Below are 55,897 nucleotides of genomic sequence, written 5' to 3'. Positions count from 1 at the left end.
TGATCAACACCGCGCGCGGGCCGATCGTGGACGAACAGGCGCTGCTGGAAGCCTTGCAGCAGCGCAAGATCGCGGGTGCAGGCCTAGACGTGTTCTCGGTCGAGCCGCTGCCGGTCGACCATCCCTTCCGCAAGCTCGACAATGTCGTGCTGACGCCGCATCTGGGCTACGCCACGACGGATGGTCTACGCATCCATTACGGCCAGATGGTCGAGGCGATCGACGCCTTCACCAGAGGCGGCGAGCTGCCGCGCAAGCTGGCCTGAGACGAAAAGGGCGTGCCGACGGCACGCCCTTCGCAAACTCATTGATGTTAAGGCGCTCAGCGCACGGTGACCGGCGCGGGCAGCGGCGGCACAACGGTGGGCTGCGTCCCCGGGACCGGGCCCGCCTGGGCGGATATCGGAGCCGGCCCGGCGGCGCTCTGCGTCGGCGCGGCGGAGGCCGTCGCCGTTCCCGGCGGCGGGCCGCCCGGCAGCACTACGACGCGGGTGCCGACCTTGACGCGATCGAACAGGTCGGAGACGTCCTCGTTCAGCATGCCGATGCAGCCGGAGGAGACGAACTTGCCGATGGTCGAGGGCTGGTTGGTGCCGTGGATGCGATAGACAGTCGAACCGAGATACATCGCGCGGGCGCCGAGCGGATTGCCCGGGCCGCCGGCCATGAAGCGCGGCAGATAGGGCTGGCGCTCGATCATCTCGGTCGGCGGATGCCAATCCGGCCACTCGGCCTTGCGGGTGATCTTCTGCACGCCGGTCCAGGTGAAGCCGTCGCGGCCGACGCGGACGCCGTAGCGGATCGCGCGGCCGCCTCCGAGCACGTAATAGAGATAGGTGTTGGGCGTATCGACCACGAGCGTGCCGGCCGGCTCCTTGGTCTGGAACGCGACCTCCTGACGGCGCAGGTTCGGCGGCAGCTGCACCGGCGCAGCATCGGGCTGCTCCTCGGGCGGCAGCGCGGCCAAGGTCACTGGGCGGCCATCCGTGCCGACGGGCGGCTGCCCGGCCTGAACCGTTCCGGTCGCGGCGGGACCGCCGACAGCTTCCGGCGGACGCAGGCCATCATTGGCAGGAGCCTGCTGGGGAGGACGATCGGCGTAGATCACCGCCGGCGGAGCGGCAGGCCGGCCGTAGCGGGGATCGTCGGGCGACATCACGGGGCCCTGCGGCGCTGCCGAATAGACCGGCGGGGCGCCAGCCGGGCGCCCATAACGCGGATCATCCGGCGACATCACCGGGCCTTGCGGCGGGGCGGCCGAATAGACCGGAGGCGCGCCCATCGGACGGCCGTAACGCGGATCGTCGGCCGGACCGGGCGGCGGCAGCGAGGCATGCGGCATCGCGTCGTCGTCTTCGTCGAGCGCATCGAAATTCGGCACACGGTCACCGGGCCGATATTCGGCCGGTGCGCCATAGCCTGGCACCTGCTGAATCGGATAGCTCTGAGCCTGAGCGAGCGAGGTTCCCGCCGCAGCGACTGTTGCGGCAGCGCATATCGTCAGAAAGTGTTTGATCATCATCGCTCTTGTATAGTCCCCAAGCCCGATCGGACCGTTAACGGCCAGATGACGGAAGATAGCGGCACATTCAAGACATATCAGGCCTATTTGCGCCGGATTTGCCGTTTTGTGATCCGGAAGACTACCGTTGCCCCATTGCATCACGGGGCTGAAATCGTATCGCACCGTCAATCGACGCGATGTTGGCCCGCGAATTTAACGGAACGATCCCGAGGCGTTGCGATATGGTCGAATCAGCCTGATTCGCCACCTTTTTGAGCTCCGATCCCGCGTGGCGAACGCGGCAAGCAGTACCGTCACCGCGTTCAGATGGCTCTTGGGCCCCGGCCATTCCGCCGCCGGGGCGGAAATTCGCAACCGTTCGATGCTTCCCGGCTTTCGCTTCCTGTTTGCCGCGATCCTGCTGTCAACCTCCATCCTGGTGTTCGGCCTAGGGGCCGCCGCGCTGCTGCGGGCGACCCATCAGCAATATGTCAGCAACCCCGGCTGGCGGAGCGGGCCGCAGGAGCAGGTGTTCGTGCCCGAGCCGGCCCAGCCGGCGCTTGCGGTGCTGCGGGCCGAACCGGAGCCGCCCGCCGAGACCACGCCATCGCTCCGCGACCAGGTGCCCACCATCGCTCTGCCCATGAGCGAGCCCGAACAGGTTGCCGCACTCACGACCGAGACCGAAGTCCAGCCTGAGGCCGCCGCGCCCCTGGCTGAAGTGCCGGCCATCGAACCAGCGAAGCCCGAACCAGTCCAGCCCGAACCGACCGTGGCGGCCGCAGCGCCGGCTGCCACCGATACACTGACCCCCGCCGACACCAGGGCCGCGATTCCCGATGCCGAGCCTGCCGCAACCGCCGGCGAGCCGGGACCGGCTGACCCCGCCCTCGCCGCCGCGGCGCTCGATGTCGCCTCCGCAAGGCTCGCCGCGCTGAACGCTGCCACGGCCACGACGGATGCGCCGGCGAAGGCCAGGACGGAGAACAGCAAGGCCGAGAGCAGCAAGTCGGACAGCAAGGCGACCAAGCGCAAGGCGAAGGCCAAGAAGCGCCACCGCGTGGTGCGGCGCCCGCCGCCTCAGCCGCTGCAGCAGCAGCTCGATCCGTTCGGTCAGCAGCAGCCGGCTTTCGCGACAACAACGACCGCACGCACGCGCTGACTCTTCACTTCGACAACCTCACGCCGGGCCGGTCGCGATGGCCGGGCCGCCGGCCTGACCCCATTCCGACCACGAGCCGTCATAGAGCGCGGTGTCGGTGATGCCGAGGCGGTAGAGCGCGAGCGTCAGCACGCCGGCAGAGACGCCGGAGCCGCAGCTCGTCACGATCGGCGCATCGAGCTTGACGCCGGCGTTCGTGAAGGCGGCGCGGAGTTCGTCGAGCGGCTTCATCTCGCCGGTCGCGGCGTCGAACAGCAGATTGTAGGGTACGTTGCGGGCGCCGGGGATGTGGCCGGAGCGGATGCCCGGCCGCGGCTCGGGCGCGCGGCCTTCGAAGCGATCGGCTGCGCGCGCGTCGATCACCTGCTCCTTGCGGCTTTCGAGGTTGGCGATCAGCTGCTGCATGCTGCGCACGCGGTTTGCATCATAGCTCGCCGTGAAGGTCGCAGGCTTCGGCTTGACCTCGCCGCTCTCGGTCGCGCGTCCCTCGGCGCGCCACTTCTTCAAACCGCCATTGAGGATGCGCACATTGCTGTGGCCGTAGGACAGGAACATCCACCACGCACGCGGCGCTGCGACCCAGCCGCCGGCATCGTAGAGCACGACGGTGTCGCTGTTTCCGATGCCGAGATTGCCGACGTCGCGGCCGAACTGCTCGGCGCTCGGAAACATGTGCGGCAACGGGTTGGAATGGTCCGACACCGCATCGACGTCGAAGAACACGGCGCCCGGCAGATGCGCGGCGAGATAATCGTCCTTCGGCAGCGGCAGCACGCCCGGCAGCTTGAAGCTGGCGTCGAGGATCTTGACGTTGGCATCGTCCATGTGCGCGGCGAGCCATTCGGTGGAGACGAGGGGGTCGGTGGCGGTCATGCGTCTGTACTCTCCAGTCGTCATGGCCGAGCTTGACCCGGCCATCCATCTTTCTTGAGATGATGGACACGCGGGTCAAGCCCGCGTGTGACAAGTTCACCCCTTCTTCTTCGGCTCCCACTTCTCCGTGGGCCCGCCGGCGTCGCGCCAGGCGGCGTAGCCGCCGGCGATGTGGGCGACGGGCTTGAGGCCCATGTCCTGCGCGGTCTTGGCCGCGAGCGCGGAGCGCAGGCCCCCCGCGCAATGGAACACGAACTTCTTGTCCTCCTGAAAGATCGGCTTGGCGTAGGGGCTCTGCGGATCGATCCAGAATTCGAGCATGCCGCGCGTGCAGGCGAAGGCGCCGGGGATGCGGCCGTCGCGTTCGATCTCGCGGGGGTCGCGGATGTCGACGATGACGACGTCGCCGTTCTTGGAGATCTCGATCGCGTCCTTTGCGGAGAGCGTCTCGATCTCGGCATTGGCCTCGTCGATCAGCGCCTTGATGCCGCGGGTGATGGTCTGGGGCATATGGTTCTCCCTCTTGTCATTCCGGGGCGCGCGCATCGCGAACCCGGAATCCATTTCTCTACACGCGCTGCGGCCCGATGGATTCCGGGCTCGATGCTTCGCATCGCCCCGGAATGACGGCGGGAGCTAGTGCGTCAATTCCTTCATCGCAGCTTCCAGCCCCTCGATCGTGATCGGATACATCCGGTTCGCGAAGATGCGCTTGATGATGGTGGTGGATTCCGAATAGTCCCAGTGCTTCTGCTGCACCGGGTTCAGCCACACGGTGTGCGGATAGGTGCGGATGATGCGGTCGAGCCAGACCGAGCCCGGCTCCTCGTTGACGTGCTCGACCGAGCCGCCGGGCACCATGATCTCATAAGGCGACATCGAGGCGTCGCCGACGAACACGACCTTGTAGTCGTGCGGGTATTTGTGCAGCACGTCCCAGGTCGGCGTTCGGTCGGTGAAACGGCGCTTGTTCTGCTTCCACACGCCCTCATAGAGGCAATTGTGGAAGTAGAAATACTCCATGTGCTTGAATTCGCTCTTGGCCGCCGAGAACAGCTCCTCGACCTGCTCGATATGCGCATCCATCGAGCCGCCGATGTCGAAGAACACCAGGAGCTTCACCGCATTGCGCCGCTCGGGGCGCATGTGCACGTCGAGATAGCCGTGATTGGCGGTCTCGCGGATGGTGGTGTCGAGATCGAGCTCGTCGGGCGCGCCGGTGCGCGCGAATTTGCGCAGGCGCCGCAGCGCCACCTTGATGTTGCGAATGCCGAGCTCGACATTGCCGTCCAAATCCTTGAACTCGCGCTTGTCCCACACCTTCACGGCGCGGTTGTTGCGGTTCTTCTCCTGGCCGATACGCACGCCTTCGGGGTTATAGCCGTGCGCGCCGAACGGCGAGGTGCCGGCGGTGCCGATCCATTTCGAACCGCCCTGGTGCCGGCCCTTCTGCTCCTCGAGGCGCTTCTTCAAGGTCTCCATGAGCTTGTCCCAGCCCATGGCCTCGATCTGCTTCTTCTCTTCCTCGGTGAGGTATTTCTCGGCGAGCTTCTTCAGCCACTCCTCGGGAATCTCCGCCTTCTCCATGGCGTCGAGCAGGCTTTCCAGCCCCTTGAAGACGGTGCCGAAGACGCGGTCGAACTTGTCGAGATTGCGCTCGTCCTTCACCAGCGAGGCGCGCGACAGGTAATAGAAATTCTCGACCGTGTAGTCGGCAAGGTCGGCGTCGAGCGCCTCCATCAGCGTGAGGTATTCACGCAGCGTCACAGGGACCTGCGCATCACGCAGAGAGGTGAAGAATTGCAGGAACATGGCTGACAGATTGCCCGTCGGGTGGCTGGCGTCAAGGGGCGGAGACCGCTGCGGAACGCTGGACCGGCAGGCTTTTTGCTCTAGAATTGCGGGCCTCACGGGGTTGTTTGGGGACGTTTGCAATGGGAATTGTCGCAGCGCTCATCATCGGCGCGATCGCCGGCTGGCTGGCCGGCAAGATTGTCCACGGGGCGGGATTTGGCTTGGTCGGCAACATCGTCGTCGGCATCATCGGCGCGCTGGTCGCGAGCTGGGTGCTGCCGCAGCTGCACATCCAGCTCGCTACCGGCACAATCGGCGCCATCGTGGACGCCACCATCGGCGCGGTGATTGTGCTCGTCATCCTTTCGCTGATAAGACGGGTCTGAAGCCTGACCGAACCAGGAACGGCCGCCCTGCGCGGCCGTTCCCATGTCGCGACCGGGGCGATGCAATTGGCAATCCCCGCAACGACGACCAACAAGGACGCGCGATGAAATTTACCGGCACCAAGGACTATGTTGCGACCGATGACCTCAAGGTCGCCGTCAACGCTTCGATCGTGCTCGAGCGCCCGCTGCTGGTGAAGGGCGAGCCGGGCACCGGCAAGACGGTGCTGGCGGAGGAAGTCGCAAAGGCGCTGAACGCGCCGCTTCTGACCTGGCACATCAAATCCACCACCAAGGCGCAGCAGGGCCTCTACGAATACGACGCGGTGTCGCGCCTGCGCGACAGCCAGCTCGGCGATGAGCGCGTGTCCGACATCAGAAACTACATCAAGCGCGGCAAGCTGTGGGAGGCCTTCACCAGCGAGCAGCGCCCGGTGCTGCTGATCGACGAGATCGACAAGGCCGACATCGAATTCCCCAACGATCTCTTGCTCGAGCTCGACCGCATGGAATTCCATGTCTACGAGACCGGCGAGACGATCAAGGCCAAGCAGCGCCCGATCATGATGATCACCTCCAACAACGAGAAGGAGCTGCCGGACGCGTTCCTGCGCCGCTGCTTCTTCCACTACATCAAGTTCCCTGACGCCGACACGATGGGCCGCATCGTCGACGTCCACTTCCCCGGCATCAAGAAGCGCCTGGTCGAGGAAGCCTTGCGCATCTTCTTCGAGGTGCGCGAGGTGCCTGGCCTGAAGAAGAAGCCGTCCACCTCGGAGCTGCTCGACTGGCTCAAGCTGCTGCTCAACGAGGACATGAGCGCCGAGCAGCTGCGCGAGCGCGACCCGCGAAAACTGATCCCGCCGCTGCACGGCGCGCTCTTGAAGAACGAGCAGGACGTGCATCTGTTCGAGCGACTGGCATTCTTGAGCCGACGGGAAGTGTGAGCTACTCGTGTCCCGGACGCGCTGCAACGCGCACACTCCCTCCCCCGTCATTGCGAGCGCAGCGAAGCAATCCAGAATCCCTCCGCGGAAAGACTCTGGATTGCTTCGCTGCGCTCGCAATGACGGAGCATGTGGCACGGGCTTCGCTCTTTCAGCTTGCACTTCAAATCGCAGACGCACGCTTGCATTCTCGCGGCTCATCCCGCCCGAGCTTTGCGTCATTCCTCGCTCTCCGAAGAAGAGGGCGCAGGGAAGGCCGGGTGCCGGCAGGCACCCGCGGTCTGCTGCGCAAAAAGCACACGCAGAAAACCGCACAGCAGCATACAGGTGGTGCCGAACACACGGCCTTCCCTGCGCGATGGTCGGACGGCTTATGCCGTGCTCTCCCGGGAGCCGAACTTTCCCTCTGGCCTCCCTCGCCGTTCGAGTTGACGATGCCGTCCGCCCGGTTGGGCTCGCGCGCATCTTCGAAAGGCTTGACCGTAGCAACGACGGCCAGGACCACACGGTTTTGCCGTACGCGTTCAGCGCCGTCCGTCTACACGTGGCCGCGGACTCACAGGGACTACCCGCCCTGCCCGCTACCATCTCGTGCCGACGCTGCCGCGTCCATCGCAACCCGGGCCGCGTTTCGAACGACTCGCGAACCGCCCCTCTTCGTCGGGCCGGGCTGCCGCGACTTATGCCGCAATTCCGAATTTCGGTAAAGTGGAATATTTTTGCTGGAAGGGGTTGACGGGGTGCGGGGTGTTTTGCCCGACGGGTCAGGTCCGCGTCATTCCACCAACAAAAAAGTCTAGCTCTCCCCCAAATTCCTCAGGCAACACGAGTCACCATTAGTCTACTCACGTCTCAACACCTGCGCCCGGGAAGGATCGAGCTCGGAGTGGCGAAAGGCGACGATCCGCCTCCTCGCTTGAGGTAATGACAAGTCGAAATCCGCAGGCAGAGGCCATTTGCCGGGTTCACCGGTGATCCAGGTAACTCCGGTCTCGTCAGATGTTACGACAGCATCGGCGAGTACGGTCAATATGACCTCCGCCCTGTCGTAGAACCGGCCACCGCTCGGCACCAAACGCTGGAATGGGTCGAGAGAAACGGCTCCAGATTCCATCACCAGCCAATCCCTATCCGCATATATGGAGTACCAGGCGCCCGTGCCCTCGATCTTCAGAGGTCCGACATTCAGCAGGATTAAGCTCTCTACGAGGCGTGCCATTAGCAGCGCGCCGGTCGGAAAATCGCCGACATACATACCAGGCCAAGCGCGAATTGCGTCCACGGCTCGTATGGCTGGAACTGCCTCATTGAGATCACTCGGACTTTCGCTCATTGCTAAGGACCATCCTCCGCGTGCGGTGATGAATAGCTCGTAGGGTGGGTTAGCGTCAGCGTAACCCAACTCTCTTGTCTCCGCGTCAACTGAAGTGGTGGGTTACGCTGACGCTAACCCACCCTACCACCCTGGAAAGGGTTGACGGGCCTCAGGGTGTTTTGCCCGACGGCAACGGACGAGACTGCAAGCCAGCATGCGGCACGTAATCGAATCATGTCCCACGCGTTCGCTTGATGTCGTTCACGACGTCCGGGTCGCTCAAGTCCCTGTGCCACCAATGATTGATGAGATCCAGCGGCTGCTCCTTTCGCCGCCTGCCGTCTGCAGCGGCGAGCAACTTGATGAGGAGCCGAAACGCGCGAGGCAGCTCAAACTCCGGAAGCGTCGCGAGCTTCGCCAATTGAACCCGGAGATTGGGCATTGCGATCAAGACATACGGCGTAAGCGTCGGCTTCAGCTGCGACTCCGCGATTGCGACTGCCACATCTTCGGGCTTGGGTCTTGCCTGCAATATGAAGTTGTTCAAGCCACGAAGCAGCCTGCGCTTGTCGTCCTCGCTCTGCGCGCCGAACCAAGCCTCCCCCTCGGAAGAGCTTACGATCTCCTGCGCCAATTGGTTCAACAGGATCTCTTCGTCGACATTCAGCATCGTGCCACCCATGGCAGCGCTGCCCCCCAGCCCACGATGAAGTCATGGTGATTGCAGCAAAGGAGATAGCTCGCCTCCTCGTCGCAGACATAGAATTCGAACGGCGGGCAATCCTCCAAAACGCGAAGCAGGTCCACGCCGCACGCGAGTTTCCAGATCGACCCGGCGCCTTCGAGAAACATCAAACACCGGCTCATGCCCACGTACTTCGGGATGAGCTCCCAACCGTCGGGCCTATGTCTGCCTTCGGATGAGGATGAGGCTCTATCCCATGGCGCACGGCCTGTTACGTCGACACCAAGCCGCTCCAGCACTCTGATCACGGCGCTCCGTCTCTCCGCTTCACTCAGCACGGCGGCTTGCACGCCCGTGCTCGCAATTGCCGAACAAATATGATCAAAGTTCATCGTTCTGCTCGATCATCCAAGGCCGCCAACGCCGAGAACATCTCGCTTCGTCTCGATCGGGAGCAAACAAAATTATCGCGCTCTTTGACAACTTAAATGGCGCCTTATAGCGTGGCGGTGGGCCGTCTCATAGTCCGTGCAAATGGCCCGAAAGGAAGTCAACGTGCGAGCTTCCTATCTCGAGCTACCCGCAGACTTTGAAGACTACGGCTGGGAAGTCGAAGCAAAGGGATGGTTTTCCGAAGCCCGGATCATTGCGTCAGGGGTTCGCTACCGGATCAACTTCTATGATCAGGCGCGCCTCAGTCAGGAAATTCAGGTTGAGATCGCGCGGGGCGGAATCTTCTTTGAACCCAACCTCGTCATCGTAAGCGCCGTAACGCGAGCCAATATGGAAAGCGCGGCCACGGAGCTGGTGCAGTCGGGCCAAGTGCATTCGTTGCTTGCGGAAGGTAAGGTGGATTAGCGCCAGCGTAACCTCCCTCTTTTGTCTCGGCGTTCAGAGAAGCGGCGGGTTACGCTAATACACGCAGCTAACCTTGGGGCACGCCGAGGACTTCTTCCAGGGTATTGAAAACCTCAGTCACGAAACGCTCGTAGGCGGCTCGGTCTCCGCCCTTCTCGACTATCCGTTCGGTCTGCCAAGACAGAAAGGACGGCAGATACCAGAGCAACGATAGCAAGCGCTTTGGCACCGTATCTTCATCGCCAATGCTGATTGCGCGCAAGGTCGCGAGGACCGCTTGCCCGCGGACGACGTCGTAGTCGCCGTTGCGGACGCCATCAAAGAAGCCGTTCGTACCCCATTCGACCTCCAGCCGTTCAACGATTGCACCAGTGTCCAACGGCTGCCTCCCGACACGTGGAGAGTCCCCCTCACCCGGATCGCATCTATGATGCGATCCGGCCTCTCCCCGCAAGCGGGGAGAGGCGAAGACAACCTCACGCCACCGCGGCGTCCGGAATCCTTGCGGCTTCCAGCGGCTGCTTGCCGCGGATCAGGTCGGAGGCGCGGTCGGCGATCATCATGGTCGACGCATTCAAATTCGCCGAGATCATGCGCGGCATCACGGAGGCGTCGATGACGCGGAGGCCTTCGAGGCCGTGGACGCGGAGCTGGTCGTCGACGACGGCCCACGTCGAATCCGCCGGGCCCATGCGGCAGGTGCAGCCGGGGTGGAAGGTGGTGGTGCCGCGCTGGGTGGCGGCTGCCAAAAATTCGTCGTCGGTGTTGACGTTGGGGCCGGGGAAATCCTCGTAGGCGTAATAGGGTGACAGCGGCGCGCTCTTCAAAAGCTTGCGCGCCAGCTTCATGCCGCCGACGATGACGCGGCGGTCGAGCTCGGCGTCGAGATAATTGGTCTGGATGATCGGCGGCGCGAACGGATCGCTCGAGCGGATCCGGACATAGCCGCGGCTCTCGGGGCGCTGCTGCCAGGACGCCACGGTCATGCCGGGCTCGTCCTCGAGCTGGCCCTGCACGCCTTCCTTGTAGCTCGCGGGGGTGAAGGTGAGCTGCAGGTCGGAGCTCTCGGCGCTCTCGCCGGAATGCCAGAAGCAATAGACCATGGTCGGCGACAGCGACAGCAGGCCGCGGCGCGCGGTCGCCCATTTCGCCGCTTCGACCCAGAGACGCCAGCCGCGGCGGAGCTCGTTGATGGTCTTGATGTCTTTTACGCGCGCCACCGTGCGTGGGGCGTAGTGGTCCTGCAGGCCCTCGCCCACGGGCAGCGCGTGACGCACGGCGATGCCGTGCTGCTGCAGCAGATCCGGCGAGCCGATGCCGGAAAGCTGGAGGAGCTGCGGCGAATTATAGCTGCCGCCGGAGAGGATCACCTCCTTGTTCGCGCGCACTTCGACGGGTTGGCCGCCGCGGCCGCCCTTGGTGTAGCGCACGCCGACCGCGCGTTTGCCCTCGAAGATGATCTCGGTCGCGTGGGCATGGGTGCGCACATGCACGTTGGGCCGCTTCATCGCGGGCTTGAGGAACGCGGTGGCGCCGGAGACGCGCAGGCCGTTGTTGATGGTGCGCTGGCAGTAGGAGACGCCTTCCTGGGTCTTGCCGTTGTAATCGGGGTTGCGGGGAATGCCGAGCGAGACCGCGCCTTCCATGAAGGCCTCGCAGAGCGGATCGCGCCAGTTCATGGTGGTGACGATGAGGTTGCCGTCGCGGCCGCGATAGGTGTCCTCGCCCTCGCCGATCCGCTTCTCCAGCCGGCGGAAATAGGGCAGCACGTCGGCATAGCCCCAGCCGCGATTGCCCATCTGCGCCCAGGTGTCGAAATCCATGCGCTGGCCGCGATTGTAGATGTGGCCGTTGATCGAGGACGAGCCGCCGAGCGTCTTGCCGCGCGGCGCGTAGATGCTGCGCCCGCCGGTCCACGGCCCCGGCTCCTGCTGATAGGCCCAGTTGATGCTCTTCATATGGAAGGTCTTGATGAAGCCGGCCGGCAGATGGATGTAGGGATGCCAGTCGGAAGGGCCCGCCTCGAGCACGCAGACGGTGGTGTTGGGATCCTCGCTGAGCCGGCTGGTGAGCACGCAACCGGCGGAGCCCGCGCCGACGATCACATAATCAAATCTATCCATGGTTCCTCGGCCGCGCCTAGCGCGGCTTGTCGTTGAGTTGAAATTCCAGATGCGCCTGCACCGTCGGCCATTCGGCGGCGGTGATGCTGTACACGACAGTATCGCGCAACGTGCCGTTCGGCGCGACCTGGTGGCTGCGCAGGATGCCGTCCTGCTTGGCGCCCAGGCGTTCGATGGCGCGGCGGCTCTGGTGGTTGAAGAAATGCGTTCGGAACTCGACCGCGATGCAATTCAGGGGCTCGAAGGCATGGCGCAGCAGCAGGAGCTTGCACTGCGTGTTGAGCGGGCCGCGCTGCGCGCTCTTGCCATACCAGGTCGAGCCGATCTCGACGCGGCGGTTCGTGGCATCGATGTTCATGTAAGTGGTCATGCCGACGATCCGGCCGCCGGCGTCGAACACGGTGAAGGGCAGCATCGAGCCCGCCGCCTGCAGGCCCAAGCGGCGGTCGATCTCCTTGCTCATGTTCTCCGGCAGCGGGATCGCGGTGTACCACAGCTTCGACAGCTCGCCGTCCTTGACAGCCTCGACCAGCCCCTCGCGATGATCATGCGACAGCGGCTCGAGACGGGCGTGCTGTCCGCGCAGGGTGATGGGGTCGGGCCAGGGCATATCTCACTCCATAATGACTGCCGTCATTCCGGGGCGCGACGAAGTCGCGAGCCCGGAACCCATAACCACCGCCTGGGGTTATGGATTCCGGGCCTACGTGCTGGCGCACGCATCCCGGAATGACGACGGATGTATTGGCACGGATTGTCCAGATACATTCACTTGTTCAGAAAATTCAACGGCAATCCGCCGCGCGGCCAGTCCATCGCGATCAGCTCGCCCTTGCCCGAGAGCGTGACGTAGGCTGTCTTCAGCTCTGGGCCGCCGAAGGCGATATTGGTGGTGACGCGGTCGCCGGTCGGGACCTGTTCCACCAGGGTGCCGTCGGGCGCGATCACCGAGATGCAGCCGGAGACGAGCGTGGCGACGCAGACATTGCCGTTCGCTTCCACCGCGAGCGAGTCGAACATCTGGTAGCCGCCGAGGCCGCAGATCGGCTGGCCGCGCTCGCCGCGATAGATCGGATCGCGCGGCTTGAGCGTACCTGGCGCCGAGAGCTCATAGGCCCAGAGCCGCCCGGTCGGCGTTTCCGCAATGTAGACCGTAGTCTCGTCCGGCGACAGGCCGATGCCGTTCGCCGGCAAGATGCCATGCACGACCTCGACGATCTCGCTCATGCCGGGCTTGAGGTAATACATGCCGCCGACGTCCATGTCGCGCGCGCGGCGCTTGCCGAGATCGGAGAACCAGAGACCGCCGTGCTTGTCGAAGACGAGGTCGTTCGGCCCGCGCAGATCGTGCGCGCCGCATTTGGTCACGACGGTCTCGACCTTGCCGGACTGCAGGTCGACGCGCTGGATCGCGCCGCCGAGATAATCGTCCGGCTGCGGGCCCGGCATGACCATCTTGCCGGCCGGGATCCAGGAGAAGCCGCCATTGTTGCAGATGTAGATCTTACCGTCGGGCCCGAGCGCGGCGCCATTTGGGCCGCCCGGAACCTTCGCGACGATCTCCTTGCGGCCGTCGGGATAAACGCGCGTCAGGCGCTGGCCGCGGATCTCCACGAGGACGACCGAGCCATCCGGCATCACGACCGGCCCTTCGGGAAATTCGAGGTCGGTGGCGAGAACGCGGACGTTGGACATGTGGGACCCTCCCGGCTGCTTGTTATGGCTTGCACGGGATGTCCGGCACGGGCCCCACACGCAAGATTTGCCTGTGGTTATGACAAAGTCACCCGGGCTTGCCAAGCAAGCGGGATGGTATGCCAGCCTTGCAGCTTACTCCCGCACTGGCACCCAGATCTCGAAACCGCCATGGCCGGTCGCGGGATCGAATTTTTCGTCATAGCGCTCGAAGTTCGGCGCATCCGCGGCTTTTAGGCCGGACGCCGGCAGCCACTGATTCCAGATCGTGTTGACGGTGCGGCGGATCGAGGCGACGTGGTCCTTGTGCGTGAACACCGCATAGCGCTGCTCCGGAATGCGGATGCGGCCGAAGCGGCGCGGCAGGTCGGAGAAATCGGCGACCTCGACGCCGGCGATGTAATCGAAATTGCCGGCATCATCGCCGTTGCAGCAGACGCCGTAGGCGACGTGACCCACGCGCGCGGGAATGTCGGCAACCTCCTGATGGAAGCGGTGCCACAGACCGGGGATCATGGCACCGTTGTCGCAGGCGATGCGCTCGGCGGGACCGGCGACGAGGAAGGCCTTGGCGGTCTCGAAACGCGGCGGGGCAAGATGGTCGAGCATGGTGGAGTCCATGAGGATCGGCTCCTGTAGCCTGAGCTGGCCAGTGCACGCTGCCGCCCTCACCGCTTCGGGCGTGGTGCCGAATTGGTCGCGGAACGCGCGGGTGAAAGCTTCGTGCGAGCCGTAATCCGCCTCCAGCGCCAGTGACAGGATGTCGGGTGCGCCCTTTGCCAGACTGCGCGCCGCCTCCGTCAGCCGCCGCGCGCGCACGTAGCGCATCACCGGCAGACCTACGGCTGCGGCAAACGCACGCACGATGTGGAACCGCGACACGCCCGAGATCGCAGCGATCTCATCGAGCGTCATCGGCTCGGCCAGATGGCTCTCGATGTACCAGAGCGCACGCTGGGCTGGATTCATGGTGGTTCAGACCCTCGTTCGAAGCGCGGCGATGATCCGCCGGTCTCTATCGCTCTGCTTGATCGGCATTGCTGTCCTTCGCATGAGGATAGGCGGCCAATGCAAGCTGGCAACGCCCCGGCGTTCGTGGCTACACTCGTCAGAACCGCTCACCAGAAAGAGGAACCGGATCATGGAAATCACCGATGTGCGGGCGCACCATATCCGCATCCCCTATGATTCCGGTGTCGCGAGCTTCCGCCAGGGTGCTTCCGCCATCACAGCCCTCGACATGGTCCTGGTCGAGGTCACGACCGATGCCGGACTGACCGGCTGGGGCGATGCCTTCGCCTATGTCTGTCCGCGCACCACGCGCAGCGCGGTCGAGGAGATGATCGCGCCGCAGGCCCGCGGGCTGAAGGTGCCCGATGCGGCCGGCATTCCGGCCGTCATGGAGCAGATCCAGCGCAACCTGCATCTGTTCGGCCGCTACGGCATCACCATGTTCGCGATCTCCGGGCTCGATATCGCATTGTGGGACCTCGCCGCGAAGATCGCGGGCGTGCCGGTGCATCGCCTGCTGGGCGAGATCAGGCGCACGGCTATACCGGCTTACGCGAGCCTACTCCGGATCGGCTCGCCCGACGATATCGCCGCCGAATGCAGGAAGGCGCTCGCGCTCGGCTATGGCGCGATCAAGCTGCACGAGACCACGGCGCCTGCGGTGTTCGCCGCGCGCGCGGCGATCGGCCCGAGCATTCCGCTGATGGTCGACATGAACTGTCCCCTCACGGCCGAGCAGGCGATCGCGTTTGCGACGACATGCCGCGACGCACAGCCGATGTTCCTGGAAGAGCCGGTTTGGCCGCCGGAAGACTTCGCCGCGCTGGCCGAGGTGCGCAGCAAAAGCGGGCTCGGCATTGCCGCCGGCGAGAATGCCTGCACCGAGTACCAATTCCGCCAGATGATGGAGGCGGGCGCGGTCAGCCACGCCCAGCCGTCAGTGATCAAGGTCGGCGGCGTCACGGAATTCCTGAAGGTCGCAGGCTTGGCCGATCGGCTCGGCATCAAGATCGTCCCGCACTCTCCTTACTTTGGTCCGGGCCTGCTGGCGACGCTGCATCTGCTCGCAACGCGCGACGACGGGCTGGTCGAGATGTTCTATCTGAAACGCGAAGCCTGCCTCTGGGGCGGCCGCGCCGATGTCGATGCAAGCGGCCATGTCGCGGTGCCGGCGGGACCCGGGCTCGGCTACGAGCCCGATCGTGGCGTGATGGAGCGTTATCGCGTGATGTGACCGGCGCACTTATTTCGTTGCGTCCTTCGCCGGCGGCGCGTCCTGCTTCTTCTTCAGATCCTCGGCGGTCTTCGCCTGCGCGGCCTGAAGATCGAGAAGCGTCTTGTGCAGGCCGGCGATGGCCGTCTTCAGCGCATCGATCTGGCGACCCGCCGCATCCAGCTTCTGCTGATGATCGAGGGTGAGCTTGGTGATCGTCTTCTGCAGGAAGTCGACATTGCTCTGGAGGCAGCTGGTGCGGCGCTCCATGGTCTTCTCGACCGTGCAGATCTCGATGCCGGGCACGTCCTGCGCGTGCACCGCCAGAGGCGCCAGCGTGGCGAGCAGCAACATCGCGAAACAAATGCCGGCGTTTCGAAGCAGCATGAAAGTTCCTCGCCAGTCGATCACATCAATGTGCGCTGTTTGCGCGCTGCAGCGTGAAGCTACCACACTCGTACCGCATTCTCGCGTTGAGCTTGGGCTCGTTCCCTGGACGGGGAGCAGTGAACCGCATGCGGAAGAAGTGGGCGCTCTCCGCGGCTTTGTTTAGGGGAGATTTTTGGAATGGCAACGCGCGATAGACGTTTGGCGGAATTCGACGGCGCCGGAGAACCACCGCCGGGCCTGCCGCTCGAAGTGCTGTGCGAAGATCACAGCGGGACATATCAACTGCCGTTCGCCTGCCGCTATGTCGAGGGACGCTGGCAGAACCACGAGGCCGGCATTGCGGTGGAAGCAACCGTGATCGGCTGGCGCCTGCCGCGCGTGAAGCAGCGCGGGGCCGCCTGAAGGCGGCGTCTGTTTCAAAATGCGACGGGGCCGCGCTGCACTTTAACCTTCGGAACGCGGCTCGAACGAATCACGTCCGAATCAGCCGAAACGCCCCGTACGCATCTGTTCACGACTAGATCTCGCTGCGGTTCGGCAGGCGCGCACAATATCTGCGCAGCCGGCCGGATCGCAGGCGCCAGTCATCGGTACCAAAGGTTAATTGTTGCAAAGGCATAGCGCTGCGGTCGCAGCGGAAGGGCCCTCGCCCCCGAAACAGGCAGGGCCGTGCAACGCCTGCCTAATATTCGACCTCGAGCTCCTCGATCTCGGCCGGCTCCTCCTTCGCCGCCGCGATCCATTCCTGCATCTCGGGCATGGCCATGATGGTGTCGGCGTAGGCCTTCAGCGGCGGTGCGAGCTTGACGTCATAGGTCACGAAGCGCGTCACGACGGGAGCGTACATCGCATCCGCCATGGTGCGCTTCTCGCCGAACAGGAAGGGACCGCCCGATTTCTCCAGGCAGTCGCGCCAGATGAACCAGACGCGATCGATATCGGCCTGCGCCCGCGACCAGATCTTGAAGCCGGGAAAGTGTCCCTTCAGGTTGACCGGCAGCGAGGCGCGCAGCGTGGTGAAGCCGGAATGGATTTCGCCTGAGATCGAGCGGCAATGGGCGCGCTGGATGCGGTCGGCCGGCAACAGGCCGGCGTCCGGCATGACCTCGTTGAGATATTCGGCAATGGCCAGCGTGTCCCAGACCACGGCGCCCTCGTGCCGCAGGCACGGCACCAGGATCGACGACGACAGCAGCAGGATTTCGGCACGCGCCGACGGATCGTCCGGCGCGGTCACGATCTCCTCGAAGTCGAGCCCGGAGAATTTCGTCAGCAGCCAGCCACGCAGCGACCAGGACGAGTAGTTCTTGCTGCTGATGGTCAGTGTCGCCTTCGCCATATGACCCTTTCCCTGGTCCCGACATCGGCCCGGCCTGCCCGTGGCCTCGTGCTTCCACCGCCTGAACAGCAAGCGACGTGCCAGTTTTACGCGGAGCCCGATCGCCGTCTGGCGTCCTTATTGCATAGCAGCACGGGACGGATGGGCATTTCAGTATGATGTCGATGTACTATCAGGCTTTTCAGAACCACATGGACCTGACGGCGCCATGGCGCGCGGGGGCTTCGTCCGCGCTCAAATTCCTCAACCTGGTGCCTCAGGGCGTATCGGACCAGGTGGTCGGCCGGCTGTCGGCCGCGCTGGAGCTGATCTCGCGCTCCACCCTCACCTATGACCGTCCCGCCTACGGCATCGACAGCGTCATGGTGGGCAACCGCGAGGTCGCGGTCAGCGAGGAGATCGCCTACGCGACACCATTCGGCTCGCTGCTGCACTTCAAGAAGGACGGCGTGGCCGAGCAGCCGCGCATGCTGTTGGTGGCGCCGATGTCCGGACACTTCGCGACGCTGCTGCGCGGCACCGTGAAGACGCTGCTGCAGGACCACGACGTCTACATCACCGACTGGCACAATCCGCGCGACATCCCGCGCAGCGAGGGCCGCTTCGGGCTCGACGACTACACCGAGCACCTGATCGATTTCCTCGGGCAACTCGGGCCGCGCCCGCACATGGTGGCGATCTGCCAGCCCTCGGTGTCGGCGCTCGCGGCCGCCGCGATCATGTGCGAGGACAACCATCCCTCGCGCCCGGCGACGCTGACGCTGATGGCCGGCCCGATCGACACGCGGATCCAGCCGACCCGGGTCAACGAGTTCGCCAAGAGCAAGCCGATCGAATGGTTCGAGCGCAATCTGATCAACTACGTGCCGGTGCAGTGTCGCGGCGCCTTGCGCAAGGTCTATCCCGGCTTCGTGCAGCTCACCGCCTTCGTCTCGATGAATCTCGAGCGCCACATCAAGCAGCATCTCGACCTCGCCAACCACATCGCCAAGGGCGAGAAGGAGAAGGCCGCGACCATCAAGACTTTCTACGACGAATATTTCGCCGTGATGGACCTGCCGGCCGAGTTCTACATCGAGACCGTGCGCGACGTGTTCCAGGAGCACCTCCTGCCGCAAGGCAAGCTGATGCATCGCGGCCGCCCCGTGAACACCAGGGCCGTCAGCCGCATGGGGCTGATGACGGTCGAGGGCGAGAAGGACGACATCTGCTCGATCGGTCAGACGCTCGCCGCCCAGGACCTCTGCACCGGCGTGCGCGCCTATCGCCGCGTCCACCACATGCAGGCCGGCGTCGGCCATTACGGCGTGTTCTCCGGCAAGCGCTGGAATAACGAGATCTATCCGCTGCTAAGGGATTTCGTGCACGTCAATTCGTGAGGCGGCCCGGTCATCACGAGCGGCTCGGCAAGGCACGAACGAATTCGATCAGCGCCGCACTGATATCGTTCGGCCGCTCCTGCTGGGTCCAGTGGCGCAACCGGGAAGCATCCTGATCCCGCGCAGACCGGGACGAGGCCTTTCATGTTCGCGAGCAATTGGTCAGTGCCCGGGAAGGCGACGATGAAATCGCGGTCGCCGGCGATATAAAGAGCCGGCACGTTTACTTGCAGGCCGGACAGCGCACCGGTGATCTCCCAATTGCGATCGATGTTGCGGTAATAGTTCAGTGCACCCCGGAAGCCGCTGCGCTTGAACTGTTCTCCGTAGAAATCGATGTCGGCTTCGTTGATCCAGGACGGCAACGTTGCCGGCGCACCGGGGCCTTGCAGGAATCCGCCGCCCTTCGGAACCATGCCGAGGTTCGGCACAGATCCACCCGCCGCGGCGGCTGCACGTGCGGCGGCGACGCCATCCCCGGACGCACCGAACAGCATGTTGCGAATGGTGGCGCGCGGATCGCGTCCCAGCTCTGCCTCGGCCTTTCCCGGCTCCTGGAATAGAGCTGATAGAATTGGGCGTCCTCGGTCCGCGGCATAAGACTGGTCGGCAGCGTCTTGCCACGCGGACGGAATGGGACGCTCAGTGCGGCGACGGCCCTGAACCGATCGGGCCGCGTCAGCGCCGCCTGCCAGGCAACGCTGGCGCCCCAATCATGACCGACGATGACTGCATGCAATTCGCCCAGGGCATCGAGAATGCCGACCATGTCACCCACGAGGTGAAGGATGGTGTACTGATCGATCGCTTGCGGCGCATCGCTCTTGCCATAGCCACGCATGTCGGGCGCGACGACTCGGAAGCCGGCTGCCGCGAGATCGTCGATCTGGCGTCGCCAGGAATACCAGGATTCCGGGAAGCCGTGCACCAGAAGCACCAGCGGCCCCTCGCCTTGCTCGGCGATGTTGATGTGGATGCCGTTGCAGGCGATGATCCGTTGCGTCGTCTTGCTCATTTGTCGATCTCGTTCCGGAGTTGCGGCGAATGCGTTCGATGAAGGAAGCTCGGGCATCGCCCGAAATGCGAGCGCCCCCATTGTCCCCGTCAGCAACTGACGCCTGTTCATGAGCTCTGCCTCCGGTCAGGCCGTTGCGCGTACCGCCGGCGAGGCCAGTTCGGCCCCGCGCTCGCGGATGAATTGCTCGAAGGTCTTCGGCTTGGCGCCACCGATCGTCTCGATCGTGTCGCTTGCGCTGAAGCGCGCTGCCTCCGCCGTAGCACTCGCAGCACGCAGCGACTTCCAGAGCGAGGAGAGATGTTCGACCGCGTGCGCGTTCCAGCCCCGCGCGAGCGCTTCGTCTCGCCACTGCTCGTCGGTGATCTCCTCGTAGTGCGTGTCTCTCTTGAGGACGCGCGCAAACGTCTCGACGACATCGCGGACGGAGATCACGCTTCCGATCACGGGATAGGCGGCTCCAGCCTCCAGCGCGGGCGCCGTCAGCAGGCCGACAGCGATCCGCGAGACGTCCTCGGCCGCGATCAGTGGGAGAAGCGTATTCTCGTGCCCGAGCGGCAGCCGGATGGCTCCCTTCGCAGGCAGGTTCGCCCCAACGAGACGCGCGACGTTTTCATAGAAGACGGTGGCGCGGATATGGACCGGGCTGACGCCGGCCCATTCGAACACCTGCTCGGACAGGTAGTTCTGCCGCATTCGCGGCGTGGGCGCATCGAGCGAGGATTGATACATGACGAGGTTGACAAGGCGGGAGACGCCATGCCTGCGCGCTGCGAGCGCCATCGCAGCCGTCGCATCCGCCAGCCCGTCCTGAACCGGATAGGCGAAATAGATCGATGACACGCCCTGTACGGCCGCGTCGACCGATCTCGCATCGAGGAAGTCGCCGACGACGATGTCAGCACCGAGCGACTTCAGGCGATCGGACCGCTCGTCGCGCTGGCGTACGAAGGCGCGGACGCCGACACCGCGTTCGAGCAGCATTTCCGCAACATGCCTGCCTGTCCTTCCCTGCGTACCGCCGGCCGCGGAGGTCACGAGAACTGTGTTCGACATCAGAATGGTCCTTTACCGTTGTGACGCCCCTTGGTACTGATCGGTACCTGATGAAATCGAAATATGGTACTATGTGGTACCAAGTCAAGCGGAAAGTTTGTCGATGAGCGCGAAGATCAAGCCGCCGGTTAAGGAGGCGGAGGGCCCCGGGATCCGAAAACGAATCCTTGGTGCGGCCCTGTCGGCCTTCATGGAGGGAGGTTATGCGCAGACCAGCACGCTCGAGATCGCGACGCGTGCCCGCGTTTCGAAGCGGGATCTCTACACGCTGTTCGGCAACAAGGAAGCGATGCTCGTCGCATGCATCTCCGAGCGCGCCCAACGGCTCCAGGCGCCGGTCGATCTGCCCGCACTGCGCGACAGGAAAACGCTCGCCGGCGTGCTCACCGCGTTTGGAACGAAGCTCCTGACGGAAACGACCGACCCGGTCGTCGTCGCCGTATTCCGGCTGGCGATATCCGAAACCCTCAACGCGCCGAAAGTCGCGCAAACCCTGGAGACGATGGCACGCAAGCCGATCCGCGAAGCATTGCGGACCATCATGGCGAACGCGGTATCGGCAGGGCTGCTGACCGGAGAGCCGGAGGTGATGACTGATACTTTCCTGGGCGTGCTATGGGGAGACCTGATGACGGGTCTTCTGCTCCAGACCATCGATCGGCCGAGTACCGCCGACATCGCACGACGGGCAGGCGAGGCGTCGACAGTCCTGATCGAACGTCATGGGGCTTGAGGAGCGCGTCCACCACATGCAGGCCGGCGTCGGCCATTGCGGCGTGTTCTCCGGCAAGCGCTGGAACAACGAGATCTATCCGCTGCTGCGCGATTTCGTCCACGTGAATTCGTGACCGGCGTCCCCTGAATCGCAGGCCATCGGCTAGGGACGCGACACGTTGTCAATGCTCCTGCCTGAGCAGCTCTGTCGCCTCCTCGACTTCGGGAAGACTTCGCTCGGCATCGAATTGGGCGAGCACGGGAGCGAGCACTTCGGATGCCGCGCCCGCGCGACCACGCCTCTTGAGCAGGCGTGCAAGTCCAAGGGCGCTGCGCAGCTCGAAAGTCTTCGTCTGCTGGCCTCGTGCGATTTCTAGCGCTCGCGTGAGAGCCTCCTCGGCACCGGAATCGTCCGCGGGGTCTTGCCGCAACAAAAGCTCGCCGTGGACGCGGTGCAGCTCGGCGTCAAGCCAACGCTGACCGGACTGTCGCGCCCATGCAATCAGCTCACTCAGGATTTCCAGCCCGGTCTCGACCTGGCCCACCTCGGCGTCCGCCATGGCGACATGCATCCCCCAGAACGGTTCGCAGAGGTAGCAATCGTTCTCGTGCAGCAAGGTCCAGCCGTGGCGCATATCTGCCAAACCAGCCATTCGGTCTCCAGCACGCCACTTGGCGAGGCCATTCAGGTAGGTGCCGGCGGCCACGTACAGCGGCATCGTATGGTCGCGTGCGAGACCGAGCGCCAGGATCGTCTCTGTCTGCTGCAACATGCCCCCGCATACCCCGTCGAACACGGCGCGATGAACCAGCGCATTGGCCTGGGACAGCGCCCGTTTTTCTCCCGGAGTACCCACCGCGTCCGCGGCGAGCTTGCGCGCGCGAGCGGTGCTACCGAGCGGCCAGAGCACCAGGGCGAGAAATCGCATGATCACGAACGGGAGATCCAGTGCCGAAGCCCTGAAGGTCGCGGGCTCCGGTTCGGCCCGATAGATCGCCAGCGCCCGCTCGAGATGCGTACGCGCGTTCAAATACTCGCCGGCGAACCAGCAGGTAACGCCGCCGGTCCAATGGGCCACGACGGCGGTCACCGGCGACTCTGGCCGTCGGTCTGCGGCGCTCCTGATGGCATCCGCCAGCTCTCGCATCGGAGCAAGTTCGCCATGCGTCAGGCAGGCATTGAAGAGGCCGGAATGAACCGGCGCAAGTTCAACGGGATCATCGATACCGGCCGCGAATTGTCGCGCGCGCGTCCATGCGGCGACCGTTTCCGGAGCGCTGTGACCGAGGCTGCCCCGCAAGGCACGGCCATATGCGATTTGAAGATGCAGCCTGCTCATCATCCGGCGGGGCTCGTCAGGCAATCGATCGGCAATCGCAATGGCCTTGCCGAGATGCGCGATCGCCTCGGAATAGGCCGAGCGTTTCAACGCCTGCTGGCCCGCCTTGCGCCACCATTCGAGGGCGATCTCGCTCAGCCCCGCCTCGGTGAAGTGGTGCGCCAGAACTTCTGGCTCGGTCTCGGCGACGATTGGAAAGGTCTCGCGCAGGACATTGCCAATTCGAGTGTGAAGCACCTGCCGTCTGCTCTTGAGCAGACTCTCGTAGGCCGCTTCCTGAACAAGGGCGTGCTTGAAACTATAATTTGCTTCGGGCGGCGTTCCACGACGCAACAGCAATTCGGCCTCTTCAAGCTGAAGAAGCGCGGCGTTCAGCGTCAAATCATCGCGTCCCGCCACGGTTTTCAAGAGCGCGTATGAGAAGTCACGGCCAATGGCCGCGCCTATCTGGGCCACCTCCTTTACCGGAGCGAGCCGGTCAAGCCGCGCCATCAGCGAATCGTGCAGCGTCGCAGGGATAGCAAGCGGCGGCAACGGACTATTCAGGCGGTAGCGCCCGGCATCTTCGACAAGTAGCCCGGACTCCAGCACCATCTTGGTCAACTCCTCGACGAATAGCGGGATGCCATCGGTCTTGTCGATGATCTGCTTCATCATCTCGCGGGGCAGCTGGCGGCCGACGACAATCTGCTCGACCAGCGCGCGCGTGTCCTGCCGATCGAGCCGGTCCAGCCGCAACAGACTGACGTTGGCAAGGCCCGACCAGGAGGGCTCGAACTCCGGCCGGGAGGTCAAGAGCACGAGTATCGGCAGTCCTCTGATCCGATCGACCGCGAGATCGAACAGCTCAAGTGTCGTGGCATCGGCCCAATGCATATCCTCGCAGATGATCAGCAGCGGCTGGTCTCGCGCCAGTCCCTCAAGCTGATCGAGAAGGGCGGCAAATGTCTGTCGCCGCTGCTGCGCCGGGCTCAAGCCGAGGGGCGGGCAATGGTCGCCGGTGGGAATCGAAAGCAGAGCCGCAATGAGCGGTGTCGCCCGGGCGACCTGCTGGGTTCCTATTGCCAGCATCGCCTCGAGCTTGTCGAGCTTTTGATCCGGCGTGTCATGCGAGCGAATTCCGGCGGCGCGCTCGAGCTGCGCGACAAAGGGATGAAGCGCACTGTTGGTGTGGTAAGGCGAACACTGATATCGCACGCGGCGGTGCGTCCCCAACGAGGGGCTTTCGGACAGCGTTGCCACAATACGCGACTTGCCAATGCCCGCTTCGCCGGAAATCAAGACGATCTGGCCCCGACCCTGCCATGCCTCCCGCTGGCGCGAGATGATGAACTCAATCTCGTTCTTGCGTCCAACGAAACCGATCGAACGTGCGGCACGGACTGCCTCGAAGCGGCTCTCGGATGCGGTCGCTCCTTCCACCGCCCAGACTGCGATGGGTTCTGCCATTCCCTTGACTTCCCGGCGGCCAAGATTGCGAAAGGAGAAGAGATCGCCAAGCAGCCGGCGCGTCGATGAAGCAACGACGACGACCCCCGGCTCCGCCAGGCTCTGGAGCCGAGCGGCGATGTTCGGCGCGTCGCCGATGGTTGCGTGCTCCTCCGACGCGTCTCCGCTGATGAGGTCGCCGACCACTACAAGTCCAGTCGCAATTGCGATTCGCAGTTCGGCTCGTTCGCCAGCCCCCATTTTGAGCTGGCGTATTGCGGAAATCATGTCGAGGCCGGCGCGCACCGCGCGCTCGGCATCATCTTCGTGGGCGCGCGGATAGCCGAAATAGACGAGTATTCCGTCGCCGACGAATCTGGCTATCCTGCCATCATAAGCGGAAATCACGCTCGCGCAGGCTGCGCGATAGGCTCGTATCACTTCCCACATATCCTCGGGATCGAGCCGCGCCGAGAGCGCAGTCGAGCCGACCAGATCGCAAAACATGACGGTGAGGTGACGCCGCTCGGCGTCCTGACGAGGAACGGGCGACGCAATCAACGCGGCCGGATCGAGGTCAGCGATAGCGCGGAGCATTTTGCGGCGATGGCCGAGCAGGACTCCGAGCTTGTCGAAGTCCTCATCCATCAATTCGGGAAGGACGCTTATGTCGATCCCATTCTGGGCAAAACGCTCGGCGTATTGCGCAAGCCCCAGCTTATCGAGCCACTCCGCAATCTGCATTGGCTCCACCGGTCGTGTGGTTGGCGATTAGCAGAATTTTGGACCACGGCGCGTGGACGATATACCAACAACACCATGATGGCACGTCTTGTTTGTTGCGCGATGACCTAGGCCTCATTCAAGCAGTGACGTTGCTCGATGCGAACGTCTTTGCTACCAAACATCGCTGGCACGCAGCATTTGACAGCAGAGGTTGCGATAAGTCATTGCGGTCGTTTCGAACTAATATCGAACCAACAGTACGGCTTGTGCCAAGCGGATGTTTCCGCAACGGCAGCTCCTTCATTGCTCACTGACCGGCGCTTCATAGTTGCGGGCGATCGTGCCCGCCGCGACCTGGAGCGAAGAACCAATCACCCAGCATCCGGCAACAAAGCCGATCAGGCCGTTAGGCAGATTTTGATCAAGGACAAGGATGCTGACGGACAGAGTTGCAGCGATTGCCGCGCCGAACGTTCCGGCTGCGCTCATGATCTCGACCGGCTCCGAACCGTTCCATTCTTCCGCGTTGTTCGATGTCGACCTCCGTGCGACATTGCCGGACAAATCAATTCCCAGATAATAACCGAGAGCTCCGTAGAGCATCGTCATCAGGACGATCCAGCCGCTTTCAAACAGTCCGGCTTTCTGACGCAACAGAGTCGCACCAACATAGAGGCCGCCCGAGGCGCCAACGGCGGCCAGCCCGATTCTTTCAAGAAGATGGGCCGATTTGATCAGACTGGAACGGGCGATCCGAAGATTGCTGACGCGCCTTGTTGCAGAGAAGGCGCTGGAAATTGCGCTGCTTATCTTCATAGGAGCTCCTTCTGAGTAAGTAGCAGCCTACCGGCCGACCCCGAACAGAAGCTGCGTGAGTTGCGCGATGCCCTTTCATTCCAATTTCTGAAGGATCTTTGCTGAGTGATGGGGATTGGCTTTGCTCATGAGCAAGATGGAACCAATCCAAAGCTGCGAGCATGCGGCTGCGCAGGCATTGCATCTCACCCGTGTTTGAAATGATCCGGGTGCGGCAATTTCGTTGCGAGAGTGGTAATTCAGAATGAGAGCGATTGACTATGAAGCCGTTCACACACTGCTCTTTCCTGTCGCTCTATCCGAATACAAACTTCCGGAGGACGCGTCTGCATTGTCGCGATGACCGGGGCGGCGAACACGCTGGATCCGCAGCGCCCGGTTAGCCAGCAAGCTGCCGGCGTCGGGCCGAAATCAAAAACCAGCGCTTGCTTTAGCTCGCAGCCTCAGGCCGACCATTCCTCGCCCCACACCTGCACGACGTGGCCGGGCGACACTTCGCGATATTGCCGCACCGGGGGCTGATAATCCGGCGCGCGGACCGGGCTTCTGATCTCGTCGTTGGAGGCCTGGCGCCGCGAGCCGCGGCGTGACGGATCGGGCACCGGCACAGCCGCCATCAGCTTCCTGGTGTAGGGATGCTGCGGGTTGCCGAACACCGATGCGCGCGGGCCGATCTCGACGATCTCGCCGAGATACATCACGGCGACGCGGTGGCTCATGCGCTCGACCACGGCGATGTCGTGGGAGATGAAGAGATAGGCGAGGCCCATGCTGGCCTGCAGGTCGAGCATCAGGTTGACGACCTGCGCCTTGACCGAGACATCGAGCGCGGAGACCGCCTCGTCCGCGACGATCAGCTTCGGCCCGAGCGCGAGCGCGCGCGCGATGCAGATGCGCTGGCGCTGGCCGCCGGAGAATTCATGCGGAAAGCGCGCGGCCATGTCGGCGGACAGGCCAACACGGACGAGCAGGTCGGCGACCTTGTCCCGCGCCTGCGACGCCGTCGCGAGTCCATTGGCAAGCAAGGGCGCGGCGATCGCCGTTCCCACCGACATCCGCGGATTGAGGCTCGCGAACGGATCTTGAAACACGATCTGCATGTGCTTGCGCGCATCGCGTAAAGCCCGGCCGTTCATGGCCAGCACGTCCTGGCCGTCGATCAGGACGGTGCCGCTGTCCGGCTCGGTCAGCTTCAGGATGGAGCGGCCGGTGGTCGACTTGCCGCAGCCGGATTCGCCGACCAGCGCCAGTGTCTCGCCGGCGCGCAAGGTGAAGGAGACGTTCTCGACCGCATGGACGCGACCCGAGACCTTGCCGAACAGGCCCGAGCGGATCGGAAAGCGCGTCGTGAGGTTTGAGACTTCGAGCAAAGGCCGCTCGGCGGGCGAGACCGTATCGGGCGTCTCGGCCGGCTCGTCCGAGGTCCCGGTCACCTTGTCGACGATCGGAAAACGCATCGGCCGCGTCCGCCCGTCCATCGAGCCGAGCCGCGGCACGGCCGCGAGCAGCGCGCGCGTATAGGGATGCGCAGGCATGGCGAAAATGCGCGCGGTGGCGTCGGTCTCCACCGCCTGCCCGCCATACATCACGACGGTGCGGTCCGCGATCTCGGCCACCACGCCCATGTCGTGGGTGATGAAGAGGATCGACATCCCCTCCTCCTGCTGAAGCTCCTTCAAGAGCTCGAGGATCTGCGCCTGGATGGTGACGTCGAGTGCGGTGGTCGGCTCGTCCGCAATCAAAAGCTTCGGCTTGCAGGCCAGCGCCATCGCGATCACCACGCGCTGACGCATGCCGCCGGAGAAGCGGTGCGGATGCTCGTGGAAGCGCGATGAAGCCGCAGGGATGCGGACGCGATCGAGCAGACGGATGGTCTCTTTCTCCGCCGCCGCGCGCGACAGGCCCCGGTGCTGGATCAGCGCCTCTGCGATCTGGAAGCCGATGGTGAGCACCGGATTGAGGCTCGTCATCGGCTCCTGGAAGATCATGGCGACGTCATTGCCGCGGATGTCCTTCATGCTCGCTTCGGGCAGCGCGAGCAGATCGCGCCCCGCCAGCATGACGCGGCCCTCGACCCGGCCGATCTCGTTCGGAATGAGCCGCATGATCGACAGTGCGGTCACGCTCTTGCCCGAACCGGACTCGCCGACGATCGCGACGGTCTCGCGGGCTGCGATGTCGAACGACACGTTGCGAACGACGGGAATCCATTGCCGCTCAAGCATGAAGGAGGTGGTGAGGCCGGCGACGGAGAGCACCGGCGCTTCGACAACGACGGGTTTGGTCGCGGCGCTGGTCATAGGTAGACCTCAAGGGTTGCCGCGAAGAAGGTGCGCTCCCTCCCCCGCTTGCGGGGGAGGGTTGGGGAGAGGGTGTCTCGGCAACGAAGGCTCCCCCAGAGGAGAGAGCCCTCTCCCGGCGCTACGCGCCGACCTCTCCCGCAAGCGGGAGAGGTAAGAGGAGTTCGTGGCTGCACCGGTGTCACCATCACGATCTTGCCCTCAATACCCCCGGCTGCGATCGACCAGCCCCGGCAGCGCCTCGCCGCGACGATGCCGCGCGATGACGTCGAGCACGAAATCGACCGCCGTGTCGGGCGTGGTCATGCTGGCATTGTGCGGCGTCAGCAGGATGCGCGGATGGCGCCAGAACGGGTGGCCTGCCGGCAGCGGCTCGGGATCGGTGACGTCGAGCACCGCACCCGACAGCGCGCCGCTGTCGAGGGCTGCGAGGAAATCGGCCTCGACAAGATGTGGGCCGCGTCCGACATTGACGAGCCCTGCCCCGCGCGGCAGGCGTGCGAACAGCTCGGCATTGAGAATGCCGCGTGTCTGATCCGTCAGCGGCAGCAGGCAGACGAGGATGTCGGCTTGCGCCAGAAACTCCGGCAAAGTGTCGGCGCCCGCGTAGCAGGTAACGCCTTCGATCTCGCGCGGCGAACGATTCCACCCCGAGAGCGGGAAACCGAACGTCTTGAGCCGCTCCAGCACTGCTTGGCCGAGCTGGCCGAGCCCCATCACGCCGACGCGACGACGCCTGGCCGGTGTGATGCGGATCTCGCGCCAGACCTGCTGCTTCTGCTGGCCGATGAAATCGAGGAGATCGCGATGCAGGGCCAGCACGGCCATGGTGACGTATTCGACCATGGTCTCGGCGATGCCGGGCTCCAGCATGCGGACCAGCGGGATGTGCGCTGGGACTTTCGTGGTGTCGAACTGATCGACACCCGCGCCCACCGAGAAGACGAGCTCGAGATTGGGAAAGGTCGTCGCGATGTCGTCCGGCGGGACCCAGGCCACGAGATAACGCACCGTGGTGGGGTCGCCGACATCAGGCCAGAGCCGGAACGGCACGTCGGGCGCGCGCTCCGCGAAGAAGCGCGCCCACTCGGCGCCCCGCACCATGTTGGCCTTGTAGAGAACCGTCATGCCAGCCTCAGAACGGGCTGACCGGCGCGAGACGACGGCCGTCGATCATGCGCTTGTGGCTGTAAGCGGCGGGATCGACCAGCGGCGTCGCGCCCGTCACGAGGTCGGCCGCAAGCTTGCCGGCGGCGGGACCGATGCCGAAGCCGTGGCCGGAGAAGCCGGTCGCGAGGTAGAATCCCGGCAGCGCATCGACCGGCGAGATCACCGGAATGGTATCGGGCGTACAGTCGATCGTGCCGCCCCAGGCTTCGGCGATCTTGATGTCCTTCAGTTCCGGATTCGACTTGATCAGCGCCGCCAGCGCCGAATTGACCAGCGACATGTCGGGCGCGGGATCGCGTACGCGCTCGGCCTCAAAGGGTGACGGCTTGTCGAAAGTCCAGCTGGTGCCGCGCATGAGCTGATCGAAGAACGATTTGCCGAAGGACAGCTTCAGGCCATTCTTGCGATGCTGATAGGTGGGCCAGAACGTCCAGGCATAACGCAGCAGATCAGGCGATAGCTCGACCGTGCCGCGGTTGCGCAGCGCCAACGTGAAGCCGCCGTCGAGGCGGCGGCGGATGCAGTAGAAGTCGGTGCCGAGCGCGCCGGAGGTGATCTCCGGTCCCGGCGTGGTCCGGCACGCGGTGGCGTTGACGAGGCCGATCGGCAGCTCGATGCCGTGGCGACGGCAGAACAGCGACGACCACGCGCCGCCCGCCAGCAGCACGGATTGCGTGCGGATGGTGCCCTTCTCGGTGACGACGGCGCTGACGCGTCCACCTATCGTCTCCAGCCCGCGCGCGGCGCAGCCTTGGTGGATGGTGACGCCGTGCTTACGTGCGGCGGTGGCGAGCGCAGGGACAGCCATCGACGGCTCGGCGCGACCATCGCTTGGCGTGTGCAGGCCGCCGACCCATGTGTCGGCATTGCCCGGCATACGCTCGGCGACCTCGGCCGGCGTCAAGACAGTGGAGTGGACCTGCATCTCGCGCGCGACCGCCGCCCAGCGCTCCCAGCCGGCGAGCTCGTCCTTGCTCTTGGTCAGGAACAAGACGCCCGTGCGGCGGAAACCGGCATCGACGCCGGCATCGTTCTGCATGTCCTCCCACAGAAGCAGCGCCTCGCGCGCGAGCGGAATCTCCTCGCGGGCGCGGCCCTGCTGGCGGCACCAGCCCCAGTTGCGGCTCGACTGCTCGCCGCCGACATGGCCCTTCTCGACCAGCGCGACGGAGTGCCCCTTCTTCGCCAGATGATAGGCCGCGGACACGCCGATAACGCCGCCTCCGATGACGACGACATCCACCTGCGCCGGCAGGCGTTCATCGCTGTTGATACGGTTGAGCGGCGGGGACATGGGCACTCCTGGAGTTCAGTTCGAGGTCTTGCGCATCAGAGGTCTTGCGCGTCACGGGATGTTCATTCGCGGATCGAGCGCGTCGCGCAGGCCGTCACCGAGAAAGTTGAAGCTGGTTACCGCGAGCGTGATGGCGACGCCCGGCGCGATCGCAAGCCAGGGCGCGCTGGTGAGATAGATCTGCGCATTGTTGAGCATGTTGCCCCAGCTCGCCGCCGGCGGCTGGATGCCGTAGCCGAGATAGCTGACATAGGATTCGAGCAGGATCGCCTTGGCGACGTTCAACGTCGCGGCAACCACGATCGGCGCAATCGCGTTGGGCACGAGCTCGCGGAACATGATGCGCAGGTTCGAGGAACCGAACGCGAGCGCGGCGACTGCGAATTCCCGCTCGCGCAACGAGCGCACCTGGGCCTCGACGACGCGCGCGACCGCCATCCAGGCCGTCGCCGCGATCAGCACGGTGGTGGTGACGAGGCCGGGCTCGGTGAGCGCCGCGAGCGCGAGCAAGAGGAAGATCGTCGGAAAGCACAGCACGGCGTCGACGAGCCGCATCAGCACTGCGCCTACCACGCCGCCATAAAAGCCGGCGAAGGCACCGACGGCAATGCCAACTGCCATGGCGATCACCATCGCGACGATGCCGATCGAGAGCGAGACGCGGCCGCCCATCATCAGCCGCGCCAGCACGTCGCGGCCGAGCTCGTCGGTGCCGAGGATGTGGGCGCCGGAGAGCGGCGGCGCGAACCGCTTCATGATGTCGATATAGGTGTCGTCGAACGGCAGCAGGTAGGGACCGAAGGCCGAACCGAGCACGAGCACCAGGATGATCAATGCGCCCGCGAGCGCTAGCCGGTGCCGGCGGAAGCGCCGCCACGCGGCCTGGCCGGGCGCGAGCTGAGCGGTGGAGAGGGCTGCTGTCGCCATCGCTTCAGCCCACCCGGATGCGCGGATCGACGACGGCATAGAGGATGTCGGCGAGCAGCGAGCCGATCAGCACCATCGTCGCCGAGAACATCAGGATGCCCATCACCACGGGATAGTCGCGATAGCCAATCGAATCCAGGAACAGGCGGCCCATGCCCGGCCAGGTGAACACGGTCTCCGCCACCAGCGCACCGCCGAGCAGCGTCGGAAACTGCAGGCCCGCGACCGTGATCATCGGCAGCAGCGCGTTGCGCAGCGCATGGACGGTGAGGATGCGCCATTCCGGCATGCCCTTGGCGCGCGCAGTGCGGATATAGTCCTGGTTGATCACCTCGAGCATCGAGGAGCGCATGAAACGGCCCCACATCGCGGTCTCAACCAGCGCCAGCACCATGGCCGGCGCGATCAGATGATGCAGAAGGTCGAGGAAGGAGCCGTCGCCAATGGTGTGCCGGTTGCCCGCCGGCAGCCAGCCGAGCTTGACCGAGAAGACGTAAATGGTGACGAGGCCGAACCAGAAGGTCGGGATCGACAGCGCGATCATGGCGCCGACGGTGGCGAGCGTATCGAACAGCGAGTAGCGGCGCAGCGCGCCCAGGATGCCGATCCAGCAGCCGAGCAGCACCGCAATGATCGTCGCCGTCGCCATCAGCTCCAGCGTGGCGCCGAGATGCGAGGAGATCACCGACAGCACCGACTCGCCGTCGCGATACGACTTGCCCCAATCACCCCGTACCATGCGGCCGAACCAGTCGAGATATTGGATCGGCAGTGGCCGATCGAGCCCGAGCTGCCTGGTGACGCGGTCGAGATCCTCCTGGGTCATCTGGCCTGAGACGGCAAACTGCGACAGCGGCCCGCCGGGCGCCAGATGCAGGATGGCAAAGCCGATTCCCGAGACGATCACCAGCAGCATGATCGCCTGCGCCAGGCGGTTGACGACGTAGCGGGCCAACTCAGGCGATCCAGCGTATAGGACGCATCACGCCCAATACCATTCGCGCATGTTCCAGCTATTGATCGACATGTTGATGTTGGGACGGAAGCCTTGCAGCCCCTCCTTGAGGCCCTCGGCGATGAAGCCCTGGAACAGCGGCAGGATGGCGAGGTCGTTGCGGATCAGCTTTTGCAGCTCGCCATAGGTCGCCTTGCGCTGCGCCAGGTCGAATTGCTTGGCGCCTTCAGACAACAGCCGGTCGGCCTCCGCGCTCTGATATTGATAGGTGTTGAAGCCGCGGCCGCCCTTGGCGGGAATGGCGCCGGAGCCGAAGCGCGGCGTCACGTCGGGATCGCTGCCCAGCATGAAGTTCACGCCGACGATCACCGAATTGAACTTCGATTGCTGCCAGAAGTCGCCCCAGATCACGGCAGCCGGCATGTTGCTGACGCGCATTGCCGCGCCAATGGCCCGCCAATCCTGGATCAGGAGCTGCTGGCACTGTTCGCGCACGGCGCTGCCCGCCGTCGTCGAGTTGGCGAACTCGAGCTTGACGCCACCCTTCTCGCGAATGCCGCTGGAGCCGCGAACCCAGCCCGCGGCGTCGAGCAGCGCATTGGCCTTGGCAGGATCGTATTTGTGCTGCGGCAGCCCCTGCTGGAACGACCAGGCCTGTTGCGGCACGAAGCTCTCGGTCTGCGTCGGCAGACCGTAATAGAGCGCGTCGATGATCGCCTGCTTGTTGATGCCGAGATAGAGCGCCTCGCGCACGGCGCGATCGGTGAAAGGGCCAAAATCCAGGTTCGGCGCGATATGCTCTACCGAGGACGTCGAAGAGACGAAAATCTTGCGGCCCTTCAGCGTCTTTGCCTCCTGCACGAAGTTCGGCAGGATGCCTTGCAGGCCCGTGTAGTCGACCTGACCGGTGCGGAACTGGGTGTAGAGCACGGTGAGATCAGGGATGTATTTGAAGACTACGCGTTCGAGGTAGGGTCCCTTGCCATGATAGCCGGTGTGGGCGTTCAATTGGATATGGTCGCCGGGCACGCGCTCGCCCCAGCGAAACGGGCCAGTCCCGACAGGCGCATTGTGGAACGGCGAGGCGTTCGGATCGGACACCTTCTCCAGGATGTGCTTGGGCACGATGAAGGTGAACGACGCCAGGATCGACATATAGGGCGAATAGGGCGCTTCCATCCGCCAATGGATCTCGTCGGGCGCCACGACGGTGATGTCCTTGACGAGGCTATGGCCGACCCGGCTGCGCGCGCGGAAACTGGGATTGTTGATCAGCTCGATGGAGAATTTGACATCCTCCGCCGTGAACGGCGTGCCGTCGTGCCACTTCACGTCGCTGCGGAGCTTGATCTTCCAGGTCAACCCGTCGGCTGACAGGCCGCCGTTCTCGAGGGTCGGGACTTCGCGAGCGAGGTCTGGGACGAACTTGCCGTTGGGATCGATGTACCAGAGCGGCGAAAACACCTGCCACCAGATGCCCTGATCGACCTCGATGCCCGGCATCAAGGGATGAAAGACGGTCGGCTCCTGCGACAGCGCCGCGATCACCTGGCCGCGCGGCTTGTCCGGCGGATTGGTGGGACGCTCGGTCTGTGCAAAGGCGCTCCCTGAAAGCGTCCAGCCTGCGGCTGCGCCCGCGCCAAGCTGGAAGAATTGACGGCGATTCGGAATGCCGAGATGCCCTGCCCCAACGCCGAACTTGCCGGTGTCGTCCGCCATGACCCACTCTCCGTTTCCGCACGCGGCACCATCTCCCGCGCCCCCGACACCCCGGCAAAGGGACAGGAGTGGGCTTTAGTGCTTCTAAATTTTTCTGGCAAAAGTTCATCACGACTAAATACAGGTGTCAATCGCATTGCTAGAATGCGCCAGCTTTTCACTCCGACTAAAGCCACGGGCCTCGATGCCTGAGGCTGAGATGATGCATGGGAGAGCGACATGGATGGTCGCGGCAATACCAACGGCACCAAGGACGCTTCGGCGATCGAAGCTGACGATGCGGTCGACCAGCGCCTGGGTGAAACCGTGCGGCTGCTGCGTCAGCGCGCCGGCCTCTCGATCCAGGACGTCGCCAACAAGACCGGCCTGTCGACCGGCATGATCAGCCAGCTCGAACGCGCGCGCGCGATGCCGTCGATCCGCACGCTGCGCCTGCTCGGCATCGCGCTCGACGTCCCCATCTCCTATTTCTTCGAGAGCAGCGATCCCGCCGACGGGCAGCGCTATATCGTGCGCAAGACCAACCGGCGGCTGCTGCGGCTCACCGCCAGCGGCGTCGTCAAGGAAGCGCTGACGCCGGAAGGCAAAGGCCAGCTCGAGCTCTACGAGCTCACGCTCAACCCCGGCGCCTCCTCCGGCACCGACTTCCTGCAGCACACCGGCGAGAAGGCGGGCTACATCCTCTCGGGCAGCCTGCGGCTGTGGCTCGACAACCAGGCCCATGTGCTGGAAGCCGGCGACAGCTTTCGTTTTCCGAGCATCGTGCCGCACATGTTCGACAACCCGACCCAGCAGGTGGCGCGCGTGATCTGGGTGACGACGCTGCGCCAGACCGATTCGCTGGCCGGTTGAGGCGGCACCGTCCCGCACCACCGGAAATTGCCCCTCGACGCCGCCGCGCCTACTCTGTAGCTCACATGATGCCCGAAGCTCGCGAAGCGGCCGGGCGGCCGGCGTCCTTGGTGTGAGATCATGAAACTCAGGAGGCTTCACTCGCGTTGGCCGCACAGGCCGTCGTGACTGCTGCAGCCTTCCTCGCCTTTTCTCTGGCGATCGGCAGTGCGGAATTCGGCACGGCCCAGCTCCTCGCCTTCTTGGTCAGCGCCGCCGTGGCGGTATTGCTCGCCGCCGTCTGCACCCGTGCCATCGAGACGTCGCGGCAAACACGCACCGCTGAGCTGCTGGCCGGGCAGGCGCAGACCAACGCGCAGATGATGCAAGCCGTCATCAAGACCGCGCTCGATGCCTTCATTCACATCGACGAGAGCGGCATCGTGCTGGAGTGGAGCTTTCAGGCGGAGGCGCTGACCGGATGGACGCAGCAGGAGGCGCGGCCGAGCTAGCACGCCTGCTGCGGCGCAGCCTCGACACCGCAGTCGATTCCGCCGGCGATGCCATCCCGACGCCCTACTCGGTGCAGGCCGATGTCGAAGCTTTTCTGCGCAGGCAGGCCGCGGAAGATAGTGGCACGAAGCGACCGCGGAGGTAAGCGTCCGCGCTAGGGCGTGTACTCATAAAAGCGTTATGTCGGCTTTTGGGTTTAAGCAGAAATCTTCTCAATCAGAGTATTGCCGGTTTTGACGCGTTGCGGACACGGCAAGAGCTGCCCGCTTTCGTGGACTTTGCCGCGATTTGCCTCGTCTTTCGTGGGGCGAGGCCGCGCGGCAGAAAGTCTGAGACGTTCTCGCTTCCCTGGGATAGGCTGCGGCATGCAAGTAGTTCGGAAATGGAAATTACGCCATGGCTTCGATCAGTGAGCTCCGGGGACGTTTCCGCGAGGTGATCTCGAGCGAAGAGGAGCTCCGAGCCGTTGTCGGCGAGCCTCCCCGGCACTCGGTAGCTAAAGTCATCACCGCTATCGACCGCATCGCGCGCACGTTTATTGAGCACGCGCCATTCGCCTTCGTCGCCTCCGCAGGCGAAGCTGGTCTGCTGGACGTTTCACCCAAGGGCGACCCTGCCGGCTTTGTGAAAGTGCTTGACGAGCACACCCTTGCGATTCCTGACCGGCTCGGCAACCGCCGCCTGGATACCTTTCACAACGTGCTGCGCAATCCGAACGTCGGAATAATCTTCCTCATTCCGGGCGTGACGCACACACTTCGGGTTAGTGGGAAAGCCATCATCGTGAGAGACGATTTCCTCCGAGATACAATGAAGGTAAATGGCAAGGCGCCCGATCACGTCCTAGTGGTAGGGGTGGAAAAGGTCTTTGCACACTGCCCGAAGTGCATGATCCGATCAGGCCTCTGGCAGCCCGATACGTGGGGCGATCCGACAGCTGTACCCTCTTTTGCGGAAACGCTGGTCGCCCACGCCAAGCCCGAGAAAAGTGTCGACCAGATGCAGACCATCATCGAGCGAGGCAACAAGGAAAGGCTGTACTGAGGGCTTCCAGGGCTGCGTGTCGGATGTTCCCGCTCTTGGCCCAACTCGGACCTCATGCAATGTCCGTTTCTGCGCCGCGGTTGGGGGATGAGCGGACATCCCGGATTTAAGAGTACATGCCCTAGCTCATCCTTCGCCGCAGCGTGGCCGATGGCGTCTCGCCGAACTTTTCGCGGTAGGCGCCGGCCATGCGGCCGAGATGAGTGAAGCCGAGATCGAAGGCGATCTCGGTGATGGAGGCATCGGGAGCGGCTTGCGCCAGGCGCGCGTTAAGGCCAGCGAGGCGCATGTCGAGCAGCATCTGCGAGATCGACACGCCGAAGTGACGGCGGAAGCCGAGCTGCAGCGCGCGGATGCCGATGCCGGACGCACAGGCGAGCTGCGCGAGGTCGAGCGGCTCGCCGGCATTGTCGGCGAGGTGATCGCGCGCGGCGCGAAGGGCACGCGGCAAACGCTCGGCCTGCCCTGAGAACGTTTCAATCGCATCCGACAGGCCATGCCGCTGCCCGTTGAGCAGATGATCGAGCAGCGCTTCGCGCCAATCGGCCATCGCGGCCGGCGAGAGCCGGCCTGACGGCCCGAGACGCTCGGCGAGCGTCATCAACTCGGCGAGCCTCGTCAGCAGGGCCCGTCCGGACGGCGCATCCAGCTCGATCACCGGATCGAATTCGACCACCCCGGCCGCTCTGCCTGACAATGCCGCGGCGCGCTGCTCGACCATGCGGCGGTCGAGCAGCAAGATCGCCTGCGCGCAATCGCTCCACATCATCCGGGTCGGAATCGTCGGCGACAGCAGCGAGGCGATCCGGCGCGGGGCCGCATCGAGCTCGCGACAGCCAGCGCGAATGCGGGCGCTCCCAGCAAGCGGGACCTGCACCAGGAAGAAACGCTCGAGACAGCCCGGATCGATGCTGACCGATCCGCCATAGGCGACGTAGTTGATGGAAAAGCCGTCGAAGGCTGCGCAATTGTGCCGGGCCGAGAAGCCGGCCGCCCGCGCCTGTGTCGGCTTGAGATCATGCGGGCAGAAGATGCGCCCGATCTGCTCGGCGGCCTCGTCGACGTCATCAGTGGTGACGCGGGCGAACGCCGCAAGCCGTTCGGCTGCAGAGGCTGTTGCGCTCATTTCCAGCTCGGCTGCGGACATCGTCGACCATGCTTCGCGCCCGGAATTCCTTTAAGCCTATAATAGCTCCGCGGAGGCGAAAAGGGCCATAGTTCGCAAATTCGTCGTGCTGCAGGGCAATAGGCGCATCCGGATTCGTTTAGCGGATAGACAGGCGGCCCGTCCTCGGCCGATGCTCCGTCCCCGCCGGAATCCATGAGGAGCAAGCCATGACTGCACTCGAAAAAGGCATCACCGCTAACGGCACAGGCTACGGCGGCAAGAGCTGGAACATTCTGGGCCAGGTCTATTTCCCCAAGGCCGTCACCGACTCCACCTTCGCTTTCGAGACCAACAGCGATCCCGGCCAGTTCGTGCCGGTGCACATCCATCCGACACAGGACGAGTTCATCCTGGTGCAGGAGGGTACGCTCGATCTCAAGCTTGACGGCCAATGGGTCAAGGCTCATGCCGGCGACCTCGTGCGCATGCCCCGCGGCATTCCGCACGGCTATTTCAACAAGTCCGACAAGCCGTGCCGCGCGCTGTTCTGGGTCTCGCCGATGCAGAAGCTGGAGGCGCTGTTCAACCAGTTGCACAATCTGACCGACCCAGCGGAAGTCGTGCGCATCTCGGCGCTGCATGAGGTCGACTTCCTGCCGCCCGAGGCCAACGACTAGCCGTCGCCGCTTCCTCCGCTTTCATCTGCCTGCAGCCCGGCCGGCCGCGCCTTGCGGCCGAACGCGGCCGCTTGCGCGCCAAACACATCGAGCAATCCCATGGTCAGCCCAAAACATGTCTGCGTGATCGGCGCCGGCGTCTCCGGCCTTGCCGCCGCGAAAGCATTCTCCACCCGAGGCCACCGCGTCACGATCGTCGAGCGCAGCTCGGATCTCGGCGGCGTCTGGGAGCCGGCGCGCTCCTACCCCGAGGTGCAGACCCAGAGCCCGAAGGAGCTCTACCGCTACACCGACCGCGCCATGCCGGAGGCCTATCCGGAATGGCCGACCGGGCCGCAGGTCCACGCCTACCTCGCCGATTATGCCAAGAGCTTCGGCCTCGACCGCATGCTGCGGCTCAACACCGAGGTCGCCGGCATGGCGCGCCGTGCCGACGGCAGGCCGGGATGGACGCTTGCCTCGAAGGGCAACAACGGCACGACCACGAGCGAGGATTTCGATTTCGTCGCGGTCTGCACCGGCCAGTTCAACGAGCCGCGCGAGCTGCACTGCCCCGGCGAGGACGGCTTTCTGGCGCAGGGCGGCCAGATCCTGCACTCGTCGAAATACGGTGATCCGACACTGGCGAAGGGACGCCGCGTCGTCGTGCTCGGCGGCTCGAAGTCCGCAACCGACATCGCCGTGAATGCGGTGAAGTCAGGCGCCCGTGAGGTCACGATCGTGATGCGGGAGCCGGTCTGGCGCATTCCCTATTTCATCGGCGGTCTCGTGAACTTCAAGCGCATCCTCTACATCCGCGCGCAGGAGGAGATGTTTCCGGGCTGGGGCATCGGCGCGATGGGGCGGCTCGCGCATCGCATCGCCGCGCCGCTGGTCTGGGCCAACTGGCGCGGGCTGGAGAGCCTCTTGAAGGCGCAGCTCAAGCTCGGCCGCTGCAACATGGTGCCGAAGGAGCGGATCGAGGACGGCGTCAACTGTTCGGTGCCGATCGCAACGCCGGGCTTCTATCCGATGGTCGCCGACGGCCGCATCAAGGCCGTGTTCGGCACGTTCGACCATTATGAAGGCGACAGCATCGTGATGAGCGGCGGCGAGCGCGTGGGCGCCGACGTCGCCGTGCTCGCGATCGGCTACAAGCTCGGCGTGCCCTTCCTGCCCGAGGCCTATCAAGCGAAGCTGGTCGATGCCGACGGGCAGTACCGGCTGTATCGCCTGATTGCCAACCCCGATCTGCCGGAGCTCGGCTTCGTCGGCTTCAACTCCTCGTTCTGCACCGTGCTCTGCGCCGACCTCGCCGCGAACTGGCTGGTGCGCTATGCCGACGGCCAGCTCGCCAACCAGCCGACGGCGCAGGCGATGCGCGACAACATCGAGATGATGCTGCACTTCAAGCGCGTCGAGCGACCGGCCGCCGGCGTGTACGGCGGCCTGTGCGTCGCCCCCTATCACTACCGCCATTTCGACGAGTTGATGGCCGACATCGGCGCGAAGCAGCAGAAACGCGGCGGACTCGCGGGGCGCTTCCAGCCGCCGGATGCGGATGCATACGCCAAGTTCCTGGCGACGGCGCCGGACTACCGGGCGGCGTGAGAGGAGAATTGCGGCAGCTCGCCTCCGACGTTTACGATCTCGCTGGCCATCGAATCGACGGGAACCAGCCATGGGATCGAGACGACTTGCGGCCGCGGCCCTTGCGACTGTTGCCTTCTTCGTCGCGGCGCCCGCCATTGCGCAGAAGGCGGCGCCGACGCCACAGCAATCGGAGGCGCTCGCGGCTTACGAGCGCGCGCTCGGCGACTTCAAATTCATCCTCGCCGAGCGGCGGCGCCAGATCGAGGCGAAGGAGCCGCTGCCGAACCTGCCGGGACAGGCGCTCTATCTCGCGCGGGTCGCTGTCATCAGTGCTTACAAGGACCTCACCGACGTCATGCCATCGCGGATCGGCCGGCCGAACAAGTTCGAGATTCCTCCGGCCTATTTCGATGCCGAGATCGAGCCGCTGGTCGACGAATACGGAAGGCTGTTCGACCTCATGGAGGCGCCGCCAGCCAGCGCGCAAAGCTCGCCGACGCCGTTCAAGGACGTCGTCGATCTCGCCGTTGCGATTGCGCGCGTCAAGGGCCTCGTCGGCGAACATGCCGAAGCCGCCGGGCGGATCAGCCTCGGGCTGTTCTTTGCGGAGACCAACGGCAAGCAGAACGTCCGCAACGCACGCTCGAACACCTATATGGGCAGCTTCCAGACCGGCCCCTCCGAAGACCGCAACGGCCGGCGGAAATGGGAGGCCATCAAGAACGACATCGCCGCGATCGATCCGCACCTGAGCGCGCGCGACGACAACGAGGAGGCGCGCGCCCGCGGCACCGACCACCGTTTCAACCACTGGACCAACGTGCGCGACGGCCTGATGAACGCGCACGCCGATCTGTTTCGTGAGATCCCGAAAATCGTGAAGACGCTGCCGGACCCGATCGACCAGATGAAGGTGTTCGAGCTGATCCAGATCGTTCCGACCCCGACACGGTCCGCGCTCAAATCGGGCGATCTCCTGAACTACCGGGTGTCCAGCCCCACGATCATGAAGCACCTGCGCAACAACAGCATCTTTGCGTTCGGACGGGCCGACCGGGCGAAAACCTCGGCAAGTTACCGCGAGATCCTCGCTGCGATGTGGCTGTTCAACCGGAAGTTCGAGAAAGCGATGGCGAAATACGCGGAGATCAGGGCGCGCTGAGGAAGCGGGTTGCAACTGCCAGCTCAGGTTGTAGTCTCGCGGTGGCATCAATCACGCGGATCTTTCCATGCGCATTCTCGTTCTCGGCGGCAGCCAGTTTCTCGGCCGGGCGATCGCGAGCCATGCTTGCGCTGGCGGTCATGACGTGACCTGCGCGGCCCGCGGACTTGCGGGGCCAATTGCCGCCGGCGCCCGCTTCGTGCGGATCGACCGCGACCTAGCCGACGGACTTGCGCCGCTCGCCGGCGAGACATTCGACGCCGTGGTCGATGTCGCGCGTCATCCCGGCCAGGTCCGTCGCGCGGTCGCAGCGCTGAAGCGGCCGAGCGTGCATTGGACCTTCGTCTCGACGATCAGCGTCTACGCCGACAACCGCACCCCGGGGCAACGCGCCGACACCGCGCCGCTGCGCGAGCCTGTTGCGGGAGAGATCGAGCACAGCACCGAGGCGATCTACGGCGCCGCCAAGGTCGCCTGCGAACAGGCGGTCGGCGATGATGCCTTCATCTGCCGCGCCGGCCTGATCGCAGGGCCTGAGGACCCGACCGGACGGTTCGCCTACTGGCCGGCGCGGCTTGCGCGCGGCGGCGAGGTGCTGGCGCCGGGATCGCCGGAGGATGCGGTCCAGTTCGTCGACGTGCGCGATCTCGCGCAGTGGATCGTGCATGCGGCAGAGTCCGGTCTCTCCGGCATCTATGACGGGATCGGGCCGATCCGCACGCGCGGCGAATTCCTGAGCGAATGCGCATCCGCGCTGAACGCGTCCTGCACCTTCACCTGGGCCGATCGCGCCTTTCTGGAAGCGCATGACGTCAGGCGTTGGGCGGGCGCGCGGTCCTTGCCGATGTGGCTGCCATTGCCGGACTACGCCGGCTTCCTGACGCGCGATACCTAGCCGGCGCGCGCGGCCGGATTGACCTCGCGACCGCCGGGAGACACTGCGCGCGATACGCTTGATTGGCTCCGCGCCAGCAACGGGCCGGTGATCGGACTGACGGCTGAAGAAGAGAGGGATGTGCTCGCGGCGTGGCGCGCGCACCAGCCCTAGGTGCGGATGGGCTGATCGTTCGCCGGTGAAAAAAACGCCTTGTCGTGACAAATCTGTCAGAAGCCACACAGCCGTTTGCAGTGCAAGGCCCGTGACCGCCATGGCTATGGTGTTCCACGATCGTGCATTTGTTGGTAGCCTGCCGCACCGACAGACAGCAATCGGGGACCACCGAATGACGCGCGCGAATCCCACCTCTCCCGCACGACGCAATGAAGCGCGGATGCGTATCGGGCAGGTCCTTTCCGCTGCAACCGCCCTGATCATGCTCGCCGGCTGCGAGGACAAGAACACATTCGTGGCGCCGCCGCCGCCGAAGGTGGACGTCGCGACGCCGGTGCAGCGCCCCGTGACGCGCTACATCGAGGCTACCGGCAACACGGCGCCGATCAAGAGCGTCGATCTCGTCGCACGCGTGCAGGGTTTTCTGCAAACGATCGACTATCAGGACGGCACGTTCGTCAAGCAGGGCACCCAGCTGTTCACGATCGAGCCCGAGACCTACAAGCTCAAGCTCGAACAGGCGCAGGCGGCCGAGGTGGGCGCACAGGCCTCGCTCCGGCAGGCGGAAGCCGACTACAAGCGGCAGGCCGAGCTGGTGCAGCGCCAGGCCGTCTCGCAAGCCACGCTCGACACCTCGACCTCGAACCGCGACAACGCGCAGGCCAATTTGCAGCAGGCCCAGGCCAACACCAGGCTCGCCGAGGTCAATTACGGCTACACCAAGGTCACGGCGCCATTCGACGGCATCGTCAGCGCCCACATGGTCTCGATCGGCGAGCTCGTCGGCGTTTCCTCGCCGACCCAGCTCGCCACCATCGTCGCGATGGACCCGATCTATGTGAACTTCACCGTCAACGAGCAGGACGTGCTGCGCATCCGCGCCGAGGCGACCCGGCGCGGACTGACGCCCGCCGACATGAAGCAATTCCCGATTCAAGTGGGGCTGCAGACCGAAACCGGCTATCCGCATGAGGGCAAGCTCGACTACGTCTCGCCAACCCTCAACCAGTCGACCGGCACGCTGGCGGTGCGCGGCCTCGTCCCCAACGACAAGCGGGTGCTGCTGCCCGGCTACTTCGTCCGCGTCCGGGTGCCCTTCGACCAGGAGAAGAGCGCCCTGCTCGTTCCCGACACCGCGCTCGGCAGCGACCAGGGCGGCCGCTATCTCCTCGTCGTCAATGGCGACAACGTCGTCGAGCAGCGCAAGGTGCAGATCGGCCCCGTCGACAACGGCCTGCGCGTAATCGAGAGCGGCCTGAAGCCGGAGGACCGCGTCGTGACCGCGGGGCTCTTGCGCGTCATCCCGGGCCAGAAGATCGACCCGCACATGACGAAGATCGAGCAGACGCAGGCCTCGAGCAAGTAAAGGCTGCCAGCCATGATCTCAAAGTTCTTCATCGAGCGGCCGGTCCTCTCGAACGTCATCGCGCTCCTGATGATCCTGATCGGCGGCGTCGCGCTGTTCAACCTCGCCATCGCGCAATACCCCGACGTGGTGCCGCCGACCGTACAGGTCACCACGCGCTATCCGGGCGCCAGCGCCAAGACCGTAATCGACACCGTGGCGCTGCCGATCGAGCAGCAGGTCAACGGCGTCGAGGACATGCTGTACATGCAGTCCTACAGCGGCTCCGACGGCACCTACACGCTGACCGTCACCTTCAAGATCGGCACCGACCTCAACTTCGCACAGGTGCTGGTGCAGAACCGCGTCTCCAGCGCATTGTCTCAATTGCCGCAGGCGGTGCAGAACCAGGGCGTCACCGTGCAGAAGCGGTCGACCTCGATCCTGCTGTTCGTGACGCTGACCTCGCCGGATGCGAGGTATGACAGCCTTTACTTGAGCAACTACGCCACCATCAACATCCGCGACGAGCTCTCCCGCCTGCCCGGCGTCGGCAACGTCACCGTGTTCGGCGCCGGCCAGTACTCGATGCGGATCTGGCTCGATCCCAACAAGCTGCAGGTGCGAGGCCTGGTGCCGCAGGACGTCATCAACGCAATCCAGCAGCAGAGCCAGCAGGTTTCCGCCGGCCAGGTCGGCGCGCCGCCGACGCCGCCGGGACAGGCGTTCCAGTACACGCTGAACGTCAACGGACGGCTCGACGACGCCGGCCAGTTCGAGAACATCATCGTCAAGACCGGATCGAGCGGCGACGTCACGCGGGTGCGCGACGTCGGCTGGGTCGAGCTCGGCGCGCAGACCTACAGCCAGATCTTCTCGCTCAACAAGCAACCCGCGGTCGGCATCGGCGTATTCCAATCGCCTGGCGCCAACGCGCTCCAGGTCGAGCAGGCGGTCGAGAAAAAGATGGCGGAGCTCGCCAAGCGCTTTCCCGAAGGTATCAAGTACGACACGCCGTTCGACACCACCAAGTTCGTCGAAGCCTCGGTGCACGAGGTCTACATGACCTTGATCGAGGCCGGCCTGCTGGTACTGGTCGTCATCCTCGTTTTCCTGCAGGACTGGCGCGCGATGCTGGTGCCGGCGACGACCGTGCCTGTCACCATCATCGGCGCCTTCGCGGCCATGGCGGCACTCGGCTTCACCATCAACATGTCGACGCTGTTCGCGATCGTGCTCGCGATCGGCATCGTGGTCGACGACGCCATCGTCGTGGTCGAGGGCGCCGCCCACAACATCGAGCAGGGCATGAACGGCCACGACGCCGCGATCCGCGCGATGGACCAGCTGTTCGCGCCGATCGTCGGAATCACGCTGGTGCTGATCTCCGTGTTCCTGCCGGCCTCGTTCCTCGCCGGACTGACGGGGCGCATCTATTCGCAATTCGCGCTTGTCATCGCCGCGACCGCGCTGCTCTCCGCCATCAACGCCGCGACCTTGAAGCCGACGCAATGCGCGCTGTGGCTGCGGCCGGCGGTGCCGCCGGAGCAGCGCAATTTCTTCTATCGCGGCTTCAATGCGGTCTACAACCGCGTCGAGCGCGGTTACACCAGGCTGATCACGTTCCTGGTGAAGCACGCCACCATCTCGGTCGCGTTCGCCCTGCTGGTCATCGCAGCCAGCGGCTATGGCCTGTCGCGGGTGCCGACCGGCTTCCTGCCGATCGAGGACCAGGGCTATCTGATCGCCGCCGTGCAGCTGCCCGACGGCGCCGCGCTGGAGCGGACGCAAGCCGTGCTCGACAAAGCAAGCGGGCTAATCAAGGAGACGCCTGGCGTCGCACAGGTCATCACCATCGCCGGCATCTCTGCGCTCGACAACAGCGCCAGCCTTGCCAATGCCGGCGTCGCCTACATCATCCTGAAGGACTGGGACGCCCGCAAAGGGCCCGGCGAGGATCTGCGCTCGCTGGTCTTCGGGCTCAACGACAAGCTCGCGACCATCATGGAGGCGCGCACAATCGTGCTGCCGCCGCCGCCGATCCAGGGCATCGGCAACGCCGCCGGCTTCTCGATGCAGGTCGAGCTGCGCGACGGCAACAGCGACTTCGCCAAGCTGCAGGCGATCACCGGCGCGATGGTCTCCAACGCTCAGAGCCAGAGCGCGCTGCAGCGCGTGCAGTCCTCGTTCCGCTCCTCGGTGCCGCAATTCAACGTCGAGATCGACCGGATCAAGACCCAGACGCTGCACGTGACGACGGACCAGGTGTTCTCGGCGCTGTCGACCTATCTCGGCTCGTCCTATGTCAACCAGTTCAACAAGTTCGGCCGCGTGTTCCAGGTCTACACCCAGGCCGATCCCGCCTTCCGCGTCACCGAGCGCGACATCGCCAACATGCAGGTGCGCAACTCGAACGGCGACATGATCCCGATCGGCACCGTCGCCACGATCACGCCGGCCACCGGCCCGTCGCTGATCAGCCTCTACAATCTCTATCCATCCTCGACCGTAATCGGCCTGCCGGCGCAGGGCTATTCGTCGGGCCAATCATTGAAGCTGATGGAGGAGATCGCGGACAAGACGCTGCCGCCCGGCACCGGCTATGAATGGACCGCGATGTCCTACCAGGAGAAGGCTGTCTCGAATCAGATCTACTGGGTGTTCGGGCTCGCCATGCTGCTGGTCTATCTCGTGCTCGCCGGCCAGTACGAGAGCTGGTACGCGCCGATCTCGGTGATCCTCGCGGTGCCGCTGTCGCTGCTCGGACCGATGCTGATCCTCTCCGCCCTCAAGATTGACAACAACCTCTATTGCCAGATCGGCCTGATCCTCCTGATCGCGCTGTCGGCCAAGAACGCCATCCTGATCGTCGAGGTCGGGCTCGAGCTGCATGGCCGCGACGGCAAGCCGATCCTGGAATCCGCGATCGAGGCGGCGCGTGCCCGCTTCCGCCCGATCCTGATGACGTCGTTCGCCTTCATCCTCGGCGTCGTCCCCCTGGTGCTCGCCACCGGCGCCGGCGCCAGCGCACGCAAGTCGATCGGCATCACAGTGTTCTCCGGGATGCTGGCCTCGACCTGCCTTGCGGTGCTGTTCGTGCCGGCGTTCTTCGTGGTGGTGCAACGCTTCGAGAACTGGCGGGCGGGCAAGAAGGCGGTGAAGGTTGCGGAAGTGAAACCGTAAGAATTGGTTTGGAGTAGCGGCGCAGCGGGCGCAGTGTAACCTCTCCCGCTTGCAGGAGAGAGGGCGCACCGCCCGGACTGATGTAGCTTGCCCTACCCCTTCTCCGCCGGAGCCGGCCGCGCTTCGCCGCTCGACACCAGCAGCACCGAGACCTTCGACTGCCTGAGCACGGCGTCCGCGACGCCGCCGAAGGAGAGGTGATCGGCCTGGATGCGATCGACGCCCATCACGACGAGATCGACGTCGGTCGTCTCGATCTCGCGCAGGATCGCGGCCTCCGGCGCGCGGTTCACCCGCAGCGTGGTGGTGATATCGACGTCGTAGCGGGCGGCGAGATCGCTGGCGTCCTTGAGGATACCCGTCTCCTGGCTCAGTCCGCGCGAAGCGCCACGCTGCGCGCCCTTGTCGCGCGTCGTCGCCACGTAGATCACCCGGAGCGAGCCCGATCCGGCCTGCGCCAGCGCGACCGCGACCTCGGCACCGCGCTTGGAGACGCCGCTGCCGGAGACCGGAACGAGGATGTTGAGCGCTTCGGGCATCGGCTGCTTCAGGTGCCTGCCCTTGGCCGCCACGATCGCGAGCGGTCCTTCGAATTCCGCGGCGATGTCGTCGATCCTCCGATCGAAACGGTCCTTGGTCGCGGTCACCTTGTCGATGCCGACCACCAGGAGATCGAAGCCTTTGCGTGCCTCGTCGGCGATGGTCTCGCCGAGCTCTGCCTGCCTCGCACGGGTGACGACATCGACGTTGCCGGCGTCTCCTTCGGATTTGACGGACACCGCCTCGGCGGCCTTCTTCACCACGGCTTCGTGGCTGTCCGCCTCGTCGCGCGCCTTCTGCTGCTCCCGGGGCGGCTTGCCGATGTGCAGCACCGTGATCGGCAGGCCGCGCATGCCGACGATCAGGCCCGCGACGTGGGCGGCGAATCTGGCGTTGACGCTTTCGTCCACCGCCAGCAGGGGACGCTCGAGATTGGCGACGAAGCCGCGTCGCTCAAACTCCTCGCGCTCGAGGCGCTCCTTCTCGTCCTGGTTCATCGGCAGCCTCGCCAGCGCTGCGCGCAGCATCGGCGGCATCGCCATCGTGGTCACGATCGCCATGGTCACGATCATCGTGAACAGGTTCTGGCTGAGCACGCCGATGGAAAGGCCGATGGTGGCGATGATCACCTCGGTCGAGCCGCGCGCGTTCATGCCGCTCGCGAGCGCCAGCGACTCCCGGGTGGTCAGTCCGCCCACGGTGCCGCCGAGGAACGCGCCGCCGAACTTGCCGACGCTGGCGATCACGACCAAGAGGCCGGTGAGCATCAGGAGATTGGGATCGCGCAGCACCGATAGATCGGCGGCTAGGCCCGCGAGGCCGAAGAACACCGGCATGAAGAAGCTCGAGATCAACCCGCGCAGGCGCTCATCGATCTGCCGCGTCAGGATCGGGGACTCGCCGACCAGGATGCCGGCGACGAAGGCACCCAGCACGGTATGGACGCCGATCAGATGCGTGATCAGCGCCATGATCCCCATCAACAGCAGAATCACCGTGATGACGGCCGCCGCGCTGACGAGATTATCGTTGGCCCAGCGGATCAATTGGAACACCAGGCGGCGGCCGATGGTGAAGCTGACGGCAAGGAAGGCGAGCGTGCCGAGCACGGCCTTCGCCACCGAGGCGATATCGAGCGTGCCGTGCGAGGCTAGACTGAAGATGACGGCGATGATGATCCAGCCGATGGTGTCGTCGATCACGGCGGTCGCGACGATGATCTGCCCGACATTGCGGCGCATGAAGTTCATCTCGCGCACCACGACGGCGACGATCTTCACCGAGGAGATCGACAGCGCCGTGCCCATGAACAGCGAGGCGACCAGGCGCGCATGCGGATTGGGCAGCAGCGCATCGGGGAGGAACTCGCCGAGCGCGAAACCGCAGGCGAAGGGCACGAGAATGCCGGCGATCGAGATCGCAATCGCGGCCCTGCCGACCTTGCGGACCAGCTTGAGGTCGGTCTCCATGCCGGTCAGCAATAGCAGCAGCAGGATGCCCACCTGCGCGATGCCGTCGAGCATCGCCTTCTGCTCGGGCGTCTTGGGAAAGATCGCGGCTTGCGCCTCCGGCCAGATCCAGCCGAACAGCGACGGGCCCAGGATGATGCCGGCGAGCAATTCGCCGATCACCGAGGGCTGGCCGATGCGCTGCATGATCTCGCCGAGACCGCGGCCGACCGCGAGCAGCAGCACGATCTGCAGGATCAGGAGGGATTCCGAGGGACCGGATTTGCCCGCTTCTGCGGCCGCCGCAATGGTGGTGAGCACGAGCGCCGCAGGGACGAGGCCGACGGATCGGAGCAGGCGCGATCGCATGCAGGTGGTTTTTCCCCTTCATCTGCCCCGTGTCGGGGCAAAGGAATAGAACCCGCGGAAGGCGGAGCGGGTTCCGCCGCGCAGGGCGGGTTTAGGGAGCGAAAACAAAAAGTGCGAAAACAACCCCATGCACAGTAGGGACGGGGTTGAAAAGGCTTGAGAAATTTCGGTCTTGCCGAAGCGACTTGTGCCGTCGGGCAAAACAGGGGCATAATGGCATGATTGGGTGAGTGAGCGATCGGCCGCAGCATCCTTCCGTGGAAAAATTCTGGATTGCTTCGTCGCAAGGGCTCCTCGCAATGACGGTGGAGAGAGTCCCGTCGCCTCATTTCCCTCTCGTGCCCCGGACGCGGCGCAGCGCCCCCGGCGATGCGAAGCATCGTCCGGTGCGGTGCGCTGCAGAGCCGGGGCCCATGCGACACGGGAATTCGCAGCCTCTGGGTCCCGGATCGGCGCGCGCTTGAGGCGCGCTTGTCCGGGACACGGGACCTCACACCGCCTGCGGCGTCCGGATCTCGCGCGGCAGGATCAGTGCGGCGGCGATGGCGAGCAGGCAGAGGGCGGCGAAGGCGTGCAGCATGGTGACGAAGCCGCCCTGCTCGTAGAGCCAGGCGACCAGACCGACGGAGGCGCCGGCCGCGGTGAAGCCGACGAAATAGCGCACGGCATAGGCGCGCGAGCGCCACTCTTCCGTGGTGTACTTGCCGACCATGGCATCGTTCACCGTGACCTGACCGAAGGCGCCCATGACGATGCCGATCGAGACCAGGATCAGCGGCAAATTGTTCAGGCTGGCGGCGAGATACAGGAACGGCGCCAGCATGAAGGACAGCGGCAGCGCCACCGTCTTCAGCGAATAGCGGTCGAGCAGCCGGCCGATCGTGTATTGCGTCATCGCGCCAAACACGTAGACGCCGGCCGCGATGACCCCGAGCAGCGCCGGGCTCTTGGTCAGGTCCGTAAGCCGCTCGGCGAACAGCTTTGGCAGCGCAACGGTGACGGCGTTGAAGGTCGTGGAGATCGCGATCACCACGATCAGCAGCGCCAGGATCACGCGCCACATGTCCCCTTTGGCGACCCGGGCCTGCGCCGCGGCCTGCTTACTGCCCTTGCGGTCCTCGTGCACGACGCTCAGCGCGAAGCCGATGCCGATCAGGACGGTGACCGCGCCGGGAACGATGAAGGCGAAGCGCCAGCCGAAATATTGGCCGATCACGCCGGTCGCCAGGGCCGACGAGGCCACGCCGAGATTGCCCCAGACGCCGTTGATTCCCATCTCGCGGCCGAGCCGGTCGGCATAGGACACGATCATGGCGGTGCCGACGGGGTGATAAATCGAGGCGAAAATGCCGATCGCGAGCAACGCAGCGCAGAGCTGCACGGGGGTCTGCACGAAGCCGACCGCGACCATGGAGAGGCCGATGCCGACGAAGAAGATCAGCATCATGTGGCGGCGGCTCCAGCGATCGCCCAGCCAGCCGGTGAGCAGCGAGCCCGCGCCGAAGGCGACGAAGCCCGGCGTCGCGTAAGGCAAGAGTTCCGAATAGGCCATGCCGAGCGCCGGACCCATGATGATGACAGCGGCGGCGAAGATCAGCATCGAATAATGGTCGATGAAATGACCTGCGTTGACGAAACCGATGACCCGGCTGGGGCTGTTCATTCGGCGAGTCCTCTCCTGCTCCGAAATGCGTTATATGTCCTCTCTATGACGAGATGCCGCCAATGACTGTCTTGAACAGGCCAATCTTGGAAACGCCAAGCTTGGAAACGCCAATCCTGCGGGAGGTCCGCAGCAACCACCGCTCGCCCGCGGGCGTGCATCTGGTCGCCCGCGACTATCCCAAGGGGATGCGGATCGATCTGCACATGCACCGCGAGGCGCAGCTGATCTATGCGGCAAAGGGCACGATGCAGGTGACGACGCCCGCCGGACGCTGGCTGGTGCCGCCGGACCGCGCGGTCTGGGTGCCGGCCGGGCTCGAGCACGCCATCGACCTGCTCGCCGACATCGAGATGCGCACGCTGTATTTCGACCTGTCCTGGCTGAAGCGCGAGCAGCGCTCTGACGGCCTGACCAGGGAATTCGTGGTGCGGGTATCGCCGCTGCTCAATCAGGCGATCCTCGCGCTGTTCGACGGGCGCAGCACCGAGGAGCGCACCGAGCTCTTGGTGCGCCTGGTGCTGCTGGAATTGCACCAGGCCGAGGATTCCGCGACCTTCGTGCCGCTGCCCCGCGAAGTTCGCTGCCGCCGCGCCGCGATGATCGTGCTCGACGACCCAACCGGCCTGTACGACATCGACACGCTGGCGCGCGAGGTCGGAACCTCCGGGCGGACCTTGTCGCGGCTGTTTTCGAGCGAGACGCAGTTGAGCTTCAAGAGCTGGTGCCAGAGGGCACGGATTGCGGCGGCGATCCAGCTTCTGTCGACGGACGCCAACGTGTCGGTGAAGCAGCTGGCGACCCAGCTCGGCTATGCCAGCGTACCGGCGTTCTCGGCCGCGTTCCGCCAGGTGACGGGACGGACGCCGACGGAGTTTGCGGGGAAGGGGTAGCCCCAATCTCGTCATTGCGAGGAGCGAAGCGACGAAGCAATCCAGAATGCCGCCGAGGAGGGATTCTGGATTGCTTCGCTGCGCTCGCAATGACGGAGGATGTGGCGGCCGCCGCCTTCCCAAATGCCACCGCACGCTCCGCCCCCTTCCCCGGCTCCGCCCGGCATGACACCATTCTCCCAACGCACGGCCCAACGAAAGATGCCGCATTCGCCTGCTTGATTGTGATCGGCTTGCACCCAAATCCCGTGTAAGCTCCCGCAACGCACAGACCTGATACGAAAGCCCAGATGGCCAACGCCTTCTTCTCCGACCTGCTTGCCACCATCTCCGAGCGCGGGCGCACGTTGCTTCGCCGGGGGGACGCTGCCGCTACCAAGCGTGATGCCGACGGACTGCTCGAGCTCTGCGATGCGCTGCTGTCGGGCCGGGGCGAAGCCTCCGGCACCGCGATGGCGCGCGAGGTCCTCGACATCTACCGGGAGCTGGACGCGGCGGGACGCCGCGCCTTCTTCGAGGGATTGGTGCGCGATTTCGGCCCCGATCGGGAGCGCCTGTCCAAGGCGATCGAGACATGGCGGGCCGCCCCCAGCGACGAGGACGCAAGCTCGCTGCACTTCGCTTCCGAGCCGCGCCGGCAGGAGCTGATCCGGCGGCTCAACCGCGCGCCCGGCGGTACCGGCGATCTCGTCAACATGCGCGCCGATCTGCTCGGCATGATGAACGGGCACACCGATCTCGCCGCGCTCGATCGCGACGTCTCGCATCTTCTTTCTTCGTGGTTCAACAGGGGGTTTCTCGTGCTGCGCAGGATCGACTGGTCGACCCCGGCCAACATCCTCGAAAAGATCATCCGTTACGAAGCCGTGCACGAGATCTCGGACTGGGACGATCTGCGCCGCCGCATCGATCCGGTCGACCGGCGCTGCTACGCCTTCTTCCATCCTGCGATGGTGGACGAGCCCCTGATCTTCGTCGAGGTGGCGCTGACCGAGACGATCCCCGGCGCGATCCAGCCCCTGCTCGCGGTCGACCGCCAGCATCTGCCGATCGAGCGCGCGCGCACCGCCGTGTTCTATTCGATCTCCAACACCCAGCGCGGCCTGGGCGGCATCTCCTTCGGCAGCTTCCTGATCAAGCAGGTGGTGGAAGAGCTGCGCCGCGAGCTGCCGAAGCTCGACACCTTCGTCACGCTGTCGCCGGTGCCGGGCTTCATGGCCTGGGTGAAGCAAGACAAGAACTTGCCCCTGTCGGACGAGGATCGCGAGGTGCTCAAGCGCCTCGACGATCCCAGATGGTTCGAGAGCCCGGAGACGGCGGCGCTGCTCCGCGCCGTGCTGGAGCCGCTCGCGGCGCACTATTTCCTCAAGGCGCGCACGCCGAAGGGCAAGCTGATCGATTCCGTCGCCCGCTTCCATCTCGGCAACGGCGCGCGGCTGGAGCGAATCAACTGGCTGGGCGACCTCTCGCCCAAGGGCCTGCGCGAGTCCGCCGGCGTCATGGTCAACTACCTCTACCGCCTCGACGACATCGAGAAGAACCACGAGGCCTATGCCAATGACGGCGAGGTCGTGGCGTCCAGCGCGGTGAAGAAGCTGCTGAAGGGCGAGGGGCGACGGCTGCTGGATATGCGGTTGTCGTAAGCGGCATACTCAGTCGTCGTCCCGGACAAGCGAAGCGCAGATCCGGAACCCATAACCACAGGAGATCGTGGTCACGGGGACTCGGAGTTATCAGCTTCGCGAAACGAGGTCTGCCTGGGGTTATGGGTCCCGGATCGGCGCGCGCTTGAGGCGCGCTTGTCCGGGACGACAGCGAGCGTGTGGCGCGGCCGTCCACCCCTACTCCGCCAGCGCCTTCATCTCCTTGTAGAGATCGGACTTGCCTTCGAAGCCGATGCCGGGAAGGTCGGGCATGGTGATGTGGCCGTTCTCGACGCGCACGCCGTCGGGGAAGCCGCCATAGGGCTGGAATAGGTCGGGGTAGCTTTCGTTGCCGCCTAGGCCGAGGCCGGCGGCGATGTTGAGCGACATCTGGTGGCCGCCATGCGGGATGCAGCGGCTGGGGGACCAGCCGTGGGTCTTCAGCACCTCGAGCGTGCGCTGGTATTCGCACAGGCCATAAGACAAGGCGCAATCGAATTGCAGCCAGTCACGGTCCGGGCGCATGCCGCCGTAGCGGATCAGGTTGCGGGCGTCCTGGTGGCTGAAGAGATTTTCGCCGGTCGCCATCGGGCCCGGATAGAATTCGGCGAGCGCGGCCTGCAGCGCGTAGTCGAGGGGATCGCCGGCCTCCTCGTACCAAAACAACGGATAGTCACGCAGCATCTTGGCATAGGCGATGGCGGTCTCCAGGTTGAAGCGGCCGTTGGCGTCGACGGCGAGCTGGGCGTCCTTGCCGATCTCCTTCAGCACCGCCTCGATGCGGGTGCGGTCCTCGTTAATCGGCGCACCACCGATCTTCATCTTGACGACGTTGTAGCCGCGATCGAGATAGCCGCGCATCTCACCGCGCAACATCGAAAGATCCTTGCCGGGATAATAATAGCCGCCGGCGGCATAGACGAAGACGCGCGGATTGGCTTTGACGCCGTGACGCTCGGCGAGCAGGCGGAACAGCGGCTGGCCCGCGATCTTCGCCACCGCATCCCACACCGCCATGTCGATGGTGCCGACTGCGACCGAACGCTCGCCATGACCGCCCGGCTTCTCGTTGGTCATCATCGCGGCCCAGACCTTGTCGGGGTCGAGATTGTCGCCCGCCGCGTTCAGCAGCGACTTCGGATCAGCCTCCGTGATGCGCGCGGCAAAGCGCTCGCGGATCAGGCCGCCCTGCCCGTAACGGCCGTTGGAGTTGAAGCCGTAGCCGACGACGCGCTTGCCGTCGCGGACCACGTCGGTGACGACGGCAACGAGGCTGGTCGTCATCTTCGTGAAGTCGATATAGGCGTTGCGGATCGGCGAGGAGATCGGCTTGGTGATCTCGCGGACGCCGACGATGCGGACGGACATGTTCTCTTTCCTGGCTAGCTCCATCGCTCGTCATGGCCGGGCTTGACGACAGAGTGCGGGTGGACGGGCGTCTATTTCTTATCCCTGAAATACGGCTCGACCGGGCCGTGCACCTTGATGGTCAGCGGGTTGCCGTGGCGGTCCTTGGCGTTGCCGGCGGTGACGCGGACCCAGCCTTCGCTGATGCAGTACTCCTCGACATTGGTCTTCTCGATGCCCTTGAAGCGGATGCCGACGTCGCGCGCCAGGATCTCTGCGTTGTAATAGGGGCTGTTCGGGTCGACCGACAGGCGGTCCGGAAATTCGTCGCTCATGCTTGTCTCGCTCACAACAGGGTTTCGATTCGAGTGCGCAATCCTTCGGGCCGGGCGGTCGGCGCGTAGCGCGCGACCACGCGACCCTTACGGTCCACCAGGAATTTGGTGAAATTCCATTTGATGGCGGCGCCGAGCAGCCCGGATTGCTGGCGTTTCAGGTACTCATACAGAGGATGTGCCTTCGGCCCGTTGACGTCGATCTTCTCGAACAGGGGAAAAGTGACGTCGTAATGGGCCGAGCAGAATTCCTGGATCTCGCTCGCCTGCCCCGGCTCCTGCGCGCCGAACTGGTTGCAGGGAAAGCCGAGCACCGAGAAGCCGCGCGGGGCGAGGTCGCGATAGAGATCCTCGAGGCCGCGATATTGCGGCGTGAAGCCGCATTTGCTCGCGGTGTTGACGATCAAGAGCACCTGCCCCTCGAAACGTCGCAGGGCGACCTCCTCGCCGGCCAGCGAGTTGGCCTTGAAGTCGTAGATATCAGTCATCGCTAGCCCATAGGATCGATCGGCGACGGCGGCACGCCGCCGGCCTCGATCGCTTCGCCCGCGAGCAGGCACAGATCCTCGCGATAACGCCCCGAGACGACGTGCACGCCGACCGGCGCCTTGCCGACGAGACCCGTCGAGACGACGAGCCCCGGCAGTCCCATGAAGGGGATCGCGATCTGCGGCAGCTGCGCTTCCCAGACGCGCTTGAAGGAATCTTCGTCCTTGCGGTCGAGATGATCCGGAAACGGCAATTCGCCGGAGACCGGCGTCAGCAGCACGGCGTATTTTTCGAAGAACAGCATCCATTCGCGCGTCAGTGTCGCTCGCCGGGTCAGCGCCTTGGCGTAATTGGTCTGATCCATCGGCGTGACTCGATTGCGGTTGCCGCGGAGGCACGCCAGCGCGCCGGGATCGCCCTCGCGCTCGGCCATCTCCAGCTGCGCCTCATAGCCGTCGCCGAGCCAGAGCTTGATCTGCCATTCGACCGCCTCGCGCATCGGCGGCGTATCCTCGATCACATCGACGGTCCAGCCGGCGCGCTCCAGCCG

General features: G+C 64.7%; 52 protein-coding genes and 1 pseudogene (2 of these 53 cut by a window edge). 21 read left to right on the top strand and 32 right to left on the bottom strand.

From position 1 onward, the window contains the following. Window positions 1-266, top strand: partial view of a D-2-hydroxyacid dehydrogenase family protein gene (locus HZZ16_RS11160; RefSeq protein WP_197948500.1) — the final stretch only. It extends 697 nt beyond the left edge of the window; 266 of the gene's 963 nt are visible here — the last part of the coding sequence; its start codon lies off the left edge, out of view; its stop codon occupies window positions 264-266. Between the two features lie 56 nt (window positions 267-322). Here HZZ16_RS11160 and HZZ16_RS11155 read toward each other — a convergent pair whose 3' ends face one another. Next, window positions 323-1,519, bottom strand: coding sequence for a L,D-transpeptidase family protein (locus tag HZZ16_RS11155; RefSeq protein WP_197948499.1), 1,197 nt, complete (start codon window positions 1,517-1,519; stop codon window positions 323-325). Window positions 1,520-1,886: 367 nt separating this feature from the next. Between HZZ16_RS11155 and HZZ16_RS11150 the strand changes: the two genes are divergently transcribed. Further along, a complete protein-coding gene (locus HZZ16_RS11150; protein WP_197948498.1) occupies window positions 1,887-2,666 on the top strand; it encodes a hypothetical protein in 780 nt (259 codons plus the stop codon). A gap of 18 nt (window positions 2,667-2,684) precedes the next feature. Here HZZ16_RS11150 and sseA read toward each other — a convergent pair whose 3' ends face one another. From sseA to HZZ16_RS11135, 3 genes are all read right to left on the bottom strand, one after another. Further along, window positions 2,685-3,539, bottom strand: coding sequence for a 3-mercaptopyruvate sulfurtransferase (sseA, locus tag HZZ16_RS11145; protein WP_197948497.1), 855 nt, complete (start codon window positions 3,537-3,539; stop codon window positions 2,685-2,687). A gap of 96 nt (window positions 3,540-3,635) precedes the next feature. Further along, window positions 3,636-4,049, bottom strand: coding sequence for a rhodanese-like domain-containing protein (locus HZZ16_RS11140; RefSeq protein ID WP_024339461.1), 414 nt, complete (start codon window positions 4,047-4,049; stop codon window positions 3,636-3,638). Window positions 4,050-4,175: 126 nt separating this feature from the next. Continuing rightward, window positions 4,176-5,351, bottom strand: a complete 1,176-nt coding sequence (locus tag HZZ16_RS11135) for a vWA domain-containing protein (RefSeq protein ID WP_036013185.1) — start codon at window positions 5,349-5,351, stop codon at window positions 4,176-4,178. A 122-nt stretch (window positions 5,352-5,473) separates the two neighbouring features. On the opposite strand from HZZ16_RS11135, the gene HZZ16_RS11130 reads away from it, so the two are divergent. Both HZZ16_RS11130 and HZZ16_RS11125 read left to right on the top strand, forming a co-directional pair. Next, on the top strand, window positions 5,474-5,719 hold the full coding sequence (locus tag HZZ16_RS11130) for a GlsB/YeaQ/YmgE family stress response membrane protein (RefSeq protein WP_172786788.1): 246 nt from the start codon (window positions 5,474-5,476) through the stop codon (window positions 5,717-5,719). Between the two features lie 104 nt (window positions 5,720-5,823). Next, on the top strand, window positions 5,824-6,666 hold the full coding sequence (locus HZZ16_RS11125; protein WP_197948496.1) for an AAA family ATPase: 843 nt from the start codon (window positions 5,824-5,826) through the stop codon (window positions 6,664-6,666). 841 nt (window positions 6,667-7,507) lie between these two features. Here HZZ16_RS11125 and HZZ16_RS11120 read toward each other — a convergent pair. From HZZ16_RS11120 to HZZ16_RS11110, 3 genes are all read right to left on the bottom strand, one after another. After that, window positions 7,508-7,999: a hypothetical protein gene (locus HZZ16_RS11120; protein WP_197948495.1), complete on the bottom strand. Its 492-nt coding sequence runs from the start codon at window positions 7,997-7,999 to the stop codon at window positions 7,508-7,510. A gap of 214 nt (window positions 8,000-8,213) precedes the next feature. Continuing rightward, the gene (locus HZZ16_RS11115; protein WP_197948494.1) at window positions 8,214-8,651 is read right to left on the bottom strand and encodes a DUF5958 family protein; all 438 of its coding nucleotides are present in this window, start codon (window positions 8,649-8,651) and stop codon (window positions 8,214-8,216) included. Continuing rightward, on the bottom strand, window positions 8,645-9,058 hold the full coding sequence (locus HZZ16_RS11110; RefSeq protein ID WP_197948493.1) for a hypothetical protein: 414 nt from the start codon (window positions 9,056-9,058) through the stop codon (window positions 8,645-8,647). The genes HZZ16_RS11115 and HZZ16_RS11110 overlap by 7 nt, the downstream gene beginning before the upstream one ends. 163 nt (window positions 9,059-9,221) lie before the next feature. On the opposite strand from HZZ16_RS11110, the gene HZZ16_RS11105 reads away from it, so the two are divergent. Next, complete coding sequence (locus tag HZZ16_RS11105) at window positions 9,222-9,524, top strand: hypothetical protein (protein WP_197948492.1); 303 nt, start codon at window positions 9,222-9,224, stop codon at window positions 9,522-9,524. 67 nt (window positions 9,525-9,591) lie between these two features. Here the strand turns inward: HZZ16_RS11105 and HZZ16_RS11100 are convergent, their stop codons facing one another. The 5 genes from HZZ16_RS11100 to HZZ16_RS11080 form a co-directional block, all read right to left on the bottom strand. Beyond that, complete coding sequence (locus tag HZZ16_RS11100; RefSeq protein WP_197948491.1) at window positions 9,592-9,903, bottom strand: hypothetical protein; 312 nt, start codon at window positions 9,901-9,903, stop codon at window positions 9,592-9,594. A gap of 97 nt (window positions 9,904-10,000) precedes the next feature. Further along, window positions 10,001-11,647 (bottom strand): GMC family oxidoreductase, encoded by a 1,647-nt coding sequence (locus HZZ16_RS11095; protein WP_197948490.1) that lies wholly within the window; start codon window positions 11,645-11,647, stop codon window positions 10,001-10,003. Between the two features lie 16 nt (window positions 11,648-11,663). Next, window positions 11,664-12,257 carry a GNAT family N-acetyltransferase gene (locus HZZ16_RS11090; protein WP_197948489.1) on the bottom strand — a complete coding sequence of 198 codons (594 nt, stop codon included), beginning with the start codon at window positions 12,255-12,257 and terminating at the stop codon, window positions 11,664-11,666. Window positions 12,258-12,415: 158 nt separating this feature from the next. After that, window positions 12,416-13,342 carry an SMP-30/gluconolactonase/LRE family protein gene (locus tag HZZ16_RS11085; protein ID WP_197948488.1) on the bottom strand — a complete coding sequence of 309 codons (927 nt, stop codon included), beginning with the start codon at window positions 13,340-13,342 and terminating at the stop codon, window positions 12,416-12,418. 135 nt (window positions 13,343-13,477) lie between these two features. Beyond that, window positions 13,478-14,311, bottom strand: coding sequence for an AraC family transcriptional regulator (locus tag HZZ16_RS11080; protein ID WP_197948487.1), 834 nt, complete (start codon window positions 14,309-14,311; stop codon window positions 13,478-13,480). Between the two features lie 172 nt (window positions 14,312-14,483). Here HZZ16_RS11080 and HZZ16_RS11075 point away from each other — a divergent pair, with 172 nt between their 5' ends. Next, the gene (locus HZZ16_RS11075; RefSeq protein ID WP_197948486.1) at window positions 14,484-15,587 is read left to right on the top strand and encodes a mandelate racemase/muconate lactonizing enzyme family protein; all 1,104 of its coding nucleotides are present in this window, start codon (window positions 14,484-14,486) and stop codon (window positions 15,585-15,587) included. Window positions 15,588-15,596: 9 nt separating this feature from the next. On the opposite strand, the gene HZZ16_RS11070 is transcribed toward HZZ16_RS11075, so the two are convergent. After that, complete coding sequence (locus tag HZZ16_RS11070; RefSeq protein ID WP_197948485.1) at window positions 15,597-15,953, bottom strand: hypothetical protein; 357 nt, start codon at window positions 15,951-15,953, stop codon at window positions 15,597-15,599. Between the two features lie 180 nt (window positions 15,954-16,133). Between HZZ16_RS11070 and HZZ16_RS11065 the strand changes: the two genes are divergently transcribed. Continuing rightward, entirely contained in the window at window positions 16,134-16,358 is a 225-nt protein-coding gene (locus HZZ16_RS11065) for a hypothetical protein (protein WP_024339451.1), read from the top strand. 280 nt (window positions 16,359-16,638) lie between these two features. On the opposite strand, the gene HZZ16_RS11060 is transcribed toward HZZ16_RS11065, so the two are convergent. After that, entirely contained in the window at window positions 16,639-17,295 is a 657-nt protein-coding gene (locus HZZ16_RS11060) for a glutathione S-transferase family protein (protein ID WP_197948484.1), read from the bottom strand. A 155-nt stretch (window positions 17,296-17,450) separates the two neighbouring features. On the opposite strand from HZZ16_RS11060, the gene HZZ16_RS11055 reads away from it, so the two are divergent. Next, complete coding sequence (locus tag HZZ16_RS11055) at window positions 17,451-18,674, top strand: polyhydroxyalkanoate depolymerase (protein WP_197948483.1); 1,224 nt, start codon at window positions 17,451-17,453, stop codon at window positions 18,672-18,674. Here the strand turns inward: HZZ16_RS11055 and HZZ16_RS38115 are convergent. From HZZ16_RS38115 to HZZ16_RS11045, 3 genes are all read right to left on the bottom strand, one after another. Next, the gene (locus tag HZZ16_RS38115; RefSeq protein ID WP_376707561.1) at window positions 18,635-19,039 is read right to left on the bottom strand and encodes a hypothetical protein; all 405 of its coding nucleotides are present in this window, start codon (window positions 19,037-19,039) and stop codon (window positions 18,635-18,637) included. The genes HZZ16_RS11055 and HZZ16_RS38115 overlap by 40 nt on opposite strands. Continuing rightward, complete coding sequence (locus tag HZZ16_RS38270) at window positions 18,961-19,689, bottom strand: alpha/beta fold hydrolase (protein WP_376707563.1); 729 nt, start codon at window positions 19,687-19,689, stop codon at window positions 18,961-18,963. The genes HZZ16_RS38115 and HZZ16_RS38270 overlap by 79 nt, the downstream gene beginning before the upstream one ends. 126 nt (window positions 19,690-19,815) lie before the next feature. Beyond that, the gene (locus HZZ16_RS11045) at window positions 19,816-20,745 is read right to left on the bottom strand and encodes an NmrA family NAD(P)-binding protein (protein ID WP_197948482.1); all 930 of its coding nucleotides are present in this window, start codon (window positions 20,743-20,745) and stop codon (window positions 19,816-19,818) included. 103 nt (window positions 20,746-20,848) lie between these two features. Here HZZ16_RS11045 and HZZ16_RS11040 point away from each other — a divergent pair, with 103 nt between their 5' ends. Then, window positions 20,849-21,478: a TetR/AcrR family transcriptional regulator gene (locus HZZ16_RS11040; protein WP_197948481.1), complete on the top strand. Its 630-nt coding sequence runs from the start codon at window positions 20,849-20,851 to the stop codon at window positions 21,476-21,478. A gap of 4 nt (window positions 21,479-21,482) precedes the next feature. Next, window positions 21,483-21,593: pseudogene (locus tag HZZ16_RS37895) on the top strand (hypothetical protein); the annotation flags it as partial. Window positions 21,594-21,641: 48 nt separating this feature from the next. Here HZZ16_RS37895 and HZZ16_RS11030 read toward each other — a convergent pair. From HZZ16_RS11030 to HZZ16_RS10995, 8 genes are all read right to left on the bottom strand, one after another. Continuing rightward, a complete protein-coding gene (locus tag HZZ16_RS11030; RefSeq protein WP_197948479.1) occupies window positions 21,642-24,971 on the bottom strand; it encodes an adenylate/guanylate cyclase domain-containing protein in 3,330 nt (1,109 codons plus the stop codon). A 282-nt stretch (window positions 24,972-25,253) separates the two neighbouring features. Further along, a complete protein-coding gene (locus tag HZZ16_RS11025) occupies window positions 25,254-25,769 on the bottom strand; it encodes a hypothetical protein (RefSeq protein WP_197948478.1) in 516 nt (171 codons plus the stop codon). Window positions 25,770-26,212: 443 nt separating this feature from the next. Further along, window positions 26,213-28,069: an ABC transporter ATP-binding protein gene (locus tag HZZ16_RS11020; protein ID WP_197948477.1), complete on the bottom strand. Its 1,857-nt coding sequence runs from the start codon at window positions 28,067-28,069 to the stop codon at window positions 26,213-26,215. A gap of 201 nt (window positions 28,070-28,270) precedes the next feature. After that, entirely contained in the window at window positions 28,271-29,197 is a 927-nt protein-coding gene (locus tag HZZ16_RS11015; RefSeq protein WP_197948476.1) for a 2-hydroxyacid dehydrogenase, read from the bottom strand. Window positions 29,198-29,204: 7 nt separating this feature from the next. Then, window positions 29,205-30,533: an NAD(P)/FAD-dependent oxidoreductase gene (locus HZZ16_RS11010; RefSeq protein ID WP_197948475.1), complete on the bottom strand. Its 1,329-nt coding sequence runs from the start codon at window positions 30,531-30,533 to the stop codon at window positions 29,205-29,207. 51 nt (window positions 30,534-30,584) lie between these two features. After that, entirely contained in the window at window positions 30,585-31,460 is an 876-nt protein-coding gene (locus tag HZZ16_RS11005) for an ABC transporter permease (RefSeq protein ID WP_197948474.1), read from the bottom strand. A 4-nt stretch (window positions 31,461-31,464) separates the two neighbouring features. After that, window positions 31,465-32,415, bottom strand: a complete 951-nt coding sequence (locus HZZ16_RS11000) for an ABC transporter permease (protein ID WP_197948473.1) — start codon at window positions 32,413-32,415, stop codon at window positions 31,465-31,467. Between the two features lie 27 nt (window positions 32,416-32,442). Further along, window positions 32,443-34,134, bottom strand: coding sequence for a peptide ABC transporter substrate-binding protein (locus HZZ16_RS10995; RefSeq protein WP_197948472.1), 1,692 nt, complete (start codon window positions 34,132-34,134; stop codon window positions 32,443-32,445). 219 nt (window positions 34,135-34,353) lie between these two features. Between HZZ16_RS10995 and HZZ16_RS10990 the strand changes: the two genes are divergently transcribed. The 3 genes from HZZ16_RS10990 (at window position 34,354) to HZZ16_RS10980 (ending at window position 36,522) form a co-directional block, all read left to right on the top strand. After that, window positions 34,354-34,986, top strand: coding sequence for a cupin domain-containing protein (locus tag HZZ16_RS10990; RefSeq protein WP_197948471.1), 633 nt, complete (start codon window positions 34,354-34,356; stop codon window positions 34,984-34,986). Between the two features lie 146 nt (window positions 34,987-35,132). Then, entirely contained in the window at window positions 35,133-35,477 is a 345-nt protein-coding gene (locus tag HZZ16_RS10985; RefSeq protein ID WP_246510072.1) for a PAS domain-containing protein, read from the top strand. Window positions 35,478-35,874: 397 nt separating this feature from the next. After that, complete coding sequence (locus HZZ16_RS10980) at window positions 35,875-36,522, top strand: MSMEG_1061 family FMN-dependent PPOX-type flavoprotein (RefSeq protein ID WP_197948470.1); 648 nt, start codon at window positions 35,875-35,877, stop codon at window positions 36,520-36,522. Between the two features lie 121 nt (window positions 36,523-36,643). On the opposite strand, the gene HZZ16_RS10975 is transcribed toward HZZ16_RS10980, so the two are convergent. Further along, window positions 36,644-37,669, bottom strand: a complete 1,026-nt coding sequence (locus HZZ16_RS10975; RefSeq protein WP_197948469.1) for an AraC family transcriptional regulator — start codon at window positions 37,667-37,669, stop codon at window positions 36,644-36,646. A 188-nt stretch (window positions 37,670-37,857) separates the two neighbouring features. Between HZZ16_RS10975 and HZZ16_RS10970 the strand changes: the two genes are divergently transcribed. The 6 genes from HZZ16_RS10970 to HZZ16_RS10945 all read left to right on the top strand — a co-directional run bounded on the left by HZZ16_RS10970 (window position 37,858) and on the right by HZZ16_RS10945 (window position 46,620). After that, window positions 37,858-38,307, top strand: a complete 450-nt coding sequence (locus tag HZZ16_RS10970; protein WP_024339447.1) for a cupin domain-containing protein — start codon at window positions 37,858-37,860, stop codon at window positions 38,305-38,307. Between the two features lie 99 nt (window positions 38,308-38,406). Further along, the gene (locus HZZ16_RS10965) at window positions 38,407-39,897 is read left to right on the top strand and encodes a flavin-containing monooxygenase (protein WP_197948468.1); all 1,491 of its coding nucleotides are present in this window, start codon (window positions 38,407-38,409) and stop codon (window positions 39,895-39,897) included. 70 nt (window positions 39,898-39,967) lie between these two features. Beyond that, complete coding sequence (locus tag HZZ16_RS10960; RefSeq protein ID WP_197948467.1) at window positions 39,968-41,041, top strand: hypothetical protein; 1,074 nt, start codon at window positions 39,968-39,970, stop codon at window positions 41,039-41,041. Window positions 41,042-41,108: 67 nt separating this feature from the next. Next, window positions 41,109-41,936, top strand: a complete 828-nt coding sequence (locus HZZ16_RS10955; protein WP_246510071.1) for an NAD-dependent epimerase/dehydratase family protein — start codon at window positions 41,109-41,111, stop codon at window positions 41,934-41,936. A gap of 328 nt (window positions 41,937-42,264) precedes the next feature. Then, window positions 42,265-43,458 carry an efflux RND transporter periplasmic adaptor subunit gene (locus HZZ16_RS10950; RefSeq protein ID WP_197948466.1) on the top strand — a complete coding sequence of 398 codons (1,194 nt, stop codon included), beginning with the start codon at window positions 42,265-42,267 and terminating at the stop codon, window positions 43,456-43,458. A 12-nt stretch (window positions 43,459-43,470) separates the two neighbouring features. Continuing rightward, on the top strand, window positions 43,471-46,620 hold the full coding sequence (locus HZZ16_RS10945; protein ID WP_197948465.1) for an efflux RND transporter permease subunit: 3,150 nt from the start codon (window positions 43,471-43,473) through the stop codon (window positions 46,618-46,620). Between the two features lie 92 nt (window positions 46,621-46,712). Here HZZ16_RS10945 and HZZ16_RS10940 read toward each other — a convergent pair whose 3' ends face one another. Both HZZ16_RS10940 and HZZ16_RS10935 read right to left on the bottom strand, forming a co-directional pair. Then, window positions 46,713-48,977: a cation:proton antiporter domain-containing protein gene (locus tag HZZ16_RS10940; RefSeq protein ID WP_197948464.1), complete on the bottom strand. Its 2,265-nt coding sequence runs from the start codon at window positions 48,975-48,977 to the stop codon at window positions 46,713-46,715. 490 nt (window positions 48,978-49,467) lie between these two features. After that, the gene (locus tag HZZ16_RS10935) at window positions 49,468-50,640 is read right to left on the bottom strand and encodes an MFS transporter (protein WP_197948463.1); all 1,173 of its coding nucleotides are present in this window, start codon (window positions 50,638-50,640) and stop codon (window positions 49,468-49,470) included. A gap of 53 nt (window positions 50,641-50,693) precedes the next feature. Between HZZ16_RS10935 and HZZ16_RS10930 the strand changes: the two genes are divergently transcribed. Next, entirely contained in the window at window positions 50,694-51,533 is an 840-nt protein-coding gene (locus HZZ16_RS10930) for an AraC family transcriptional regulator (RefSeq protein WP_197948462.1), read from the top strand. Window positions 51,534-51,823: 290 nt separating this feature from the next. Further along, window positions 51,824-53,176 carry a malonyl-CoA decarboxylase gene (locus tag HZZ16_RS10925; RefSeq protein ID WP_197948461.1) on the top strand — a complete coding sequence of 451 codons (1,353 nt, stop codon included), beginning with the start codon at window positions 51,824-51,826 and terminating at the stop codon, window positions 53,174-53,176. Between the two features lie 198 nt (window positions 53,177-53,374). Here the strand turns inward: HZZ16_RS10925 and tarD are convergent, their stop codons facing one another. The 4 genes from tarD to HZZ16_RS10905 form a co-directional block, all read right to left on the bottom strand. Next, complete coding sequence (gene tarD, locus HZZ16_RS10920; protein WP_197948460.1) at window positions 53,375-54,544, bottom strand: D(-)-tartrate dehydratase; 1,170 nt, start codon at window positions 54,542-54,544, stop codon at window positions 53,375-53,377. 71 nt (window positions 54,545-54,615) lie between these two features. After that, window positions 54,616-54,858 carry a DUF3297 family protein gene (locus HZZ16_RS10915; protein ID WP_197948459.1) on the bottom strand — a complete coding sequence of 81 codons (243 nt, stop codon included), beginning with the start codon at window positions 54,856-54,858 and terminating at the stop codon, window positions 54,616-54,618. Between the two features lie 11 nt (window positions 54,859-54,869). Next, window positions 54,870-55,346 carry a glutathione peroxidase gene (locus tag HZZ16_RS10910; protein WP_197948458.1) on the bottom strand — a complete coding sequence of 159 codons (477 nt, stop codon included), beginning with the start codon at window positions 55,344-55,346 and terminating at the stop codon, window positions 54,870-54,872. A gap of 2 nt (window positions 55,347-55,348) precedes the next feature. After that, window positions 55,349-55,897: the final stretch of an amidase family protein gene (locus HZZ16_RS10905; RefSeq protein ID WP_197948457.1), read on the bottom strand. 852 nt of this gene lie beyond the right edge of the window; the window shows 549 of its 1,401 coding nt (coding positions 853-1,401); its start codon lies beyond the right edge, outside the window — the gene reads right to left on this strand; it ends in the stop codon at window positions 55,349-55,351.

The organism is Bradyrhizobium glycinis (genome assembly GCF_016031655.1).
Classification (GTDB): domain Bacteria; phylum Pseudomonadota; class Alphaproteobacteria; order Rhizobiales; family Xanthobacteraceae; genus Bradyrhizobium; species Bradyrhizobium glycinis.
The sequence above is the reverse complement of the archived record's forward strand: the minus strand, read 5'-3'. Positions and strand labels throughout refer to the sequence as shown.

Excerpts from the sequence above, each read along its gene's own strand:
- HZZ16_RS11155 (WP_197948499.1), bottom strand. The coding sequence starts at position 1,519 with ATGATCAAACACTTTCTGACGATATGCGCTGCCGCAACAGTCGCTGCG.
- HZZ16_RS11150 (WP_197948498.1), top strand. The coding sequence starts at position 1,887 with ATGCTTCCCGGCTTTCGCTTCCTGTTTGCCGCGATCCTGCTGTCAACC.
- sseA (WP_197948497.1), bottom strand. The coding sequence starts at position 3,539 with ATGACCGCCACCGACCCCCTCGTCTCCACCGAATGGCTCGCCGCGCAC.
- HZZ16_RS11140 (WP_024339461.1), bottom strand. The coding sequence starts at position 4,049 with ATGCCCCAGACCATCACCCGCGGCATCAAGGCGCTGATCGACGAGGCC.
- HZZ16_RS11135 (WP_036013185.1), bottom strand. The coding sequence starts at position 5,351 with ATGTTCCTGCAATTCTTCACCTCTCTGCGTGATGCGCAGGTCCCTGTG.
- HZZ16_RS11130 (WP_172786788.1), top strand. The coding sequence starts at position 5,474 with ATGGGAATTGTCGCAGCGCTCATCATCGGCGCGATCGCCGGCTGGCTG.
- HZZ16_RS11125 (WP_197948496.1), top strand. The coding sequence starts at position 5,824 with ATGAAATTTACCGGCACCAAGGACTATGTTGCGACCGATGACCTCAAG.
- HZZ16_RS11120 (WP_197948495.1), bottom strand. The coding sequence starts at position 7,999 with ATGAGCGAAAGTCCGAGTGATCTCAATGAGGCAGTTCCAGCCATACGA.
- HZZ16_RS11115 (WP_197948494.1), bottom strand. The coding sequence starts at position 8,651 with ATGCTGAATGTCGACGAAGAGATCCTGTTGAACCAATTGGCGCAGGAG.
- HZZ16_RS11110 (WP_197948493.1), bottom strand. The coding sequence starts at position 9,058 with ATGAACTTTGATCATATTTGTTCGGCAATTGCGAGCACGGGCGTGCAA.
- HZZ16_RS11095 (WP_197948490.1), bottom strand. The coding sequence starts at position 11,647 with ATGGATAGATTTGATTATGTGATCGTCGGCGCGGGCTCCGCCGGTTGC.
- HZZ16_RS11090 (WP_197948489.1), bottom strand. The coding sequence starts at position 12,257 with ATGCCCTGGCCCGACCCCATCACCCTGCGCGGACAGCACGCCCGTCTC.
- HZZ16_RS11085 (WP_197948488.1), bottom strand. The coding sequence starts at position 13,342 with ATGTCCAACGTCCGCGTTCTCGCCACCGACCTCGAATTTCCCGAAGGG.
- HZZ16_RS11080 (WP_197948487.1), bottom strand. The coding sequence starts at position 14,311 with ATGAATCCAGCCCAGCGTGCGCTCTGGTACATCGAGAGCCATCTGGCC.
- HZZ16_RS11075 (WP_197948486.1), top strand. The coding sequence starts at position 14,484 with ATGGAAATCACCGATGTGCGGGCGCACCATATCCGCATCCCCTATGAT.
- HZZ16_RS11070 (WP_197948485.1), bottom strand. The coding sequence starts at position 15,953 with ATGCTGCTTCGAAACGCCGGCATTTGTTTCGCGATGTTGCTGCTCGCC.
- HZZ16_RS11065 (WP_024339451.1), top strand. The coding sequence starts at position 16,134 with ATGGCAACGCGCGATAGACGTTTGGCGGAATTCGACGGCGCCGGAGAA.
- HZZ16_RS11060 (WP_197948484.1), bottom strand. The coding sequence starts at position 17,295 with ATGGCGAAGGCGACACTGACCATCAGCAGCAAGAACTACTCGTCCTGG.
- HZZ16_RS11055 (WP_197948483.1), top strand. The coding sequence starts at position 17,451 with ATGATGTCGATGTACTATCAGGCTTTTCAGAACCACATGGACCTGACG.
- HZZ16_RS38270 (WP_376707563.1), bottom strand. The coding sequence starts at position 19,689 with ATGAGCAAGACGACGCAACGGATCATCGCCTGCAACGGCATCCACATC.
- HZZ16_RS11045 (WP_197948482.1), bottom strand. The coding sequence starts at position 20,745 with ATGTCGAACACAGTTCTCGTGACCTCCGCGGCCGGCGGTACGCAGGGA.
- HZZ16_RS11040 (WP_197948481.1), top strand. The coding sequence starts at position 20,849 with ATGAGCGCGAAGATCAAGCCGCCGGTTAAGGAGGCGGAGGGCCCCGGG.
- HZZ16_RS11030 (WP_197948479.1), bottom strand. The coding sequence starts at position 24,971 with ATGCAGATTGCGGAGTGGCTCGATAAGCTGGGGCTTGCGCAATACGCC.
- HZZ16_RS11025 (WP_197948478.1), bottom strand. The coding sequence starts at position 25,769 with ATGAAGATAAGCAGCGCAATTTCCAGCGCCTTCTCTGCAACAAGGCGC.
- HZZ16_RS11020 (WP_197948477.1), bottom strand. The coding sequence starts at position 28,069 with ATGACCAGCGCCGCGACCAAACCCGTCGTTGTCGAAGCGCCGGTGCTC.
- HZZ16_RS11015 (WP_197948476.1), bottom strand. The coding sequence starts at position 29,197 with ATGACGGTTCTCTACAAGGCCAACATGGTGCGGGGCGCCGAGTGGGCG.
- HZZ16_RS11010 (WP_197948475.1), bottom strand. The coding sequence starts at position 30,533 with ATGTCCCCGCCGCTCAACCGTATCAACAGCGATGAACGCCTGCCGGCG.
- HZZ16_RS11005 (WP_197948474.1), bottom strand. The coding sequence starts at position 31,460 with ATGGCGACAGCAGCCCTCTCCACCGCTCAGCTCGCGCCCGGCCAGGCC.
- HZZ16_RS10995 (WP_197948472.1), bottom strand. The coding sequence starts at position 34,134 with ATGGCGGACGACACCGGCAAGTTCGGCGTTGGGGCAGGGCATCTCGGC.
- HZZ16_RS10990 (WP_197948471.1), top strand. The coding sequence starts at position 34,354 with ATGGATGGTCGCGGCAATACCAACGGCACCAAGGACGCTTCGGCGATC.
- HZZ16_RS10980 (WP_197948470.1), top strand. The coding sequence starts at position 35,875 with ATGGCTTCGATCAGTGAGCTCCGGGGACGTTTCCGCGAGGTGATCTCG.
- HZZ16_RS10975 (WP_197948469.1), bottom strand. The coding sequence starts at position 37,669 with ATGTCCGCAGCCGAGCTGGAAATGAGCGCAACAGCCTCTGCAGCCGAA.
- HZZ16_RS10970 (WP_024339447.1), top strand. The coding sequence starts at position 37,858 with ATGACTGCACTCGAAAAAGGCATCACCGCTAACGGCACAGGCTACGGC.
- HZZ16_RS10965 (WP_197948468.1), top strand. The coding sequence starts at position 38,407 with ATGGTCAGCCCAAAACATGTCTGCGTGATCGGCGCCGGCGTCTCCGGC.
- HZZ16_RS10960 (WP_197948467.1), top strand. The coding sequence starts at position 39,968 with ATGGGATCGAGACGACTTGCGGCCGCGGCCCTTGCGACTGTTGCCTTC.
- HZZ16_RS10955 (WP_246510071.1), top strand. The coding sequence starts at position 41,109 with ATGCGCATTCTCGTTCTCGGCGGCAGCCAGTTTCTCGGCCGGGCGATC.
- HZZ16_RS10950 (WP_197948466.1), top strand. The coding sequence starts at position 42,265 with ATGACGCGCGCGAATCCCACCTCTCCCGCACGACGCAATGAAGCGCGG.
- HZZ16_RS10945 (WP_197948465.1), top strand. The coding sequence starts at position 43,471 with ATGATCTCAAAGTTCTTCATCGAGCGGCCGGTCCTCTCGAACGTCATC.
- HZZ16_RS10940 (WP_197948464.1), bottom strand. The coding sequence starts at position 48,977 with ATGCGATCGCGCCTGCTCCGATCCGTCGGCCTCGTCCCTGCGGCGCTC.
- HZZ16_RS10935 (WP_197948463.1), bottom strand. The coding sequence starts at position 50,640 with ATGAACAGCCCCAGCCGGGTCATCGGTTTCGTCAACGCAGGTCATTTC.
- HZZ16_RS10930 (WP_197948462.1), top strand. The coding sequence starts at position 50,694 with ATGCCGCCAATGACTGTCTTGAACAGGCCAATCTTGGAAACGCCAAGC.
- HZZ16_RS10925 (WP_197948461.1), top strand. The coding sequence starts at position 51,824 with ATGGCCAACGCCTTCTTCTCCGACCTGCTTGCCACCATCTCCGAGCGC.
- tarD (WP_197948460.1), bottom strand. The coding sequence starts at position 54,544 with ATGTCCGTCCGCATCGTCGGCGTCCGCGAGATCACCAAGCCGATCTCC.
- HZZ16_RS10915 (WP_197948459.1), bottom strand. The coding sequence starts at position 54,858 with ATGAGCGACGAATTTCCGGACCGCCTGTCGGTCGACCCGAACAGCCCC.
- HZZ16_RS10910 (WP_197948458.1), bottom strand. The coding sequence starts at position 55,346 with ATGACTGATATCTACGACTTCAAGGCCAACTCGCTGGCCGGCGAGGAG.